This is a genomic window from Streptomyces sp. WAC07094, assembly GCF_036320405.1.
GTDB classification, from domain to species: domain Bacteria; phylum Actinomycetota; class Actinomycetes; order Streptomycetales; family Streptomycetaceae; genus Streptomyces; species Streptomyces lannensis.
The window spans coordinates 8,055,905-8,112,869 of the sequence record NZ_JAVMJZ010000001.1 but is presented as its reverse complement, the minus strand read 5'-3'; the positions used below and the strand labels follow the sequence as shown (position 1 = coordinate 8,112,869).

Here is a 56,965-nt window from a genome sequence, read left to right as displayed (position 1 = left end):
GGGATGCGGCGGACGTCGTGAAGTGCAGGGCACGCGCCGCGGCGGTGACGGTGCCGTAGTGCGCGACGGCCCGCAGGACATGCAGTCGGCGTAGGTCAATCATGAAGCCCACGCTTCACGGTCGTGTCCGGCAAGTCAACGTGGACGTGAACGGCGGTGTGCGCCCACCCTGGTGGCATCGACATGGTTGCGGTCAAGCACCAGAAGGGAGTCCGTGATGACTCGCACCCCAGCCCCGGCCTGCCCGTACTGCGGATGGCCCGATCACGCGGCGCCGTTCCGGATGCTCTCCCGGCACGGCACTGCCGACGGCCGGACGCTGTGGACCCGTTGTGCCTGCGGTTCGCTGCAGGTCCGCCTGGTGGACGCCCGAGGTGTACGCGTCGTCTCACGCAGCCGGCCCGCACGGCCCGTGGAGCAGCCCTGCGAGCGATGACGGCCGGCCGGGCCGCCCGTTCCTTCGCCGATCCGGCACACCCGTGATTGAGCAAGCCCCCACCGTGCCGACGTAGCACAGGACATGGCAGCATTCATGGGCGCCGGGTGCGCGGGCGGCCCGGTCCGCACGTACACCGGGGGGCGCGGACGATGACGTACGAACAGCAGTCGCTCCCTGCGCGCGAGCGCAGTGAGCCTCCGGCGCCGTCCGGGACGCCCCGCCCCGGGCCGTCCTCTCCGGAGCGGTGCGCCCCGGGCCGCTGGACGCGGCTGCGGCGCCACCGGCGGCCGCTGCTCGTGCTCGCGGTCTTCGCACTGCTGGCGCAGATGGCGTTCGCCATGGTCAGCACCGCCGTGCGGCAGACCCCGACGATCGACGAGCCCGTGTACGTGGGCACGGCGGTCGTGTACGTACGGGAGCACAGCCTGCGGTTCAACCCCGAACATCCGCCGCTCGGCAAGCTCATCATCGCCAGTGGCACGGTCTTCGCGCACCCGCGTCTCGAGCCGGGGTTCCGTGGCGATCAAGGGCAGTTGGGCCGTCGGCTGCTGTACGAGTCGGGCAACGACCCGTGGCAGGTGATGTTCTGGGCGCGGCTGCCCGTGATGGTGGTGACCCTGCTCTTCGGGCTGGCCGTCTTCGGCTTCGCCCGTGATCTCGTCGGTTCCATGGGCGGTCTGGCGGCACTCGCGCTCTACACGTTCTCACCCGACCTCATCACCAACGGTTCGCTGGCCACGCTCGACGTGCCCGCGGCAGGCTTCGTGGTGACGGCCGCATGGATGGTGTGGCGGGCCCGGTACAGACCGCTGTCCTGTCTGGCGCTCGCCGGGGTGGCGTCGGGCGCGGCGGTCGCCACGAAGATGAGCACGCTGCCCGCGGTCCCCGTGCTGCTGGCTCTGGCCGGGTGGTCGTACTGGCATTCGGTGGGGGGCGCAGTTCCGAGGGCGCGGCGCACGGTCCGCGCGCTTGCGGCCGCGTTCGGTGTGGGGGTGGTTCTGGTGGGCGTCGTATGGGCCACGTATCTGGTCGTCGACCCGCGACTGCGCTGGACGACCCCTTCGGACGTGCCGACGGTGCACGGCCTGCGCGCCCTGCTGATCGACCGGCTGCCCTTCCCCGACCCCTACCGCGACGGAATGCGCATCCAGTTCGGCTTCGAGAGCGACACCTGGCGCGGGTATCTGTTCGGCCGGCTCTACACGGGCTCCCTCTGGTACTACCTGCCGGCCGCCCTGCTGGTGAAGACGCCGCTCGGCATGCTGGTGCTGTGGCTCGCCGGTGCCGCGGCCATGACGGCGGTGCCACGGCTGCGTGCCGCCGCCCCCTACGTGCTGATTCCCCCGGCGCTGCTGCTGGCCGCGGCCATGCAGGGTTCACGCGACCTCGGGGTGCGTTACGCGCTCTTCGTACCGGTGTTCCTCGCCGTTGCGGCCGCCTGTCTGCCGGCGCTGCGGCGGCGGTGGGCGTACGCCGTGACGGCCGTCCTGGTCGTGTTCGTCGCGCTCAGTTCGCTGCGCACGTATCCGTACTACCTGCCGTACTCGAACGAGGCGTTCGGCGGTCCCGCGAAGACGCACCTGCGGCTGCACGACTCGAACGTCGACTGGGGACAGGATCTGGGCCGGCTGGCCGACCGGCTGCGCGAGCGCTACCCGGGCACCCGTGACGTCTGGCTCGTCTACAAGGGCAGCGGTGTGCCCTCCTGGTACGGCATCCACGGGCACAACCCGCTCAAGGTCTCTCCGGACCGGGTGCACGGGCTGCTCGTCGTGTCCGACACGTCGATCGCCAAGGCCGACGGCCGCCTCGAACAGCTGATCCGCGGCAGCAGGGCGATCGACGACGTCGGGCACTCGATCACGATCTTCCGGCGACCCTAGAGCTCGCACGGGCGGGCCTTCGAAGGTGTCGGCGTCGAGGGCCTGCGGTCGGACCACCGCCGTACCGGGGCGCCGAAGTCAGCGCCGGTCCGCCCGGACGTCCCCGTACGGCGCCGCCCCGTCGATGGCCTCGACGGGAATGCCGAGGCCATCGACTTCGTCCGGCGCATCGGTGACGCGCCGGCTCATGCGCCGCAGCCCATGGCGGACAGGCCGGCCGGTGCCTGACTCACCGTCCCCGTGCCGCCGGGCGAACGGTGCCTTTGGTGCGGCACCGGTTCAGGGCATCGACGGCTTGCCCGCCGTGTCGAGCCAGGTGTGGAACAGGGCGTCCAGGTGCTTGCCCGACAGCCGCTCGGCGAGGCCGGTGAACTGGGCCGTGGTTCCATGGCCGCCCCGGTTCTGCGCCGCCCAGGTACGCAGGATCCGGAGGAACGTCGCGTCGCCGACGGCCGTGCGGAGCTTGTGCAGCGCCATGGCACCGCGGTCGTACACGGGGCTGTCGAAGATGTGCGCCCCGCTGCCGGGGTCGGCGGGCGGGAAGGACCACACGTCGTCGCTCGCCGGGCGGGCGTACAGGGCGTCGAACGTCTGCTGGGCCGTCCTGCCGCCGTGCTGCTCGCTGTAGAGCCACTCCGCGTAGGTCGCGAAGCCTTCGTTGAGCCAGATGTCCTGCCAGCGGGTGAGGCTCACGGAGTCCCCGAACCACTGGTGGGCGTTCTCGTGGACGAGCGTGCCCAGGCTGGGCGCGCGGTCGTAGACGGGCCGGGTCTGGGTCTCGAGGGCGTAGCCGACGTCCGGTGCCCTGTCCACGATGGAACCGGCCGCACGGAAGGGGTACGGACCGAAGAGCTTGCTTTCCCAGGCGAGGACGGACGGGAGTTCCTTGAGCACGGGGGCCGCCGCGGACGCCTCACGCGGATCGACAGCGTTGTAGACCTTGATTCCGTCGCGGGTGGTGTAGCTCTCCACGTCGAACGTGCCCACGGTGGCCGTGGCCAGGTATGCCGCCATCGGTTCGGACTGGCGCCAGTGGAACGTGGTGTGCCCGTGCACCGTCCTCCGGCCGACGAGCACACCGTTGGAGACGGCCGTCCGCCCTTGCGGCACCGTGATGGTGATGTCGTACGACGCCTTGTCCGTGGGATGGCTGTCGGACGGGAACCAGGTCATGGCTCCCTGCGGCTCGTTCGCCACGAACGCGCCGTCGTCGGTGGGGATCCAGCCGTCGGGCGAGCCGTCGGGGTCAGTGACGGGACCGGGCTTGCCCTGGTAGGCGACGGCGATGCGGAAGGCCTGGCCCCGGGCGAGCGCACGCCGTGGCGTGACGACGAGTTCCTGACCGTCGCGACGGAAGGACGTCTTGACGTGGTCGACGGTCACGCCGGTGACCTTGAGGCCCTTGAGGTCGAGGTCGAAGCGGCTCAGACGTTGTGTGGCACGCGCGCTCAGGACCGCGGTGGCGTCGAGACGGCCGCTGCCGGTGTCGTAGCCGAGGGTCAGGTCGTAGTGGCGCACGTCATAACCGCCGTTGCCCTCCAGCGGGAAGTACGGGTCGCCCGCGCCCGCCGCCCCGACGGTGCCCGCGGCCGCCGGGCCCGCCCCGGCGAGCAGGGCGGCGAGGGCGAAGGGGACCACGGTGGCGACGGCGGGTCCGGGCAGGAGGGTGGTGCGTGTGACGGGGTGCCGACGGGATGGCGTCACGGCTGCTCCTGAGGCTGGGGGCTGATCACTGCCGGGTCAGCTTAGGAGGCCGGGGCGCCAGCGGACCGCCTCGGTTCGGTCAAGTTCCCTTGCGCCTCGCGAGGTTCACCGGACGCTCGGGACGCATCTGTTCAAGGCCGTCGAATCATGATGGAGTTCCGTCCATGACGGACATCTCGCTGCCATGGACCGGGGAACCGGTGAGGGTCGGGCTGGTCGGGGCGGGCCCCTGGGCGCGCGCGGTGCACGCGCGCGTGCTGGCGGCCGGGCCCGAGACCCGGCTGACGTCGGTGTGGGCACGCCGCGAGGAGGCGGCCCGGGAGACCGCGGCCCCCTACGGCGCGGACGTCGCCGCCGATTTCGACGAACTTCTCGAGGGCTGTGAGGCGGTGGCCTTCTCGGTTGCTCCCGCGATCCAGGCGGAGCTGGCGTTGCGGGCCGTGAAGGCGGGCAAGGCCCTGCTGCTGGAGAAGCCCCTCGGAGGGGATCTGTCCTCGGCGCGGCGGCTCGCCGACGCCATCGAGGAGGCGGGCGTCGTCTCGCAACTCGTCCTGTCCAACCGCTACCACCCCGCCGCGCGCCGCTTCCTGGCCGCCGCACGGAAACTCGAGGTGGCCGGCGCCCGGTCCCGCGGACTGAGCGGTGCCTTCCTGGGCGGGGACTTCGCGACCCCGTGGCGCCTGGAGCACGGCGCGCTGCTGGACGTCGGCCCTCATCTGCTCGACCTGCTGGACGCGGCGATCGGCCCCATCGAGCGGGTGCGCAGCGCGGGGGATCCGCGCCGCTGGATCGAATTGACCTGCGAGCACGAGGGCGGGGCGGTCAGTCAGTGCTCCCTGTCGGGATCGGTGAACGTCCCGGAGGGCGGTACCCACATCGAGCTCTTCGGCTCCGAGCCCCCGCTGGTGTACGACACGACGGGGCTCGACTACGAGGATGCGTGGCCGGTGCTGCGCCGCGAGTTCGCCACGGCCGTGCGCACCGGGGTGTCCGGGGAGCTGGACGCGCGGCGCGGACTGCGGTTGCAGGAGCTGATCGCGCAGGCCGCTCGGGGGTGAGCGACCGGGCGGTGCCGGACAAGGGCGCCGTTCAGGGGAAATCGCCCGGCCGGCACGCGTGAGGGCGGGCCGAGGCGTCCACAACTGACCCGTGAGACTGCCGCTGATCGCCCCCATGCTGGCCACCCCCGGTGTCCTGCCGCCCGCGCGGCAGGACACCCAGTGGGCCTACGAGACGAAGCAGGACGGCCAGCGGGCGGTGGTCTACCTCCCGGGCGACGGCACCCTCGAGCTGCGCGCCCGGTCGGGCGAGATCATCACCGGCGCCTATCCGGAACTCGGCCCGCTGGGCGAGGTCCTGGGTGCGGCACCCGCCGTACTGGACGGCGAGGTGGTGGCGCCGGACGAGCGGGGGCACGGCGACTTCCAGCGGCTGCAGTCCCGTATGGGACTGGCCCACTCCCCCGCGCTGGCGGCGCGCCGTGCGGCACACACTCCCGTGCACCTCGTGCTGTTCGACCTGATGTTCCTTCGGGGTGACCTCACCGCGCTTCCCTATGCGCGCCGCCGGGCCCGGCTGGAGGAGCTCGGGCTGGCCGGACCGCACTGGTCGACGCCGGGTGCGCTCGTGGGGCACGGGGCGCGTGCGCTCGAGGCGACCAGGGAGAGCGGCCTGGAAGGGCTGGTCTGCAAGAGGCTGGACTCGGTGTACGAGCCCGGTGTGCGTTCGCGCTCCTGGATCAAGATCCGCAACGTCCGGGCCGTGGATGTGATCGTCGGCGGCTGGCTGCCCGGCCGGGGGCGCCTGTCCGGGCTGCCCGGAGCACTGCTGGTGGGTCAGCGGGAGGCCGGACGTCTGCACTATGTCGGCCGGGTGGGAACAGGCTGGACCGAGGCCGAGCGCACCGACCTCGCCAGGCTGCTCGGCACGGTCGAAACGCGCGTCTGCCCCTTCGACCGCGACCCGAGGGTGCCGGATGCCCGCTGGGTCCTGCCGAGGCTGGTCGGCGAGGTCCGCTACAGCACCCGCACTCGGTCCGGTCTGCTCAGACAACCGTCCTGGCTGCGTCTGCGCCCGGATCTGGCACCGGAGGACTCGGCCGCCGATCTGCCGTGACCGCCGTGGCGCCCGTGGCCCCACGGTCGGCCGCGGTTCAGACGTGACCGGGGCCTCCGCTGCCGAACGCGCCGCTGGACCCCGGCAGCCACCGCTTGCGCTTCTGGTTCTCGCAGCGCTGGCTGGCCGCATGGTGGAGCTGGTACGGCATGAGCCGTTCGCTCTCCTGCGACGCGCGCGGCACCTCTCTGGGTTCCCGCACCTCTCGTTCCTCATGGACCGCTCCGCCCTCGGGCAGACGGGGCTGCTCCTCGGGGCTGGGGGGTGCCGGTTCGCGGTCCCTTACGTCCATCCCGAGCCGGACGGCCCAGATCAACGCTCCGGCTACCACCATGCCGCCGATAAAGGCGAAGAACACGTTGAGTTGTTCTTGCGATACAGCCAGTACTACAAGGCTCGCCGTATTCATGCCATGACCATACCCCCGTTGAATTGGAAAGGCTCCTGGAGAATTTCTCCGGGAATCTTGATTCCGATTTTCTCGGGGGAATTCCGGTGCTGGTGGGCGCCCCCGCACGGGCCGGGCCGAGGGGGCTCGGTCAGATGCGGTATTCGCGCAGGGCCGGGGTGGCCAGGGCCAGGACAAGGGTGGCCGCGATGACCATCAGACCGCCGCCTGCGATGGCCGCACGGACGCCGGCGGCCGAGCCGACCGTGCCGTGCAGCACGTCCGCCAGGCGCGGTCCGCCGGCGACGACGACCGTGAAGACGCCCTGCATTCGGCCGCGCATCTCGTCGGTCGCCGCGGACAGCAGAATGGCGCCGCGGAAAACCATGGAAACCATGTCGGCGACTCCGGCGGCGGCCAGAAAGGCGACGGCCACCCAGAGGTTCGTGCTGAGCCCGAGGCCGGTGACGGCCGCTCCCCAGGCGATGACGGCGGCGATGACCATCAGGCCGTGGCGACGGGCCCGGGAGAACGTGCCGGACATCAGACCACCGAGCACGGCGCCGATCGGGATCGCCGCGAAGAGCAGACCGAGCGCCAGGCCTTCGCCGTAGGGCGCATAGGTCTGGGCGGCGAGCTGCGGGAACAGCGCGCGGGGCATGCCGAACACCATGGCGATGATGTCGGCGAGGAAGGAGAGCAGCAGGACCTTGTGGACCGAGATGTAGCGGAATCCCTCCGCTACCGACTGCCATCCCGTGGTGGCCTTCGCCGCCGCGGTCAGCGGCGGCATGGCGGGCAGCCGGGCGACCGCCCACAAGGTCACGCACAGGGCCAGGGCGTCGATCAGGTAGAGCTCGGACAGCCCGATCACCGGGATGAGGGCGCCGGCGAGGAGGGGGCCCGCCACCAGACCGGTCTGCATGACGGTGGAACCGAGCGCGTTGGCCGCCGGGAGTTCCTCCGGCGGCACCAGCCGGGCGATGGACGCACTGCGAGCCGGCGAGTTGAGGCCGAAGAAGGCCTGTTGGAGCGCGAGCAGCACCACCAGGGTGAGCACCGAGTCGAGGCCGATGGCGGCCTGGACCCAGAAGAGCACCGACGTCACGGCCAGGCCCAGGTTGGTGAGCAGCAGCAGCTTGCGGCGGTCCATCCGGTCGGCGATCGCGCCGCCCCAGAGAGCGAAGACCGTCAGGGGCAGCAGACCGGCGAGGCTCGCATAGCCGACCCATGCGGAGGAGTGCGTGATGTCGTAGATCTGCTTGGGGACGGCGACCGCGGTGAGCTGGCTGCCGACGGATGTCACGATCGTCGAGGACCACAGGCGGCGAAAGGCCGGGCGGCGCAGCGGCCGGGTGTCCATCGCCCAGCGGCGCCAGCCCTTGCTCTGTCTCTCCTGCTCGTCCGGCGCACCGTCGTCCGGGGCCGTCTTGTCGTCGGTCGTGCTCTCACTCGTGTCCACGGGCTTCCTGACTGCCTCGTACATCTATTTATTCCGGGTTCACTATCACCGATCCACCTGTGATGCCGGTAGTCGGGGCACGGCTCGGGTGCCGGTGATCGGCGTGCCGGATCTCGGCGCGCCCCCGGGTGGGGCAGAACAGAACGTCGCTCAGTCGCCCGCCACGACGAGCACGAGCGGGATGTCGTCGCAGGGGACCAGGCGCAGCCCGTCGTGGCGGCCGGGCCGTCCCTCGGCCAGCAGCGCACCGAAGTCGGGTCCCTTGGTGAGCGAGCCGACCAGATGGGCCGGATCGGCCGAGGCGGCGACGCGACCGCGGGCGTTGACCAGGTAGGCCGGGCCGGGCAACCCCTGAAGAAGGGGAATCACGGCGGCCTCGAAGTGCCGCAGATACACGTCCGCCGCGGCGACCCCCGCGAAACGGCCCTGTATATGGACGGGCGCGGACAGGGTGAGGCTGTACTCGTCGGAGCAGAGGTAGTCGACGTACGGCCCTGCGACCGCACGGCGTCCGGTGTCCCGCGGCAGGGCGAACCAGTCCCAGTGCGTGTAGTCGGAGTAGGCGGACTGCCGTGGATCCAGATCGAGCATCAGCGGCCGTACGGCACCGTCGGAGCCGGTCTGCCACCACTCCAGCCACGCCGGCACATCACCGAGCAGCCCCGGTGCCGCGATGAATCCGACACCGGAGACCAGCTCCTGCCGTGCCAGGTGGAGATGAAGGCCCGGTCGCAGCGCCGCGAGATCGGCGCTCACGGGGCCACGGCCCTGGGCGGCGATCCGGGTCAGCAGCGCCGCGGTGTCGGCCCGGGTGTGGGCGACGGTGTCGAAGACGGCCTCCAGGGTCCGGCGCACCCGGGCCGCGACGCCGGCCTCCGTGGCCGGGTCGAGTGTCGCCGTGGCCGCCCCTGTGCGGCGGCCGCCGTCTCTCGCGGCCGTGCTCGTGCCCGTCGGCACGGAGTACGGAACCAGACAGGGCGAGGATCCGGGCTGGTGCAGGGAGTCGGACATGACCGCGACCGTATACGCCTCGATCGCTTCACCGCATCTTGACGCTCCGTCAACTCCCTTTCCACAGACCGAAGTTGAACCGACATGCAACCCTCCGTATGGTGTGGGCCACGCCGACCGCCCGGAGACGCCACCCGTCCCCGAGCGGACCCCGGGTGAATCGGCCGATCCACCCGTCGACCAGGAGCCACGCCCTCGTACGCCGCTTTGATCCGCGGCGCACGAAGACCACCTCGGTCACCACGCCGTCCGATACCGGGTGCCGTTCACGGCACCGCCGCGCCCTGACCCGGGTCGCATCCTGCACGTCCGACGCCCCCCAGGCATCGGCCGTCACGACTCTGCCCCCCGATTCCCCCCACTTCCCCACTTCGTGGAGATTCCCTTGCGCCTGTACAGATCCTTCAAAGCGACGGCCGCCGTCTGCTCCCTGCTCCTCGTGGGCGCCTGCGGCATGTTCGCCGAGTCGAGCACGTCGTCCTCCTCATCCGGCTTCAACCCACCGGACATCGAGGCACAGTCGAAGCTCGGTCCGACGGAGGGGCAGGTCAATCTGGTCTCCTGGGCGGGATACGTGGAGGACGGTTCCTCCGACCCGAAGGCCGACTGGGTCACCCCCTTCGAGAAGCGGACGGGGTGCCAGGTCCACAACAAGGTGGCGGCCAGCTCGGACGAGATGGTGAAGCTGATGAAGTCGGGCTCCTACGACGCGCTCTCCGCGTCCGGCGACGCATCGCTCCGGCTCATCGCCTCCGGCGAGGTGGCCCCGGTGAACACGGATCTGGTGCCCAACTACGAGGACGTGTTCTTCGGGCTGAAGGAACAGAGCTGGAACTCCGTCGACGGCAAGGCGTACGGCATACCGCACGGCCGTGGCGCGAACCTGCTGATGTACAACACGAAGGAGGTGTCGCCCTCGCCCATGTCCTGGTCCGCGGTCTTCGACGACGCGTCGAAGTACAAGGGGCAGGTCACCGCCTACGACTCGCCGATCTACATCGCGGACGCCGCTCTCTATCTGCGCGAGACCCGGCCGAGCCTGGACATCGAGAATCCGTACGCGCTCGACCAGGAGCAGTTCGACGCGGCCGTCGATCTGCTGAAGAAGCAGCACGCCGACGTCGGCGAGTACTGGAGCGACTACCTCAAGGAGATCTCCTCCTTCAAGAGCGGCGACTCCGTGATCGGTACGACCTGGCAGGTCATCGCCAACCTCGCGGAGAGCGAGGGCGCCAAGGTCAAGGCCGTGCTTCCGCAGGAGGGCGCCACCGGCTGGTCCGACACCTGGATGATCTCCGCCAAGGCCAAGCACCCCAACTGCGCCTACAAGTGGATGGACTGGATCATCTCGCCCAAGGTCAACGCCCAGGTCGCCGAGTACTACGGTGAGGCGCCTGCCAACATCAAGTCCTGCGACGAGACCAGCGACCCGGCCTTCTGCGACACCTTCCACGCCACCGACGAGGGCTACTGGAAGGACATCGCGTTCTGGACGACGCCGATCGAGCAGTGCCTCGACGGCCGTGAGAACATCAAGTGCGTGCCGTACGCCAAGTGGGTCCAGGCCTGGACCGAGATCAAGGGCTGAGCCGGTCCGCCGCCGAGGTCCGTCGCGCGCTCGACCGACCTCGGCGGGGCCGTGCGTCCCGACGCTCTCACCGCGGTGGGTCCTCGGCCAGGGCGCGCTGATGACGGGCGAGCGCATGGCCGATGTCCCGGGTCGCCGGGTACAGCCGCAGATAGAGGCCGTACAGGTCGTCGTACCGGGACCGCCGGCGCACATCGGGTACAACACGCTCGTGCACCGGATTCCAGGTGTCGATGTCGACGTCCGCGATCGCGGCGGCGGCGAGGAACGCGGCTCCGTAGCTCGCGCCGATCGTGACGGTCCTGATCTCCTGTTCCAGGCCGGTGACGTCGGAGACGATCCGGGTCCACAGACCGCCCCGGGTGCCCCCGCCGACGGCGACGACCCGGCGGATGTCGGCGCCCGCCGCACGCATCGCCTCCACGTTGTGCCGCACGCCGTAGGCGCTGGCCTCCAGCGCGGCGCGGTACAGATCACCTCGGGTGTGCTCCACCGTCAGACCCGCGATCACCCCGCGGGCGTCGGGGTCGGCGACCGGGGTGCGCTCGCCCGCGAAGTACGGGAGCATCAGCAGGCCCTTCGCGCCCGGGCCGGACGCCTCGGCCTCGGCGAGCAACGCGTGATGGTCGGGGACGCCGAGCAGGTCCCGCAGCCAGTCCGTGATCACCCCCGATGTCGCCATGCCGCCCGCCAGACTGCGCGTTCCGGGCAAGGCCCCCACGGTGCTCCACAGTTGGGGCACCAGCAGCCGCTCCGACACCGTGTTGATCAGGAACATGGTGCTGCCGTACATGAGCATCAGGTCGCCGGTGCCCTGCGCGCCCACACTCAGCGCCTCCGACCAGGCGTCGATGGTGCCGGTGACGACAGGAACCCCGATGGGCAGCCCGGTGGCGGTGGACGCCTCGGCGGTGACACGGCCGGCGATCTCTCCCGGCCAGCGCAGGGGCGGCAGTTCGATGTCCGGCGCGATGCGTCGCGCCCAGGGGCGGTACCACTCCTGGCCCAGGGAGTCGTACAGCGGCACGGACTGGCTGGCCGAGTGGTGGTCGAGGACGTAGACACCGGTGAGCTGCCGCACGAGATAGGAGCTCGGCATGTACAGCCGCCGGGCACGGGCGGTGACGTCGGGGCGGTGCTCGGCCAGCCAGACGATCTTGGGGCCGACCGCCTGGGTGGACAGCAGGGAACCGCAGCGCCCGAGCACGGCATCGCGGCCCAGTTCGGCGTCGAGCCGGGCGATCTGGTCGGTGGCACGGGTGTCGACGCCGTACAGGACGGCCGGGTGCAGCGGTGCGTCCGTCTCGTCGGCCAGGGCGACGCAGGGGCCCATGCCACTGACGCCGACCGCGTCGACGAGGGTGCCCGGCGTCACCAACTCGCGGGCCATCGCGATGAATTCGTCCCACCAGACACGTGCGTCCATCTCGACGTGGCCGGGCCGGGGCCGACTTACCGCATGCGGGCGCACGGCGGTGCCCAGAACCGTACCGTCCCCACCGACCAGCACGCCTTTGCTGCTGGACGTACCGATGTCGACACCGAGCACCGTCATCCGTTCCCGTCCTCCGCATAGAGACTCCGGGGACATCGTTCCCCTCTTCGGGGACGATCAGCTTTCGCAACGCGAAGTGGGTACCGCGCTGTTGACGTCTCAGCCGTCCTCCGGTGCCGCCATCCCGGGCAGTACCAGGGTGAAGACCGAACCGACGCCCTTCTCGGACGCGGCGGTGACGGTACCGCCGTGAGCGGCGGCGAGTTGACGAACGATGGGCAGACCGAGGCCGCTTCCGCCGGTTCGTCTGCTGCGGGACTTCTCCGCGCGCCAGAACCGGTCGAAGACGTACGGCAGATCCTGCGCCGCGATGCCGGTGCCGGTGTCGGCCACCTCGATGACCACCCGGTCGCCGTCGGCCCGCGCTGAGAGCGTGATCGTGCCGTCGGCGGGGGTGTGGCGGATCGCGTTGGACACCAGATTCCCGACCGCCTGCCGCATGCGGACCGGATCTGCGTCCAGCCACGGGCAGCCGTCCACGGTGGTGACCAGGTGGACGCCTCCGGAGTCGGCGGCGACCCGGTGCGCGGCGGCGACCTGCGCGAGCAAGTCGTCCGCGCGTACGGGTTCGTGGTGCAGTCGCAGGGTTCCGGCGTCGGCGGCCGCCAGGTCCTGCAGGTCGTCGATGACACGCTGAAGGACCAGAGCCTCCTCGTAGAGCGAGGCCAGCAGTTCGGGGTCCGGGTCGACGACGCCGTCGCGTGTCACCTCCAGCCAGCCCCGGATGTTGGTCAGCGGAGTGCGCAGTTCATGGGCGACGTCGTGGACGAGCGCCTTGCGCTGCGCCTCCAGACGCTCCCTGCGTTCGGTCAGCGCGTTGAACGCCTCGGCGAGGATGCCGGTCTCGTCCCGGGTGGTGACGGGGACCCGGACGTGCTGCTCCGGCGGCTGCTGTGCGGCATGGGTGAGGGCCCGCAGCGGCCGTACGAGCCGGGTGGCGACCACCGCGGTCACGGTCACCGTCAGCACGAGCACGAGTCCGGTGACGCCGACGACCTTGGCCTTGTTGCCGGAGGACATGTCGAACCGCGGCAGGGTGCCGTTGCCCAGGAAGAGATCGGCCACGGGGGCGACGTAGGGGTCGAGCTGCTGCCTGCGGGAGTCGATGACGCAGTTGTCCGTCGATGCGTCGGCGGCCGTGGGATGTCCCGTCCTGGTCTTTCCGCCCCGGATGTAGTCGGGCTCGACGCCCTTGACGGAGAAGCCCACCGAGAGGAACACCTGCGGCGGGTGCGCCTCCGTGCGCGCCAGGCATGCCTGCGTCAGGTCGGTCAGGACGGCCAGCGCCCTGTGCTCGGCGGGCATGGGGGTGTTGAGCTTTCCGTCGGTGCACTCGGACGAGACGTAGCCGTCGCCCGACGCGGCCTCCTCACCGGTCAGCACGGACCGGCCGCTCGGCAAGGTCTTCACCGTGGTCTCGAACCCCGCGCGACGGAAGCACTTCTGCCGTACCAGGGCGAGGGCGTGTACCCGGGCCCGCTCCTTCGATGTGAGCCGAAAGGGTCCGACGGCCCGGGGGTCGATCCCGCTGAGCTGTGCCCCGGGCTCCGAGTAGGTGTCGGTGCGCAAGGGGTCCACGACGGCCGAGGCCCGGGGCGGCAGAGGGGTGGGGCGGGACGCGGAGTCGGCGACGGGCACGCGTTCGGTCGTCGTCAGGGCGATGCGCCGCCCCGTGCGCACCGACAGCGTGTGGAGGGTCCTGCCCACGTCTGACCAGTCCGCGTGGGTGGCGGCGTATCCGCTCAGTTCCCGCAGGATCTCCGTGTCGTCGGCGAGTACCTGCCCCTGCTCCTCCTGAATGGCCCGGGTCGTCGTCTGCACGGCCAGCCACGCCGTCGCCGCCACCGAACAGACGGCGACCAGCACCGAGGTCACCATCAGCCGGACGAGCAGGCTCTTGCGCAGCGGAAGGTCCCGGCTCACCGGAGGTCCCCACCGCGGGAACGGCCGCCACGGAACGCGGGTGGCACCGAGGGGAAGGGACCGGCCTCCGCCCCATCGCGGGCCGTCGAACCCCCGTGGACCACGGTCGCGGTCTGCCGCTCCCGTGGCCGCGTTGGGCGTATGGGCTCGGCCTGCTGCTTGTCGTCGTCCACGACCCTTACATATGCGCGCACGCAGCCGATGCTAGGGTCCGCCGTCCGGATCAGGTCGGCCGGGAGCGACCGCGCCTTTCGATCGACGCCGGCATGATCCGAACGGCAGACCCCGGGTGCGGCGTTCCGCACAGGGGCCGGCGAGAGCGGCTTCCCACACGCTGACGTACGCCTCACCTCCTTGTGCAGGGCCGCCCGGCCGAGGCTTCAGCGCGCGAGCGACGCCGCGTCGCCCATCACGACCACCGGGTGCCGGGCGGGATCCAGCGCTCGCAACAGCGCTCTCATGTCGGCCTTCTTCAGACTGATGCAGGCGTGGGTGGGACCGCCGTGGTCTACGTGGAACCAGATGCCTCCGCCGCGGCCCGCTCCGAGGGGCCGGGTCCAGTCACGCGGCGAGGTGCCCGGCTTGCGGTTGTAGTCGATCGCGACCACGTAGTCGAACGAACCGGAGAGGGACTCGCCCTCGAAGCCGGTGCCGACGATCGCGAAGCCGCCCGAGTGGTCGTACGGCAGCCGGGTGCCCGGGTCGGGCAGCAGTCCACCTGCGTCGGTGAGGGAGAAGACGCCGATCGGCGAGTGCAGGTCCCCCGCCGTGTGGTGGCTGGTCCAGCCCTTGAGGGCGTTGTGCGCGGGCCACTCCCGGCCGGCCTGCCAGCCGGAGGCGGTGCGCTCGTGGAGCACCACGGTGGCGTCGGAGGAGTCTTTGCCCTCTCCGGTCACCACGACGACCTGCCGGGCGGTGGAGGGGACCTCGGCCAGGGTCCCGGGTCCGAGGCCGGGCAGTTCGCTCGGCGCGGTGGAGGCAGAACGGGCGGGGGCGGGCACGGAGGTCTGCCGGACCGCCTCGGCGGCCGCCGCGCGCGGCGCCGTCGCGTGGCCGCCCTGTGCGCACCCGGTCACCAGGAGCGAGACGGCGAGGACGCCCGCCGGCACACGTATTGCTGTGATCATGCTCCGACCCTGACGAACACTTGTGAGGAACTCGTCAGGCCGGGGCGGCGGAAGGACCGTTCTCGCCGGGCGCTCCCGGCACCGGTCGGGGTTGTTGCCGTTTCAGGACATCGGCGATCTTGGCGGAGGGAGTCCCTCCGGGACAGGATGCCCGCATGAAGGGTGACCTCTTTTCCAGTGACCACATGGTCCAGCCGGCCTCCGCGCCCGGCATGTCGGTGCAGAACGCCAAGTCCATCCGGTACGTCGTGAATGGCGAGATGATGGCCCGGCAGGGGGCGATGGTCGCCTTCCGCGGGAATCTGCAGTTCGAACGCAAGGGCCAGGGCGTGGGCGGGATGCTCAAGCGGGCCGTCACCGGTGAGGGGCTGCCGCTGATGGCGGTGCGCGGCCAGGGCGAGGCGTGGTTCGCGCACGAGGCGCAGAACTGTTTCGTCGTGGACGTCGAGCAGGGCGACGAGTTCACCGTCAACGGGCGGAACGTGCTCTGCTTCGACGCGACCCTGTCGTACCGGATCCAGACCGTGAAGGGCGCGGGTATCGCCGGCGGCGGCCTGTTCAACAGCGTGTTCACCGGGTCCGGCAAGCTGGGCCTGATCTGCGAGGGCAATCCGCTCGTCATACCCGTCACGTCGCAGTATCCGGTCTTCGTCGACACCGACGCTGTGGTGGGCTGGACGGCTCACCTGCACACGTCGCTGCACCGGTCGCAGTCCATCGGGTCGATGCTGCGCGGCGGTTCGGGCGAGGCGGTCCAGCTGAAGCTGGAGGGCGAGGGATACGTGGTCGTACGGCCCAGCGAGGCGACCCCGCAGAAGGAGCACTGACCGCCGGGGCCCCGCCGCGGTGGCGGGGCCCCTTCCGCTGCCGACTCTCGGCCGGCGAATCCCTTGAGGAATCCGCCTGTTGGTGCCCGGCCGTGTGACCGGGCCCCGTGGCGTCCCCGGACCGTTCAGTTGGACCGGTAGCGGGAGGCGAGTTCGGGGCTCTGTCCGCCGAAGGCGTCGAGATCCGCCCTGAAGACGGCGTCGAGGAGAGCGGTGTCCTCTACGCCGGGTGCGCAGACGACCTCGCCGAGTTCGAGGCCGCGCAGCCCTGCGGTGACGACGTCCTCGGCGCTCATGCGGGGCACCACGCTCATGTCGAGTCCCTGGCGCGTGTGGAATTCGGTGGCGACGACACCGGGGCACAGCACCTGAACCTGGACGCCGGTGTCCTCCAGCTCGGCGCTGAGGGTCTGGGACATGGCGACGAGGTGGGCCAGGGAACCGGCGTAGACGGCGCGGCGGGGCATGACGGACTTGTCGGCGGGACCGCTGAAAGCGATCATCCCGGCCACGTTGACGATTGCGCCCTCGCCCCGCTCCTGCATGCCGGCGACCGCGGCACGGGTGAGCATGGTGGGCGCGACGACCTTGACGTGGACGAGTTCGCGGGCCCTGTGTGCCGGCAGCTCGGCCAGCGGCATGTAGTGGGCGACACCCGCGTTGTTCACGAGCATGGTCAGCGGCTCGTCGGCACAGATCTCGGCGACGGTGTCGACGCCGTCGTCGGTGGACAGGTCGGCGACGACGGTGCGGACCTTGGTACCGGTGTGGTCGGCGGCGAACTCCTCGAGGCGCTCCCGGTTGCGGCCGACGATGATCAGGTCGTGGCCGTCCGCGGCGAGGCGTTCGGCAAATGCCTTGCCGATGCCGGAGGTGGCGCCGGTGACGAGGGCGAGCTTGCTCATGATGCTTTTCCCTTCGGATGCAGGCCGGAGCGGCCTGGTGAGGCCCCGGTGGAGCTGGGGTTTTGGGTCCGGCACCGCTGGGTGCATGCCTCGGGCCGGTCGTCACCGAGTTGGTGGTCGCCGGCGCCGCGGCTTCCGCGACTCAGGCACCGAGCCGGATATCGGCAGGACGGCCGCCGGCCGGGCCGACGGCGAACAGGCTGTCCGGGCGAACCGGGAGCAGGCGAACCTTCCCGTAGCTGGAGGTGGTCCGGGCGATCCGCCCGCACCGTCCGCGGTCCCGACTGCGGCGTTCGCGCAGGACCAGCCACGTCACGTCATCGGCCGGCCCGGGTTACCGGGGGAGGTGGGCAGACGATGGCGCAGGCTGCGGCCGGCTCACCGACCGTGTTGTGCCGCTGGTGGGGGACCTTGCCGAGGCCGTCCAGCGAGGCAGGACGCCGGACCCGGAGATGCAGGGGGAATCCCGCCTCGGCGATCGCGGTGGCCATGGGCAGACCCTGGTCACCAGGCCCGATGAACCCCACGACGGGCCCTGCGGGCGCCTGTGCTTCGTTCATGCCTCCACGGTCGGCGGGAAACACCTGATCAGGTAGTAGACCCACCTTCATGGGAACGGCAGTACCAGGACAGACAAGAGCCTCTCTTGCCACAATCAAGGGCATGGCGACCACAGAACTCGGCGCAGCCCTGCACCAGTGGCGCGATCAGGTCTCGCCCGAGACCGTCGGTCTGCCCACAGGCGGGCGCAGGCGCGCCACCGGACTGCGCCGTGAGGAGTTGTCCCAGCTGGCCGGGGTCTCCGCCGACTACATCGTCCGGCTGGAACAAGGACGCGCCACCAACCCCTCACCCCAGATCGTCGAAGCCCTCGCCCGCGCCCTGCGGCTCACCCATGACGAACGGGACCACCTCTTCCGGCTGGCACGCCTCGCCCCACCGGGTCCCGGCACGATCCCACGGCACATCACCCCCGGCGTCCACCGCATACTCGACCGGCTGACCGGCACACCGGTCGCCGTCTTCGACGCGGCCTGGACCCAGTTGCTCGCCAACCCCCTCTACACGGCGCTCATGGGGGAATGGCACGGCAACGACCTCAACGCGGTCTGGCGCAACTTCCTCAACCCGCACGGCCGCGTACGTCACACCCCCGAATCGAGGGGCGCTCTCCAAGCGGCGCAGGTCGCCGACCTGCGCCGCATCGCCGGCCGCTACCCCGACGACCCGAACCTGCAGTCCCTGATCACCGAACTGCGCCGCCGCAGCACCCGCTTCAACGATCTGTGGGAATCAGGCACCGTCGCGGAACACCAAGCCGCCCGCAAGACCGTCGACCACCCCCACGTCGGCGCCCTCACCCTGGACTGCGACGTCCTCGGCGTCGCCGGCAGCGACCTGCGCATCATGGTCTACACGGCCCGGCCGGGCACCGAGGACGCCGACCGTCTGGCGCTGCTGAACGTCGTAGGCACACAACTGCTCACAGGGTGACCTTCGGGGAGCGGTCGACAACAGAACACATTTTCGAATGAAGGGGTACCCTGCCTCTATGGCCATGCACCTCCAGGGCTCGCTCTTCGATCAGACCGACGACATCCGGCTCGGCTCACTCAAGGGGCTGCAAAGGACCCTGCTCGGCGCAGGGGCCTGGATCGACCTGCTGCCGGGGTGGCTGAGCGGGGCCGACACCCTGTTCGAGAAGCTGGCTGCCGAGGTGCCGTGGCATGCCGAGCGTCGGCAGATGTACGAGCACATGGTCGACGTGCCGCGTCTGCTTTCGTACTACCGCGCCGACGAGACACTCCCGCACGCCGTGCTCGAGGAGGCACGCACCGCACTGTCCGCCCATTACGCCGCCGAACTGCGGGAACCCTTCGTCACGGCGGGCCTCTGCTACTACCGCGACGGCAAGGACAGCGTGGCCTGGCACGGGGACAGGATCGGCCGCGGCGCGCGGGAGGACACCATGGTCGCCATCCTCTCCGTGGGTGCGCCACGCGACCTGGCTCTGCGCCCACGCGGCGGCGGTGAGACGATCCGGCGCCCGCTCGGGCACGGCGACCTCATCGTGATGGGCGGCTCCTGCCAGCGGACCTGGGAACACGCCATCCTCAAGTCCACGCGCGCGACCGGACCCCGGATCAGCATCCAGTTCCGGCCGCGGGGTGTGAACTGAGAGCGGTCAGGTCAGGGAGTCAGGTGCGCCTGGACGGCCGGTGCGCAGCGGTCGACGATGTCGTCGAGGTCCGTGGCGCGAAGATGTGTGCCGCGTGCGATCCCGAACATCACTCCCAGGCCGAGCAGCGATCCCAGCGCGAGTTCGGCGCGCAGGCCCCCGTCGGGTCCGGTCAGACGCGCGGCCAGACGATCGCTCACCTGGGAGCGGAAGTTGGCGCGCAGGATGTCGCCCTGTTCACCGTGCAGGGGCGCGAACACGATGCGCAGGATCGGGTCCGCGCCCTGTTCGGTCTGGCTCGTCAGAACATGGCGCACCATGTGCCGCCCGAGGTCGGGGAGCGGTGCGTCGAGCAGCGCTGCCACATCCGCCTCGAACGACATGACCTGCGAGAAGAGCGTGTCCTTGTTGCCGAAGTACTTCAGGATCAGGGGAGGGCTGACCCCGGCCCGGTCGGCGACCGCCTTCAGTGTGATGTCCCCATGGGCGTGCCGGGCGAGGAGGTGCCGGGCGGCCCGGAGGATGGCGGCCTTGGTGGATCCGGCGTCGCGGCGCCCCGGTGACCTGCCCTGACCGCCCTCGCGTGGTCCGGGCGTCCTGGGCGCGGCCTCGACATCGCGGCTGGTCGCCGTCGACTCGTGCGCGGATGCCGTCGCCTGCCCGGTGATCCGGTCCATGGATGCGCCGGCGCGCCCGTCGGTCACCGTGATCACGCTCCTTCCAGTGCCTCTTCATGGGCCGGTGCCGTCCGCCGCCGGAGCCGGCGGGCACCGCCGTCGGGAGCATTGTCTCCGGGGATGGTGAGGGCCGCGGCACAAGCGACGAGTGCGACCGTACCCGCCATGGCGAACGCCAGCAGATAGCCGTGCAGGGTGGGGACGGAGGCTCCGTCGACGAGGCTCGTGTGCCGGACGAGGACCGCCGCGACGGCGGCGCTGCAGGTGGCCTGGCCGATGGTGCGCATCAGCACGTTCACACCGTTCGCGGAGGCCGTCTGCCCGGCCGGTACGGCACGCAGGATCAGTGTGGGCAGCGCGGAGTACGCGAGGGTGGTACCGGTCGCCACGATCGAGGCACCCACGATGATCATCCACAGGTGATGGCTGTCCGCGATGCGGACCGCGTATCCGAGGGCGAGCACCGCCGCACCGAGGGCCAGGGTGACCCGGGGACCGCGGGCCGTGGAGATCCGGGCCGAGAGCGGCGAGAACAGCAGCATGATCACTCCGCCGGGCAGCAGACACAGTCCGCTACCCACGATCGACAGCCCGAGCCCGTAGCCCGTGGCCTTCGGGGCCTGGACGAGCTGCGCCGTCACCAGGGAGTTCGCGTAGAAGCCGAAGCCGACGAGAAGCGCGGTGAGGTGGGGCAGGGCGACCCGCGGACGGGCCGCGAGCCGCAGGTCCACGAGGGGGTACTCGGCGCGCAGTTGCTGCACGCACCACAGCGCCAGGATCACGACGGAACCGCCGAACAGACCCACGATCCGGGGGCTGCTCCAGCCCCACTGACCGCCTTCCGAGACGGCCAGCAGCAGACTGGCGAGACCCGCGGCAAGACCGAGCGCACCGAGGACGTCGAACCGGCCGGGGGATCGCTCGGGCGACTCGCGCACGGCCCACCAGGCGAGGAAGAGACCGAGCGCACCGAGGGCGCTGGTCAGCCAGAACATGGCGTGCCAGTCGACGTACTGGATGACGAGCGCCGCGAGCGGCAGCCCGAGTGCCGCGCCGATGCCCACGGTGGAGCTCATGAAGGCGACCGCGGATCCGGTCCGCTCGGGCGGCAGTTCGTCGCGCAGGATACTGATGGACAGCGGGACGACCGCTGCCGCAGCGCCCTGGAGCGCCCGGGCCGCGATGAGCACCCCGATGTCGGACGACAGCGCGCACATCAGGGAGCCCGCGGTCATCAGTGCCAGTGCGATCACCAGCACGCGCCGCTTGCCGTACATGTCTCCCGCACGCCCGAGTACCGGGGTGAGCACCGCACCGGACAGCAGGGTGGCGGTCACCATCCAGGACACGGTGCCGGCGGACGAGCCGGTGAGGCGGGGCAGATCGGGCAGCAACGGAACCACGACGGTCTGCATGACGGCCATGAGGATTCCGCCGAAGGCCAGCACGGGGACCGTCATCCGGTCCCGCAGTCCCGTGCGCCCGACCGGTTCCAAGGGGGGTGCGGAACGATCGGACGGGGCGGGTATCGGGGCCATGGGTGCTCCGGCGGTCGATGTGGAGATGAGGTGAATTCCTATTCACCCTAGCCGGTGAATTGCCATTCACCGAATCGCCGACCGCCCGGTCGGCTCCTGTCCGGCGACGGCGACACACCATCAACACCGGCGGTCTCACAGTGCAGTTCACGTCACGTTCCGGGAGTGATCGGGGTCACCGGAGGGCCGTTTCTCGCGAAGAAACCTCGCTCTGCCCTCCTTGACGGGGCGGAACCTTCCCGTCCGGCGCCGGGACGGCGCCCGGTGAGGCTAGATCAACTTGGTTCAAGTTTGCAGGAGATGTCGGCAATTGTCCTGATCGCGGCCAACCTCTTTGCCGCGATTTCCCGAGCCGCCCGGCCGACGGGTAGGCAGGACACATCGTCGAACCCCCGTTGCCCGGAAGGATTTTGCATGCCCGCACTCACCCGCCGCCGAGCACTCACGGCCGGTGCCGCAGTCGCCGCCACCGCCGGTCTCCACACGCGAGCCGTCGCCGCCCCGCACACCGCGCACGTGCCCACGCCCGCGTCCGCGTCCGCTCACGAACAGGACCACGCGCACGGACACGACCTCGGTTGCCTGCACATCGCCGACCCGTCAAGGAGTCCTTTACGGCTGACCCGGTCATGCCTGAGGGGACGGAAACGGCCTCTCGCAACGAGTCGGCGTTGGTCTACCCTCACCGTTCCTAAGGACTGAGCGGGAGTGGGTCCTGTTGCCAGGACCCAGGCTCAGTCGAACGCCCCGAACGGTCTTGGGGGTTCTGGTCGACCGCGTTCCTGCCGTGTCCAGCACGCACGGATCGTGTCCGTGGTCCGGGTACGCGGGGGCGGTGTTCCTCACGCCCTGGGGTACCCGAGGGGGCCTGGGCGGTCCGATGCCCGCCAGCATCGCTCTGGTGCTGGCGGGGCGGTGCCGTCCGTCGCCGGATCGGGTGTCCGAGGGCGCGTCGTCCGATCGCCACGGCGGCAGCCTGGTGGCGAGTGGTCTTGCGTGTGGTCGTGGTGAGTGGGACTTGCCAGTGTTCGGCGCCCCACCTGCTCGTGTAGGCGGGATCGACGACGATCACACCGATGCCGGCCTCTGCGCACATCGACAGCAGTCGGGCGCGGAGTTTGCCTGTGGGGATGCCGGAGATGAGCTGCCGGAACCACTTCTTGCGACCGTGCTTCTCCCTGGTCTTGGAGTCGGTGAAGTCCAGGTCTTCGATCGCGATGGCCTGCACGCCCGTGGCCTTGGCCCAGTGCAGCAGGCGAGTGAGGGCGTGGCGGATCTGTGCGTCACGGCGGGTGGCGGTGCCGGTGAGGTCGTAATCGAAGCGGCGCGGTGTGCCGACCGGGTTTCCGTGTTGGTCGAGTTGCCATGCGGCGAGGTGGTCGGCGTTCATGTCGACACCGATCACGCCCTCCGATCGCAGGGCGGCGAGGGGAATGACCGGCAGGCTCTTGCGGGTCCAGGACGCGTCCAGGTACCAGCGGCCTTTGGTCACGTCCAGGTGGATGCGGTAAGCGACAGCCCGGTTGTCCTCAACACGGTCGCGCCATTCGTCACCCCGGTGCGGGAAGCTCACCTTCGCGGTGAGGATGTACCGGCCGTGCCGGGCGTTTGCCAGGTGGGCGAGCGGTGCGCAGCTTGATGCCGATCTCGCCGCCCGGGGTGACGCGGATCGTTTCGTTGCCGAACCGCTTGCCGGACTCGCCGTCAGCGGTGAGGAACCAGCGGGCAGCTTCCCACTCCTGGCGCCACCGGGCTTGTGTCTTGTGGGCGGCAGCCAGGTTGTGACGCTGCTTGAGCAGCCGACGGCCGCCCCGGGCGACGGACACCTTCCCGACCCGGCGCTCGCAACGAACGCGCTCGTACTCGCTCTGAAGGACCGCCAGGCGCCGTGACTTGTGGAACCACTCGTGGCGGGACCGGTATCCGCCTGGTGTGCCGCGGCTACCCTTGTCCCCGACGGGAAGGGACAGGCGGTGCCGCAGCATGCGGATACCCGCATCGAGCGATTGCAGGTGCGCTGCCTGAGCGCGGCGCGACAGGCCCCACTGGTCATGGGTGCTCGCCGTGATCGATCCGGCCCACCGGGACGACGACTGCGCGGTCAACTCCCGCTTGCGTTCGGCCCACGTATCGGTGGAGTGCTGCAGACCGTCATGGCACCTGCGGGCCAGGTCACGGGACGCCAGGCGGCCCATGTGCTCGCCCACCGCGCGCAGCACCGTCTCGTCCTGGACCGTGAGGCCCCGCAGCCGGTCACGGATGCTGACGCCGGACGGGCCGTCAGCGACGAACGGCCGGCGGATTTCCCGCAGCGGCTTGCGCTGCTCAGCCATGCTCGGCGGCCTCCAACGCCTTACAGGCGCGGTTCCTCGCCGACCTACGGCCATACAGACGAGCACAGAACGAGGTCAGCATCTCGACCATGTCGCGCACCAGGTCGTCTTCGACCTCGCCGTCCTCCGCCACAACCAGGCGACGTCCGTGCGCGGACAGTGCGGCCTCGACCAACTCCACGTTCATCCGCCCAAGCCGGTCCTTGTGCTCCACCACCACGGTCACGTTCGGGTCGGCCACCAGACGCTTCACCCTCGACCGACCGCCGCTCATAGCGAAGCCGATCTCCGACTCGACCCGCACCACACGATGACCGGCCCGTGCCGCCCACTGCGCCAACCGGGCAACCTGCCGCTCGAGATCAGCGTTCCGGTCATCACAAGACACGCGGGCGTACAGGCCGATACCAGCGACCGCTGCAGGTGCAGGTGCAGTGTTGGCCTCCACGTTCACATGAATCGTGCGCGGCCCCACCCGCTCAGCCGGAACCGGCAACGTGCCCTCCCGGAACCAGCGATACGCAGTCTGCGGATGCACATCTTGCGTCCTCGCTCATTCCGTCAGATACACACCCCGACCCTAACACTCACTCAATCACGGCCACACTCACTTATACAACCTTACAATGGGCAATTGGATATCCAATCGGGGGTGGGGATGGAGCAAGTCGTTCTTGCATCGGTCACATACGCCGCGATGTGCCAAGACTGCGGCGCGGAGCTGGAATGCCACGGGGTCCAGGCCCTTGTCGGCGGCCGATTGCGATGGGATGTCGAGTCGGCGTGCCCGTCCTGCGGATTCGCCCTCGCCCTGTGCGGCGGGGACCTTCCGGGCGAACGGCGGGAACAACTGCTCGCCGAGCACGGACCAGCGGTGTTGCAGGTGCTCGGCGCGTCACCGAACAGCGTCGTGATCATGCGTGTGCTCCGCGCCGAGTTCGGCACCGACCTGGCGGCCACGAGGGCTGTGCTGCGCAGCGTGCTGAGCGGCGACTGTACGGGCACGCTCCCGGAGATGGAACATGTGGCGCGCAGGCTACGGGCCTCCGGCATCACAGCCGTGGCCGCTCGGGCATAGGCATCCGCTCGCGGCAGCGAGGTAGGCATCATCGCGATGGCGGGCTCCGGCCGGGTAGGTGGCCCGCGCAGCCCGAGTCCTGCACCTGCTCCGGTGCACCGGCACAACACGCGGGCCCGTGACCGGCATGGTCACAGGACACCGCAAGTCGGAGCCTCGGCGAAGGGATCTTGAATCTCGGGCGAATCGTGTGGATGGCCGCTTGGGCGAGCAACGGGACGGACCCGAAGGCAACGGCGCCGCCCGGCACCGGAGCACGGCCGGCGTCGAGGACATACGATCAGCAGCAATCATGCACACCACAGGAGTGTCAGGCCCCATGGACGTCACGTCGGACAGCCCGTGGACGGGAAGCGGCCTCGAGCCGCTCAGCGGCCGGGTCCTGGAGTACTTGGTGGGCCGGCCGTCGGCGGACCGCCTCGCCGTGGCCGACGCGGTCCACGCCTCCCCCGAAGAGACCGCGCGAGCACTTGAGGCCCTTGAGGATGCTCTCCTGGTGATCCGTGTCGACGCCCGTCCCCCGCGCTGGAAGGCCGTCCCGCCACGCTCCTCGTTGGGACCCCTGCTTGCCCGCAAACGCGGTGAACTGGCCCGGACCGAGCTCTACATGGAGCGGCTCCACGAGATCTACGACGCGGCGTCGGGCTCGCAGACGCACTTCGTGGAAGCCGTGGAGGACGGCGGAGAGGTCGCAGCGCGCTATGTGCATCTCCTCAAGAGCAGCAGCCACGAAGTGCTGCACTTGGCCAAGCCGCCCTATGTGACCGGGCCTGCGGACGGGCCGGCCCACGCGGATGCCGGTCAGGCGGCCGTCCGGGACGGTGTTCGGTTGCGATCGGTCTACGAGACCGACGGTCTCACCGACACCGTGTCGCTGGAGACCGCTCTGCGGGGCACGGTCGGCGGTGGCCGGCTCCGGCTCAGCGCACACGTGCCCATCAAACTGGTGCTGTTCGACGCGACCACCGCTCTTCTGCCTCTGCACAGCGACCGGCCCTCGACGGGGTCACTCGTCGTACGCTCCCCCGCCCTCGTCCACGCGCTCGTCGCCCTCTTCGAAACAATCTGGGAGCACGCGACGCCCGCGACGCTGGAGAGCAGGCAGGACTCACCCGTGCCGCGGCAGGACCGGGAGACGGCACAGATCGACGAACGGACCCGCGAGATCCTGAGCCTCATGGCCACGGGCATGAAGGACGACGCCATCGCCCGCGTACTCAACGTCAGCCGCCGTACGGTCCAAAAACACGTCAGTGAGGCGGGCAGTGTCCTCGGGGCCCGGACCCGCTTCCAGATCGCGCTCCTGGCAGCCGAACGAGGCTGGCTGCGTCAAGGGGCCGGCACGTGACGCCGTAGCCCTTCGGGCACGTCACACCGCCACGGCCGCGCCCTGCCCCGATGACCTGAACCCGCACTCCGCCTACCGCACCGCCCCCGAGGGGCCCCGGTCCTCCTGTGCGGTATCGGCTCAGCGCTCAGGGGCGGGCAGTCGGGTCGCGATGCCGTCGATCAGGAAGGCGAGGCTCAGCGCGAACTGTTCGTCCATGTCCGCCCCCGTCGGGGACGTCATCCACTCGGTCAGCGCCGGATGTCGTGCCCCCGCCGCCGCCAGTTCGCGCGCCGCTGTGATCGCCTGCGTCAACTGCTCCGGGGTGTGCAGCCCATGGCGGCGCCGCATGGCCAGTTCCTCCGCCTCCTGCTGCGCGCTGCCGAAGATGTGCCGGTCGAGAAGTGCCGGGTAGGTCATGGCGTCGCCCACCGTGGCCCCCTGCCGGATCAGGACCTGCAGCAGGAACTCGGTGCGGCGCATCATCCGCGGGCCCAGTGGCGGGCGGGTCGGGACGAGCTGCGCGTACCAGAGGTGACGCTTGACCATGTGCCGGCTGTCGAGGGCCACTTGGCGCAGGTCGGCGCGCCAGTCGCCGCCGGGTTCCGACGGCAGCGGGATCTCACCGGTGACGTGGTCGAGCATGAGGTCGAAGAGGCCGTCCTTGTTCAGTACATGACGGTAGAGCGCCATGGGCGTGTACGGGCCGAGCCGCCGGGCGACCGAGGCCATCTTCAGAGCTGACCGTGCCGGGCCCGCGGGGACATCCGGGATGCCTGTCGAAGGCGTCACGGCTGCCGGTCCAGCCGGCTGGGCATAGCGGCGACAGTCAGGTCGGCGGCCCCACCCACCCGTCCGCAACGGCGGCGGGAGGCCGGGGCGGTGGCGGGCGGCGCAATCGGACATGGCTGCGACCAAGCGCCCCGTCGTCCCCTAGTCACGACCGGGGCACGGCCCCGCCCGGCACCGCCTGGACGGGTCGGGGCGCCGGGCAGAGCCGGTACGGGGATGCGGTCAGGAGGCGATGTCCGCCCGGGCCGCTGCTTTGATCAGCGTGTGGCGCTCGTCGGCCGTGAGTTCCCCGGCCGCCACACGATCCCGGCTGACCGCGGTGACCGCCTGCACCAGGCCGCCCCTGTTGCGGAACGGCCCACGGTCCCAGACCTCGTCGAGGAAGGTCAGGCCTTCGGCGCCGGGCCGGTTCTCGATGCCGGTGGCCGTGGCACCGAAGACGATCTCGGGTTCGGTGCGCTTGAAGTAGACGTGGTAGTCGTCCGTGGTGTTGATGTAGAAGGGCGCCAGCGTCAGGCCGTTGGTGGTGAACGTCATCGGTTCCCCGGTCGGCCGGATGGCGCTGCTCAGATCGCGGCTGAGCGGGTAGTCGCGGTACAGGGTGAGGTTCTGGTACGCCGTGGCCGAGCTGCGGATCACCAGGGGGACGGGGCCGTAGGCGACGGCCTGGGTGGCGGGGTCGTCCAGTGCGCGTTCGATCCGCAGGGTGAACGGCGCGGCGATCTCCACCCGGTCCCCGGTCCGCCAGCGCCGGTTCAGCGAGACGTACCTGCCGGGCTTGGCGTCGATCCGCTGGCGGACTCCGTTAGCCGGACGGTGAAGCCCTGCTCGGCCCAGTAGGGGACCCTCAGCCGAAGGTCGAGGTGGCCGCTGCCGGTCACCGTCAGACTGCTGGTGCCGGTCGGATCGGTCGGGTACTGCGTGGACTGGGTGACGGTCAGCCCTCGCTCCGGCCAGTGGAGGGTGGACGGAAGGTAGAGGTTCACGTAGAGCGTGGAGCCGTCCCTGGAGCTGAAGTAGACGGAGTCCTGGAACTTGGCGTGGGTTTCGAGCCCGGTGCCGCCGCAGCAGGTGCCGAGGTTTCCGTACGAGCGGCGGGCACCCGGATTGACCGGCACGAAATAGGTCAGCAGCGGGTTGGTGTCGCTGGAGGTGTTCTGCCGCGAGGAGAGGATCTGCCCGTACAGGGCCCGCTCGTAGTACTGCATGTACTTCGGGTCGGCCGTGTGGAAGAACAGGCTGCGGCTGAGCTTGAGCATGTTGTAGACGCAGCACGTCTCGGCGTTGCTCTTCTGGATCGTGGAGGCGATGACGTCCCGTGCGCCGAATATCTCGCCCGAGCCCGCCATGCCGCCGTCGACATAGGTGCGGTGCGGAACCACCATGTCCCAGAAGTTCTTGGCCGCGTCGAAGTACTCGCGCTCCCCGGTCTGTTCGTAGATCTCGAGGTATCCCTGGTACTGAGGGATGTGCTGATTGGCGTGCTCGCCGTCGATGGTGTCCTCGTTCGCGACGGCGGCGTCGAACAGGTAGGTGTTGTCGAAGCACTTGGCGGTGGTCAGGTACTTCTCGTCCTTGGTCAGGGCGTACAGGTCGGCCATGACCACGGGCATCGCGTTGTACTCGCCCGCGATGTAGATCTTCCACATCCGGTCGAGCTGGGTGCGCGGCAGGTGTCCGAGCCGGCTGTACGCCCAGTCGCCCATGCCCAGAACGATCTCCAGCGCCTTGTGATTGCCCGTGTGCTGATAGGCATCGAGCAGCCCGCGCATGATCATGTGGCAGGTGTACCAGGGCGCCCAGATCGTGGGGTACGTCGCGTACTGCTCAAGCCGGATGTACTGCGTTTCGGGGTAGGCGGCCAGATAGCCGACGTGGCTGGGCGCGGCCGGGTCGTCGGTGCCGACCAGGGCGCCGAGGGCGTCCTGGCATTCGCCCAGCGCGGTGACCATGTAGTCGGCCTTCTCCTTGTGGGCCGGCTCGCCGGTGCCCGCGTACGCCAGGCACAGTGCGCTGAGGAAGTGTCCCGCGTAGTGGCCTCTGAGGTTGCCGTCCGCCGTCTCCCAGCCGCCGGGCGGCTGGGCCCCGAGGGTGTCGAGCCCCGCGTTGGTGCGGAAGACGGCGAGCATGCGGTCGGCCGAGTAGGCGTGCAGGAAATTCAGCACCCTGTCGCGGTTGTCCGTGAACAGGCTCGGCGCGAGCGTCACGCGCGTGTTGTCGAACGGCTTGACGACCCAGGACGAGGGGACGGGCGAGGCGGAGGCCCCGACGGCCCCCGCCGCAGAGCCCTCCCCCACCGCGGCGGCCGTCGCGGGAGTCGCCGCGCCGGCCGCCGTCGGGAACATCGCCTGGAACGCGGGGATGGCGGTGGCGAGCGCGGTCAGCCGTAGTGCGTCGCGCCGTGAGAACTCGGGCATGGTGAACTCCTCGGTGACGGCGGAGGCCACGGGGGTCCTGTGCGGCCGGGACGGTGCGACGGCAGGCTCGGGCGGCCCGCCTGTGTGTTCCGGCCGGGGACGGGGAAGCCGTGACGTTCCGACAAGTGCGTACGGGGCGGGTGCGTGACGGGGCACGAGCGGGGCCGGACGGCGCGGGCGCGCGGTCGGGATCCGCGGGAGATCAACCCCTACCGATTGTTCGATATCTCGACCGTTGTTCGAGTTGCTGAGTGACAGTATGTGGGCCGTTTCCAGAGTGTCAATGGGGACATGAAGGTTCGGTTCGAAGAACGGCCGTCGACTGCTCGCGATGGGTACATCGGGGTCGGATGCATCACAACTACGCACCGGACGTGGGCCGTTGACACGCCTTCACGGGCGTCCTACGCTCCGGCTCGTTCGTTCCGCAGAACGAAGACGGCGTTCAGGAGGCGGTCCATGTGCGGTCGGGCCTGATCGGCACCAGCGCGCGAGCGGCACCCACAGGGCCGGGAGAACATGACCCGCAGCGACGGCGAAAGGTCAGCCCCCGACGGCGGGGCGGCCACCGGCCACCTCCGGGACGGCCCCGGTGACACGGCGCGGCCGGTCGTGCGGAACAAGGCGCCCGGCCCGATGCGCACGCCTTCCGGGAGGCACCGGTGTCCGGCGGCGAACGCCCGGTCGGCCTCAGTGCGAGGGTGCCGCCCACGGGCCGACCCCGCCGATGCGCTCGACCGAGTAGCGCACGATGTAGCCGGGGCCCTTCGGCGCCGGGAACTCGGTCTCCGGTGAGACATAGACCTTGGCCAGGCGGTTGAGCAGGTCCCAGGTGCCGTCGCTCGGCTGCACGGTGGCCCGGGCCCGCAGCACGGCGTACTCGTTCAGCAAGGCGCCCCGGACCCTGGGGGCGTCGAAGGACAGCACGACCCTGGCGTCCCGCTCCATGTTGCGCAGCTTCACATGGCGCGCCATGTGGCCGCTGACGACGTCGTCTCCGTCCAGCCCGATCCAGATGACGGTCACCTGAGGGCTGCCGTCGGGGTTGACGGTGCTCAGGTGGACCATGGGGCCGGACTCGATCAGCTCCCGCAGCTGCCGGGGCAGTCGAGTGTTCTGGTTCGTCACATCCCTTCAACGCGCCCCCGCGCGGGCGGACACGCGTACGGGCCGGCGCGCGGGGCGATTTCCCCCGAACGACCGACTCCGGCGCCCGGCCCGGCAGGTTCGCCACGGTGCACGCCTCGGACCCGTCCGACCGCGACGGGGTTCCGCCGGGGCGTGTGCCATCACGGTGGTTCTAGCGCCTGCTCGGTCCACACGGTCTTGCCGTCGGGTGAGTAACGGGTCCCCCATGCCTGGGACAGCTGCGAGACGATGAACAGTCCGCGTCCGCCCTCGTCGGTGGTGCGGGCGTGCCGCAGATGCGGTGCCGTGGCGCTGCAGTCACTGACTTCGCAGGTCAGGCCCCGGTCCAGGATCAGGCGCAACTCGAGGGGCGGACCGCCGTAGCGCAGGGCGTTGGTGACCAGTTCGCTGACGATGAGTTCGGCGTTGAGCGCGGTCTCCTGACCCACCCGCCAGTCGGCGAGCCGGTCGCGCGCGTACCCACGGGCCGTCGCGGCGGCCGTGGGCTCGTCGTCGAGTCGCCGGGTGGCGATGCGGTCGCAGGGGAAGGGACGCGTACGGGCCACCAGAAGAACGGCGTCGTCGGCCTCCATGTCGGCCGGCAGGCCGTACAGGATGTCGTCGCAGAGCTGCTGTACCGGTTGGTCGCCGTCCGCCACGGCCAGGCGAAGAGGACTTCTCTCACAGGTCAGGTGCGAGGCCAGCACCGCGTTGCCGGCGAAGGCGATCACGCTGCCGTGCGGAAGCCGGATGTGGTCGGCGGCGAACGGCGCCCGATCCGTACTGCCCAGCCCCGGCCCGGCGGGGGTGTCCGGCCGGTCGACGGTGCCGTCGGGATGCACCACGACCGGCGCGGGGTGCCCCGCCCGGGCGACGGTGCACATCCGGGTCAGCGGGTCGTACACGCCGTACACGCAGCTGGCGGTCAGCGGCTCGCGGTGCAGCGGGGTGCCGGGCGGGACCGCCGCGCGCTCGGCCGCGAGGAGCGCGGCGGTGTCGTTCAGCCGGGCGAGGAGTTCCTCCGGGTCGAGGTCGAGCGCGGCGAAGGAATGGACCACGGTGCGCAACTGCCCGACGGTCGCCGCCGCCTGGATGCCTCCCCCCGCAACCGTTCCGGCGACCAGGGCGGTCCGTGCGCCGGACAGGCCGATGGTGTCGAACCATCCGCTGCCGCCCTCACCGGGGCGGGCGATGCCTGCGGACTCCAGTGCGGTGAGCGAGGCAGGGAACAGCGGGAGGATGTGCCGCAGGACCGTCGCCGCCACCGTGTGGTCCCGGGTGTAACGCCGGGCGTTGTCGATGCACAGAGCGGTGTGCCGGGCCACGTCCCGGGCGAGTTCGAGGTCGTCCTCGTCGTACGCGCCGGGCGTCCTGGCGCGGTACAGGCACACCAGACCGATCACCGTGCCGCGCAGGTCCAGTGGGACGGCGAGCAGACTGTGCGACCCGGACTCGCTGATGGCGCGGGCGCGCGCCGGGTCGGCCGTCAGCCATGGCAGGTCGGGGCGCAGCGCCACGGTACGCGGTCGCAGGTCGGCCACGGCCTGACTGTAGGGGGTCGGTCCGGGGATGGCCCGGACGTCCCCCACCGGGTACGCCTGCGGCTGCGCTCCCGCCGCGTTGCTGCGAAAGGCGACACGCCGTAGCCGCACGTCGCGGGGCAGCGGGGACAGCGGAGGGTCGTCGCCCCGGATCACGGCGTCCACCACCTCCACGACCGCCACGTCGGCGAACGCGGGGACCAGCTCCTCGGCCAGCTCCTGGCATGTGGCCACGACGTCGAGGGTGCGTCCCACGCACTCTCGCACGGCGTCCAGGATGCCGAGCCTGATCCGGGCCCTTTCCCGGTCGGTGACGTCCACCACCGTCATCGCCACGCCGAGGACCGTGCCCGAACGCTCCTCCAGCCGGAAGGCCGAGATCTCGTACAGACGTTCCTGACCGTGGTCCGCGGGCGGCCGCGCCCGCATGACCCGTCCCTGCACCGGAACGCCGTCCTTCAGCACACCGCGCAGGAGGTCCCTTGCCGCCTTCTCCTCCACCACGTGGTGCGCGTTGGGGATCGGCCGCCCGACGAGGTCCTCTTCCCGCAGGCCCCGCACGGTCGGGCCTGCCGTGCTGATCCGCAGCACGCGCAGATCGGTGTCCAGCACGGCCAGGCCGATCGGAGACCGGGCGAACAAGGCGTCCAGCGTCGCCATCCCGGCGTCACGTGCGTCGCTGCCCCCACGGCCTTCCGCCATGGAAGTCACCTCCAGTGCCGCACGACGGCGGTGCGCACCGCGAGCGGCTCGGGTGTCCCACTTCCGGTGTACTCCGCCCCTGTGCATCCGGCGAACCGACGCGACCCTGCACGCTATGTGACCGGAACCGGACAACAAGCGGTCCGGCAGACGGCCCGTGCCGTCACGCCACCGCGGTGGAGGCTTCCCCGGTCGTCAGGCGTCGCCGGCCGTGCGGCACTCGGGGTGGCCCCAGCCCTGGGCGTTCTTGGCGATCGACTCGCCCGCGGCGTAGGAGCGGCCGCAGGCGCAGCGACCGGGAAACTTCGCCTTGAGGGTGCGCGCGGCGGCGCGCTTCTTCGCGGGTGCCGGGCGGCGGGACGCGCCGGCCGCCGCCGGTTGCGCCGACGGCGGCGGCTCCGGGGAGCCGTACGCGCTGCCGGCCGCTTCCTGCACGCCGGCCGCCTGACTGGCGGCGCGGTCCGCGAAGTCGTTGAGGCGGTCGCCGCCGACCTGGTGCGCGGGGACGTAGCGGAACGCGACCTCACGGCCGTCCAGCAGCTCGTCGATGCGCACGACAAGGTCCTGGTTCGCGACGGGCTTGCCCGCCGCGGTCTTCCAGCCGTTGCGCTTCCAGTTGGGCAGCCAGGTCGTGACCGCCTTCATCGCGTACTGGGAGTCCATCCGGATCTCCAGCGCGACATCCGGCGCGACGGCGGTCAACAGACGTTCCAGCGCGGTGAGTTCGGCGACGTTGTTGGTCGCCTTGCCCAGCGGGCCCGCCTCCCAGCGGGTCGGGATCTCGTCCTCGTCGGCGACGACCCAGGCCCATCCGGCAGGTCCGGGGTTCCCCTTCGAAGCCCCGTCACAGGCGGCCACAACACGTTCACGCATGCCTCCGATCATGCCACGCTCCGGACCCCGCCCTGGCTCCCGGGGTGCAGGCCCGTGCTGCCGGAAGAGGGCGGCCGAGCGGGACCGCGGCCCGAACGCGCCCGCGCGTGCCGCCGTGACGTGCGCACCGCTGCCCCGGTGTCAGCCGTCAGGAGACATCCGTCGTGTCCGGCATCCGCCCGTGGGTGGTGGTGATGTCGATGACCGAGAAGTTGGCGCCCTGGGGGTCGCTCAGCGCGGCGAAACGACCGATGGGGCTGTCCATCGGGCCGAACCGCAGGATGCCTCCGTGCTCGACGGCCCGCTGGACGGCCACGTCGCAGTCCTCGACGGTGAAGTAGACATTGACGTACGGCGGAAGCTCCGGCGGGAAGTCGTTCGTCATCTTCATCCTGCCGAGCACGGGGTTCCCGTCGAGTTCGAAGACGCGGAAGTCGATCGCCTCGTCCTCGATCTGCTTGGCTCGATAGGGGTAGACGGCGGGGAAGAACGCGTCGGACCGTTCCGGTTCCCGAGTGAACACCTCGGCCCAGCAGTAGGCGCCGGGCACGTCCCGCGCCTCGAAACCCTCGTGGGCGCCGGCCTGCCAGACGCCGAAGACAGCGCCGCTCGGGTCGCGGGCCAGGGCCATGGTGCCGAAGTCCCCGACCTGCACCGGTTCCATCAGCACCTCACCGCCGTGGTCCTTGATCCTCCTGGCGGTAGCGGTGGCGTCGGCCGCGGCGAGGTACAGACACCAGGCCGACTGGCCCTCCTGACCGTTCATGGGCGGCACGACCGCGGCGACCGCCCTGCCGTCGGCGTACGCCTGCGTGTAGTTGCCGTACCGGGAGGACGCCTCCCCGAACGTCCATCCAAGGACGTCGCCGTAGAAGGACATGGCCGCTTCGACATCGGTGAACATCGCGTCGGCCCAGCAGGGCGTTCCCTCGGGTTGAACCGCCATGGCGTTCGACCTTCCCCGTACGACGGATCGGGCTGCGTTCCTCACGCTAGCCAGGCCCGTGCCGCACCGCGCGCCGAACCGCGGTCCTGATCCACGCTGGAACGGGGACGGTCTTGGGACGGGACGGGGCACTGACGATGCGCGCATGGGTGGTGGACCGGCCGGCTCCCGTCGAGCGGGAGCCGCTGCGGTTCGTGGAGCGACCGGTCCCGGAGCCGGCGCCCGACGAGTTGCTGGTGCACATGCGGGCCTGCGGTGTGTGCCGTACGGATCTGCATGTCACCGAGGGTGATCTGCCGGTGCGCCGACCGGGGGTGACACCCGGCCACGAGGTCGTGGGCGAGGTCGCCGGGACGGGCGCGGACGTGAGCGGATGGACCGTCGGCGAGCGGGTGGGGGCCGCATGGCTGCGCCGCACGGACGGCACCTGCCGGTACTGTCTGCGCGGGGCCGAGAACCTGTGTCCCGACTCCGAGTACACCGGCTGGACCTCCGATGGCGGCTACGCGGAGTACATGACCGTGCCGGCCGCGTACGCCTACCGGCTCCCGGCGGACGTGCCCGACGTCGCGCTGGCGCCGCTGCTGTGCGCGGGGATCATCGGATACCGGGCACTTCTGCGGACGTCGCTGCCGTCGGGCGGGCGCCTCGGGCTGTACGGCTTCGGGGGCAGCGCTCATCTGTGCGCGCAGGTCGCCCTGGCCCAGGGGGCCACCGTGCACGTCCTGACCCGGGACGAGGCGTCCCGGCGACTCGCGCTCGACCTCGGGTGCGCCTCGGCGCGCGATGCCTACGACGCACCGCCGGAGCCGCTCGACGGGGCGATCCTGTTCGCACCGGTCGGCGATCTCGTCCCGGTGGCGCTGCGGGCGCTGGACCGGGGCGGCGTCCTCGCGGTCGCCGGCATCCATCTGAGCGACGTGCCCGGCCTGCGCTACGAGAGCGAGCTGTTCTACGAGAAGGAACTGCGCAGTGTCACCTCCAACACGCGTCAGGACGGCCGGGAGTTCCTGGAGCTCGTGGCCCGGTACGGCGTACGCGCCACGACGCACCCCTATCCGCTGTCACAGGCGCAGCGGGCCCTCACCGATCTCAAGGCCGGGCGCTTCGACGGGGCGGCCGTGCTGGTGAACGATCTCTGACCAGGCAGGCGCGGGTGCGTGCGGGGCGGTCCCGTGCGTGGATGGACTCGGAGAGGCGTCGTCGCGGAGGTGCACTGTGGGCGGTGGCCACGCTGCGGACCCGCCGTACGGCGTGGGCTCCGAGGTGTCGTCGACGCTGTACGGCCTGGACAACGCGCTCGAGTCGATCGGTACGACCCTCGACGAACGGACCACCTGCCAGGAACTGGTCGACTACATGTGCGACCTGGTGTGCGACGCGGCCGTCGTGGACCTGTTGCCCAAGGACATCCCCTCGATGTCGCCGGTGTCCGACCCGGACCTGGAGCGGGTGGCGACGGCGGGACGGGCGGACCTCCTCGGGTCATGGGGCGAGGGGGGCCTCCGCTCGCTGCCCGTGCGGGCACTGGCGGAAGGGCATCCGATCACCGCTTCGGCGGACCCGGCCGGGCAGGGGCAACGCCAGGCCATGACCGTTCCGCTCCTCGGGCACGGCCGGCTGTACGGGGTGCTCCTGCTGGTGCGCGACGGCGCGGTGTTCGCGGACCAGGACACCGTCCTCACCCATCTCGCGGCGCGACTGGCGGCCGTGCATCTCGGGCACGCACGCCGGTACACGGACATGCGCGGCACGGTGTACCGACTCCAGCGGGCGCTGCTGTCCGAGCCGGGGCGGCCGCATCCCAACCTGGACCTGGCCACCCGCTATCTGCCGGCCGGTGGCGGCGCCCTGGTGGGCGGAGACTGGTTCGAGACGGTGCGGCTGCACTTCGGCAGGACCCTGCTGGTCCTGGGCGACGTCATGGGTCACGGCCTTGACGCGGCGGTCGACATGAACGCCTACCGCTCGATGCTGAGGTACATCGCCTCCACGGACCTGCCGCCCCATCGGGTGCTGCGCCGGCTGGACGCCGCCGTCGCCGAGGACGGAAGCCGCCGTCCGGCGACCTGTGTCCTCGTCCAGGTCGACCCGGCACGGGGTACGGCGTCGCTGACCAGCGCGGGGCATCTGCCGCCGGCGCTGTTCGGCGCCGACGGGACCGGAGAACTGCTGGACGTGCCGGTCGGACCGCCCCTCGGGACGGGGGTGGGAGGCTACGAGCTCGTCACCCGGACGCTCTCGCCCGAGGAGACGCTGCTGCTGTTCACCGATGGGCTCGTGGAGCGGCGGGAGGAGGACATCGACGTCTCCCTGGCGCGGCTCGCCGGACTGCGGCTGCGGCCCGGCGCGAGCGTCGAGGACCTGCTCGCCGACGTCCTGGCCCGGCTCGACGCCCGCCATGCGGAGGACGACGTCGCGGTCCTGGCTGCCCGCATCCGTCGCCGCCCGGAGGTGTGAACCGGGGCAGCGCCGTTCTCAGCGCGTGGGCAGCCCCATCAGCCGGGAGATCGTGCTCAGGACGCCGTACTCGGTGTTCGGCGGTGCCACATAGCGGGCGCGCCGCAGCACGTCCGGGTGCGCGTTGGCCATGGCGAAGGACCATTCGGCCGCATCGAGCATCTCGAGGTCGTTGAGATAGTCGCCGAACACCAGCGTCTGCGCGGGCAGGATGCCCAGCTCACGCTGGAGCCTGCGCAGAGCGGCGCCCTTGTTGGCGGTGGCGTTCATGATGTCCACCCAGTGCTCGCCCGAGACGACGACCTGGTGGCTCTTCGCGAACGGCGCGAGGGCGGGGGCGGTGGTCCGCTCCACGGGCCCGAAGTCGTAGAGCGCCACCTTGAGGAACTCATCCTCGACGGCGGTGAGGTCGTCGACGATGCGCAGCAGGGCGTAGTACCGCTTCACCTCGGTCACAAAGGCCTCGTCCGCGCGCTCGACGTAGGCGGACTCCTTCCCGCACAGGACCGCGCCCACGTCCACTCCCTCGGCGGCGAGCAGCCGTGTCCTCCCGATCACGCGGGCGGCCACCGCTGCGTCCAGCGGATCGGAGCCGAGTTCCACACCGTCGCGTACGACGTAGGTGCCGTTCTCGGCGACGAAGACCATGCCGTCCCCCGCGTCGGCGAACTGCCGTGCCAGGGTCGCGTACTGGCGTCCGCTGGCCGGGCTGAACAGCACGCCGCGACGGCGCAGTTCGGCGAGGAGCGGCCAGAGGTCCTCGGGTATCCGCCCGGCACCGTCGAGGAGCGTGCCGTCCATGTCGGTGACGACGAGTCGGATGTCCACGGGCTCGCCCGGCAGTTCGGGGGAGGTCGGGAGACACGTGGGCGTGGTGAAGGACATGGCCTGCTTTCCTGTGCGGGGCGGCGATCGGGGAGCTGTCCGCGTCCGGGCGAGCGCGGTCGGGGGTGCGGGGTCAGTCGTTCCGGGCGCGGATGCACGGTCCGACACGGCACGGCACGACGGCTGTGGGCGCGCGCCGACCCGCGGCGGTCGCCGGCGGCCGTAACAGCCCTTCCGGATGGGCGGAATCGGCCCGTGCTCTTGAGGCGCGGGTCGGCAGGAGAGCCGACTGGGCCGCCGGTTCGCGCACGGCGCGGGGATGTCTGTCATGCGCCCTGATCCGAACCGTGGCGATGCCGGTCGGGCGTGCAGGGGTCGCGCACGTCTGCCGGGACCCGGGGTCCGGCAGGATCCGGAAGGCCGGCTCACGGACCGGAGTCGTGTCCGGCAGCCCGGCCCCGGCGGGCGCTCGGCGGATCTCCATCGCATCCCTTGTCGTAGGGTCCCTGTGTCGTCGGCGCCGTCGCCTCGTCGTGGACCCATCGTACGGGCTGCCGTCCGACCGTCCGGGGGTACCCGGTGTCCGTCGCGGCCGGGCCTTCGGCGGACGTGGGGGCGGCCACCGACCGTTCCACGCCGGATGTCCTGGTGGCTCTGCGGCCGGTCGACTCCTTCGACCGCTCCGGCCTTCGTGTGCTGTGCCGGGCGGAGACCAGGGCCGGGGAGCATGGCGGGCGCCATCGTCTGGTGTCGGAGACACCCCGTATGCATCAAGTGCTTCGCGCAGGCGGCCCGCTCACCCGCCTGTGGCCACCGGCGGAATGTGCCGGGCCCCGACGAAGGCGTCGATGAAACGATGGAGCCGATGTCCTACGGACGGCCGCTGGAAGGGGAGACGCGTAAGTGAAGTTCGTTCTCGAGGTCGACATGGGAGACACGGGCTGGGACGGGAACGCCGCCTCGGAGCTGGGGCGGATCCTGCGCTACTGGGGCGGGAACCTCGGGCACTTCGAGCTCGAGCCCGGCGACGGGTCGGTCGTCCACGACTCCGGCTACCGCGAGGTGGGCCGCTGGTCGATCAGCGGCGAGTGATTGCGGGGGCCGGCCGGACGGCCCCACTCCGTCCGGCCGGCTCCGCTGCGAGATCGCGTGGAGCACCGCTCAGGGCTTGCACTCCCCAGTCACAAGCCCTGGATCGACACATGCGGGCACCTCGCGATCCGCGTCTCTCAGAACGTGAAGACGGCTGTCCCGTGGGTGTTCTTCACGCACTCGTTGGCGAAAGTCCGTTCGTAGTCGACGCGCTTGCCCTGCCAGACGCCCTGGACGGTGACGACCACGGGGTCGTACTGCTTGGTGCAGAAGACGCCGTCTCTGATCGCCAGCGCATCGAAGTCACCGCCGGCCGCGCGTAGTTCGGCGCAGGCGTCGACGGCGTCCGGATGACTGCCGGAGGCGCCCGGAGCGCAGGTCAGGGTGACCGCACGCTGGGGCGTGACGAGAGCCGCGCTCTCGCCGTGGCCCGTGGTCAGGACGAGCGCCGAGGGGGCGTAGAGAGAGGCGGGGGCGGCGTTCGGGGCGGCGAGGGCGGACCCGGTGAGGGGGCCGCAGACGGCGGTGGCCGTGAGGGTGAGGGCCGCTGCCCAGCGCGCGGTGTTCGGCATTGTGTGCATCCTTCCGCTCGTAACGGGGTCGCGGTCCGGGTCGGTGGTGCCTGTGCGGGATCCCGGACCGTTCGAGGTGCCGGTTCGGCGAGCCGGAGTCTGCCGAGTCCGAGCGGGAAACTCACATCGACCCCCCTCGTTTCGGTAACTTTGAGTATTGAATCAGTGGCGTGAAGTCACAGAATTCGAACGGGTGCGGCCGGGCGCCGCATGGGCATCGGGATCGGAAAGCAGCCTTCTGGCCGGAATCCCGCGGCTCGGCAATCGGCCTGAAACATTCCGCTTGGCCGTGAATGCAAGCGCTGTCTTCAGCCCCTGGCAAACAGACCCTCCGCGCCCTTGCCTTCACATCGAAGCGGAGTAATCGTCATTACATGATTACGAGCGAACAGCAAGAGCAGCTACGCGGCTGGTTCGCCGGCCGCCTGCCCGACGACCTCTTCGAGAGCCTGCTCGAGGTCGTCGTCGACCGCGAGGAGATCACCGTGGTCGGCCGTATCCCCGAGCCCCGGCTCACCGAGGGCGCCTCGCCCGCCGAGAGGTCGGCGGCGATCGGGGCCCGTGTCCAGGAGTTCCGTGAACGCACGCGCGAGGAACGGATCGCGGTGGCGCGCGAGGCGGAGCACCGGTTCCGCAAGAAGGTCTCCTGGGGTGTGCAGTGCGGAGGTGAGCGTGCATTGTTCACGCACATCGCGGCCCCCGTGATGACCCGGCTGCGCCAGCCCGAGCGTCAGGTGCTCGACACGCTCATCGCCGGCGGGGTCGCACGCAGCCGAAGTGACGCGCTCGCCTGGTGTGTGCGCCTGGTGCAGCGGCACACCGACGACTGGCTCTCGGAGTTGCGCGAGTCGCTGGAGCATGTGCAGCGGGTCCGGGCCCAGGGCCCCGACACGGAGTTCCGGGACGGACCGGCCGACGCGCCCACCGAGGAGGAATGACCGGGGGTCCGGCGTCACATACGCCGGATCACCCCTACGGGTCCCGGTGCTCGCCGGTGCCGCAGCCCCCGGCGGTCCCCTCCGCTCCCCCGCCCCTGCCGAAGGCGGGCGGGCCGGTGACCGTGACGCGCGCGGCACGCAGCAGCCGGTCACCCACCCGGTACCCGCGGCTCAGGATCTCGGTACAGGTCAGCCGCTCGGCGTCCGGCGCGACCACATGCGTCACCGCCTCGTGGCGCGTGGGGTCGAACGGTTCGTTCACCTCAGCGAACGCCTTCAGCCCCAGGGACGCCAGTTGCGTCTCCAGGACGTCGGCGACGGCTTTGAGACCCGGCGTCATGGCCTCCTGCCGACGGGCCCCTTCGACCGCGTCCAGAACGGGCAGCAGCGCTCTCAGCACGTTCTCCGTGGCGATCTCGCGCACCGCCAGACGGTCGCGGCGCACCTGCTTGCGGTAGTTGTCGTACTCGGCCTTCACCCGCTGCAGATCGGCGGTGCGCTCGTCCACCAGACGGAGCAACTCCGGGCTCTGCGGCGGGCTCTGGTTCATGGTCAGCCCGCCTGTGAGGTGTTGTCGTCGTCCACGATCTCGGCATCCACGACGTCGTCCTCGGCCCGGGGGCCGCCGCTCGCCGTGCCTTGCTCCGGCCCGGTGCCGCCCTCGGGGCGCGCCTGCTCGTACAGGGCACTGCCGATCTTCTGCGCCGCGGCGGCGGCCTTGTCCATGGTCCGCCGGATCTCCGCGGAGTCCTCGCTCTTGAGCGCCTCCTTGAGTTCGCCGATGGCGCTCTCCGTCTCGCTCCTCGCGTCCGCGGGGATCCTGTCCCCGTTCTCGGCGATGAGCTTCTCCGTCTGGTAGACGAGTTGCTCGGCCTGGTTGCGGGTCTCGGCGGCCTCGCGCCGGTTGCGGTCCTCCTCGGCGTGCTGCTCGGCCTCGCGGACCATGCGGTCGATGTCGTTCCTCGGCAGGGCCGAACCGCCGGTGACGGTCATCTTCTGCTCCTTGCCGGTGCCGAGGTCCTTCGCCGTGACGTGCATGATGCCGTTGGCGTCGATGTCGAAGGACACCTCGATCTGCGGGACACCGCGCGGCGCCGGCGGCAGACCGGTCAGCTCGAACATGCCGAGCTTCTTGTTGTACGCCGCGATCTCACGCTCGCCCTGGAAGACCTGGATCTGCACGGACGGCTGGTTGTCCTCGGCCGTGGTGAAGATCTCGGACCGCTTGGTCGGGATCGTGGTGTTGCGCTCGATCAGCTTGGTCATGATGCCGCCCTTGGTCTCGATACCGAGGGACAGCGGGGTCACGTCGAGGAGCAGGACGTCCTTGACCTCACCCTTGAGGACACCGGCCTGGAGCGAGGCGCCGACGGCGACGACCTCGTCCGGGTTCACACCCTTGTGCGGCTCCTTGCCGGTCAGCTCCCGCACCAGTTCCGTCACCGCCGGCATCCGGGTCGAACCGCCCACGAGGATCACGTGGTCGATGTCCGACAGCTTGATCCCGGCATCCTTGATCGCCTGGTGGAACGGTCCCTTGGTGCGCTCCAGCAGATCCGCCGTGAGCTGCTGGAACTGCGCCCGGGTGAGCTTCTCCTCCAGATGCAGCGGGCCCTCCGAAGAGGCCGTGATGTAGGGCAGGTTGATCGAGGACTCGGTGGACGAGGACAGCTCGATCTTGGCCTTCTCGGCGGCCTCGCGCAGACGCTGCACCGCCATCTTGTCCTTCGAGAGGTCGACGCCGTACGCGTTCTTGAACTGCTGCACCAAATGGTCGACGACGCGCTGGTCCCAGTCGTCACCGCCGAGACGGGTGTCGCCGTTGGTGGCCTTGACCTCGATGACGCCCTCGCCCATCTCCAGCAGGGACACGTCGAACGTGCCGCCGCCGAGGTCGAAGACGAGGACCGTCTGGTCGTTCTCCTTGTCGAGGCCGTAGGCCAGGGCCGCCGCGGTGGGCTCGTTGATGATCCGCAGCACGTTCAGACCGGCGATCTCACCGGCCTCCTTGGTGGCCTGTCGCTGGGCGTCGTCGAAATACGCCGGCACGGTGATCACGGCGTCGGTGACGTCCTCGCCCAGATACGCCTCCGCGTCCCGTTTCAGCTTCTGCAGCACCCGCGCGGAGATCTCCTGCGCGGTGTACTGCTTGCCGTCGACGGCGCCGCTCTCCGGGAAGCGCCAGGTCGAGTCGCCGACGTGCCGCTTGACGGAGCGCGCGGTGCGCTCGATGTTGGTGACCGCCTGCCGCTTGGCGACCTCGCCGACCAGCACCTCGCCGCTCTTGGCGAAGGCCACGACCGACGGTGTGGTCCGGGCGCCTTCGGTGTTGGTGATCACGGTGGGCTCACCGCCCTCGAGGACCGAGACCACCGAGTTCGTGGTGCCGAGGTCGATACCGACCGGACGTGCCATGGGGCTCTTGCCTCCTCGCATCGTTCCTGTAGAGGTCCGCTCCGCGAGTACCCGCGCCGACGACTTCACTGCAGGGACGTGGAGCATCTCCCGCGTTCCGCGAACTGCCTCTACTGCCTGAATAAAACCTGAGTTCCCTCTTGTCAAGTTTGACCATGGCTCCACGCGCAGTCGGGAGAACGCCCTGTTCAAGGCCGAGCCCCGGCCTCCCCGCCTCGCCGACACGGTATGGATGAACCATCCAGCGTGGGAACGGAGGCTGGATGGATCGTCCACTGGTGCGGTGCCCGCGTGCGAGCCTAAAGTCTGCGAAACCCTTACGGACGGCCCGCCACGCCCCGCACACCCTCGCGACGGCACGGGCCGGACCGGCCCACCGCGCCACGAACGCGCTCCGCCGCCCTTCCCCAGCAGGAGCTCCGTTGCCCGAGACCCCCGCCTCCCCCGCCGCGCCCCCGTCCCTCACCGAGGTCGAGACCCACGGCGTCGAGCGCATCCCCGACGCGGACCGCACCGCGACGCCGTTCGATCTCTTCCGAGTCGCCTTCGGCGGCGCGAACACCTTCTCCACGTGCGTTCTGGGCGCCTTCCCGATCCTGTTCGGCCTCTCCTTCTGGCAGGGACTCGCCGCGACCCTCCTCGGCGTGGTCGTCGGCGCCCTGATCCTCTGCCCGATGGCGGTGTTCGGCCCGGTCAATGGCACGAACAACGCGGTCTCCTCCTCCGCCCACCTCGGTGTGCACGGCCGTGTGGTCGGCTCCTTCCTCTCGCTGCTCACGGCCGTCGCCTTCTTCTCGATCTCCGTGTGGAGTTCGGGCGACGCCCTGGTCGGTGGCGCACACCGGCTCTTCGGCCTCGATCGCGGCAATCTGTCGTACGTCGTCGCCTACGCGCTCTTCGCCGGGCTGGTGCTCGCGGTGTGCGTGTACGGCTTCCGGTTCATGCTGTTCGTCAACAAGATCGCGGTGACCTCGGCGACCGTGCTCTTCCTGCTCGGGGCGATCGCCTTCGGCGGTGACTTCGACCCGTCGTACGCGGGCGCCTTCACCGCCTCGGCCGATCCCGCGACGAAGGCGCTGTTCTGGCCGTCCTTCATCGGCGCCGCGCTGATCGTGCTGTCCAATCCGGTGTCGTTCGGCGCCTTCCTCGGCGACTGGTCGCGCTACATCCCCGCGCACACCCCGCGCCGCAAGGTGGTCACCGCCGCGTTCCTGTCGCAGATCGCGACGCTGCTGCCGTTCGTGTTCGGTCTGGCGACCGCCAGCATCATCGCCAAGCAGGCACCGAAGTACGTCGACCCGGCGGCCCCGGACTTCGTCGGGGGACTGCTCGCCATCTCCCCGACGTGGTTCTTCCTTCCGGTGTGCCTGCTGGCACTCATCGGCGGCATGTCGACGGGCACGACGTCGCTCTACGGGACCGGGCTGGACTTCTCGTCGGTCTTCCCCCGGCTCTCGCGGGTGCAGGCGACGCTGGTCGTCGGTGTGCTGTCGATCGCGTTCATCTTCATCGGCCGATTCGGGCTGAACCTCGTGCAGTCGATCTCCACTTTTGCAACGATGATCATCACCTGCACCACTCCGTGGATGGTCGTGATGATGCTCGGCTTCTACACTCGGCGCGGCTGGTACGACCCTGACGCGCTTCAGGTCTTCAACCGCCGCCAGCGCGGCGGCCGTTACTGGTTCTCGCACGGCTGGAACTGGAGGGGCATGACCGCCTGGTGGGTCTCCGCCGTGATCGGTGTGCTGTTCACCGACATTCCCGGCCAGTTCGTCGGCCCCCTGGGCGACCTGGCGAACGGTGTCGACATCAGCCTGCCGCTGTCCCTGGCCGTCGCCGCGGTCCTGTTCCTGGCGCTCCTGAGGCTCTTCCCCGAGCCCCGGGCGGCATACGGACCGCACGGCGCCCGACTGGCCCGCACGGTCGAGTCGCCGGTGCCGCCGATCACCGGCCCCGGCGCCTGGGACGAGAACGCCCCGGCGCTCGCGGTCGAGGGCGGCTGATGGACACCTGGCTCGACCTGTCGGTGCCCGTGGTCACCGGGATGCCCGTGTATCCCGGTGACCCGCAGGTCGAGGTGGAACGGGCGCTGCGCGTGGCCACGGACGGCGTCAACGTCCTGGCCCTGCACATGGGTTCCCAGTCGGGCACCCATGTCGACGCGCCGTATCACGTGAACTCGGCCTGGGCCACGCTGGACGCGCTGCCGCTTGAGCGGTTCGCGGGTCCGGCGGTGGTGGCGGACGTACGGGGCCTGCGGGCCCGGGCGGCCATCACCCCTCAACTGCTCGCGCCCGCACTGAGCCTGCTGCGTCTCCAGCCGGGCGCGATCCTGCTGCTGGCCACCGGCTGGTCGGCGCACTGGGGTACCGACGCCTATCTGGAACATCCGTGGCTGACCCCGGAGGCCGCGCAGGCGATCGTCAACGCGGGCGTCCGCACGATCGGGGTCGACGCGCTGAGCGTGGATCCCACGGGCAACGAGGACCTGCCGGCTCACCGCGTGCTGTGCGGCGCGGCCGGTGTGATCGCCGAGAACCTCACCGGCCTCGACCGGGTCCTCGCCGCGCAGGAGTCCGGCCGCCCGGTGGACGTGTTCCTGTTCCCTCTGCACCTGCCCGGCTCGGACGGCGGCCCGGTCCGGGCCGTGGCCCGGGTCGGGGGGCCGACGGGGCAGTCCTAGTACGCCGTGCGGTTGCGCGGGTCACCTGGGCGGGCGGCCGGCCCTGCGCCGGACCGGTGCCCTCACCGGGCGTCGTCCTCGGCGCGGGGTCCGGCCCCTGGCACCGGTCAGGGCCTGATCGTGCGGGCGATGTCCAGGGTCAGACGCTGCCAGGGGTCGCGTGGGTCCCGGGCCGCCAGCACCTGGACACGCCTCAGGCGGTAGCGCAGCGACTGCGGGTGCAGATGCAGTGCCCTGGCGGCGGCCGTCGCCGACCCCGCGTCGATGTACGCGCTCAGTGCCTCCAGCAGATGGCGCTGTCCGGGGTCCGTCAGTGGGCCGAGAACGAGGCGGGCGATGTGGTCCGCGCCGACGGCCGGATGCCCGGCGAGCAGCGCGAGCACGTGTGCGTCGGCGTCGGTGAGAAGGCGGCCGGGCCGATGGGCGTGGTCGGGCGCCGTGTCGAGCGCGTCGGCGGCGAGCCGGTGGGCGACGGCCACCCGGTCCAGGCCTTCGCCGGTGATCGCGCAGCCCCGCCAGCGCCGCTCGACGAGCAGGGCCGGCGCTCGGTGGAGGGCCGGCGCGGGAAAGAGCACGACGGCGCGCGGGCCCCGGACCGTCGACAGTGCCGTACCGCCGTCGGCGAGCGCACCGACCAGCCCCGCGGCGGCCTCGTACGGCATGTCAGGGCCCTCGCCCGTCACCGGCTCGGCCACCAGGAGGCAGTAGGGATCCGGGAGATGGACGCCCAGCCGGGCCGAACGGTCCGTGCGCGCGCCGACCGAGGCGTGCCTGCCTGCGACGAGGTCGTCGAGCAGCAACCGCAGCGCTCGGTCCCGGTCCCCGGCGAGGTCCTCGGTGGTCGCCGCGTATGCCGTGGCCATCTCCTCCGACAGGGTGTCCAGCGCCGTCAGCAGCACCCGGGCGAGGGACAGGCCGTCCTTCGCCGTGAGGTGGTGCGCACGGGCGGCGACCTCGTCGGTGACGACGGCCGCCGCCACTCGATAGGCACGCAGCACCGCCTGCACCGGCCGGCCGTCGGCCGCGCGCGCCGCCGCGATGCCACGGAATCTGCGCAGGTCCGCCGGGCCGAGCGTGCCGTCGCTCGCCCAGAGGTCGAGCAGCCGGTCCACACCCCAGGCGGCGATGGCCCGCACCTCGGGCAGGCGGCTGTCGTCGAGCGCGGCATATACCGGCACCTGGGTGTTGACCGCCTCGACAACCGCCGCCACGACCCGGGGATCGGCCACGATCTCGTCCCGGACGCGGATGCGGGCCTCGAGGGGTTCGTTTATCACATGGTGATGATCCCGGCCGCGCGTTGTGTGCACCACGCTGGACGGGCCTTGTCACAGTCGCAAGGATCGTGGGCACAGGGCTCGGTCCCAGGGACGAGAGGACGGGACGTACGGATGACAAGGCACTGGGCGGACTTCCAGTACGAGATATATCTGAACGGCATGACGGGCGCCGTACCGCGGCTGCCCACCGATCTGACCCGACTGGAGCAGCTCACCGAGCAGCGACTCGGGCCCGGCCCGGTCGGATATGTGGCGGGCAGCGCGGGCACCGGCAGCACGGCGCGGGCGAACCGGGCCGCGCTGGAGCGGCGCCGGATTGTGCCGCGGATGCTGCGGGACGTGCACGAACGCGATCTGTCCGTCGAGGTGCTGGGACGTTCGCTGCCCGCTCCGCTCGCCCTGGCGCCGATCGGCGTCCTGTCGATCATGCATCCGGACGCCGAGCCCGCGGCGGCGCGGGCCGCGGCCGCGCAGGGCGTGCCGTTCGTCCTGTCCTCGGCCTCCAGCACTCCGATGGAGCAGGTGGCAGAGGCCTCGGGCGACGGAGAGCGCTGGTTCCAGCTGTACTGGGCCAAGGACCGCGAGGTCACGCGCAGCTTCCTTACCCGGGCGAAGTCGGCCGGGTTCACCGCGCTGCTCGTCACGCTCGACACGCCGCTGCTGGCCTGGCGGCCCCGGGACCTCGACCAGGCGTATCTGCCGTTCCTGCACGGTGTCGGCACCGCCAACTACTTCTCGGACCCGGCCTTCCGGGCGGGCCTGGCGAAACCGGTGCACGAGGACCCCGACGCGGCCGTGATGCACTTCGTCGGCATGTTCGCGGACCCCGGCAAGACCTGGCCCGACCTGGCGTTCCTGCGGGAGAACTGGGACGGCCCGATCGTGCTGAAGGGCATCCTGCACCCGGACGACGCCCGCCGGGCCGTCGACGCGGGGATGGACGGCGTGGTGGTCTCCAACCACGGCGGCCGGCAGGTGGCCGGTTCCGTGGCGGCCGCGGACGCCCTGCCGCGGGTGGTGGAGGCCGTCGGGGACCGGCTCGCCGTGCTGTTCGACAGCGGCGTCCGCACCGGCGACGACATGTTCAAGGCCCTCGCGCTGGGCGCGCGGGCGGTACTTCTGGGACGGCCCTATGCCTACGGGCTCGGGCTCGACGGACAGGCGGGCGTCGAGCACGTCATCCGGTGTCTGCTGGCCGAGTTCGACCTCACCCTCGCCCTGTCCGGGCACGCCGGTCCCGGCACGCTCGGCATCGACGACCTGATCGAGGAATCCGCATGACCGCCGTCAAGAACGTCCTTGCCGTGGTCTCGCCGCACGTCGGCGGGCGCTCGACCGGCGCCGGACTCGCCTCCGTCTTCCCCGGCGAGGCCCATGTGACCGTGGTGGAGCGGCCCGACGAGGATCCGGCGGCACTGCGCACGGCACATGTCATCGTCACGGGGCTGGCCCCCGTCACCGCCGAACACATCGCCGCCGCACCGGAGTTGGAGCTCATCCAGTGCGCGAGCCACGGCTTCGACTACGTCGACCTGGAAGCGGCCCGCGCCCGCAACGTGCCCGTGTGCAACATCGGCTCCAGCGGCGCGGAGAAGCAGAACGTCGCCGAGCAGACCTTCGCGCTCATGCTCGCCCTCGCCAAGCAGCTCGTACCGGCGCACACGGCGCTCGTCGAAGCCGACTGGGCGCTGCCGCGGCTGCAGCGGTCGATCACCGAGCTGTCCGGCAAGACCCTCGGCGTCGTCGGGCTCGGTCATATCGGTGAGGAGGTCGCACGCCGTGCGGTCGCCTTCGACATGACCATCGTGTACGCGGGCCCCCAGCGCGTGAACGCGGACATCGAGGCACGGCTCGGCGCCCGCCACGTCGAGCTCGACGAACTGCTGCGCATCTCGGACTATGTGACGCTGCACACGCCGCTCACCGACGCGACCCGGCATCTGCTCGACGCCGAGCGCCTGGCGCTGATGAAGCCCACCGCGTTCGTGATCAACACGGCGCGGGGCGCGCTGATCGACCAGGACGCGCTCGCGGACGCGCTGGAGAAGGGTACGCCGGCCGGCGCGGGGATCGATGTCTTCGACCCCGAACCTCCCACGTCCGCCTTGAGGTTGCTCAAGGCGCCGAACGTGGTGCTCTCCCCGCACGTCGCCGGCGTCACCCGGGAGACCCTGGTACGGATCGCCCTGGCGGCGGTGCAGAACGCGGCCGACTTCCTGTCCGGCAAGAAGCCGCGGGACATCGTCTCCTGAGACCGGCACCGCGCTCGGGCGGTGCGGCGGCCCGGACCGTCCGAGACGGTCCGGGCCGCCGTCGTGTCACTCGGCCGGCTCGGCCTCCTGACCGAAGACGGCGTGGAGCCGCCTGGTGTGGTCCACGGACCGCTCCGGGCCGGTGAGCGTGACCGTCGCCGTCAGACGCGGATCGGCGCTGGACGCGGCCAGACGCAGCTCAAGATCCCCCGGTTCAACGACGCGGCGTCCGCCACGGCCGGTGAAGGAGGCGAGGTCGGCCGGAATCGTCACCCGCAGCCGCCGCGCCTGGCCGGCCGCCAGCGGCACCCGGGTGTAACCGATGAGCCGCTGTACCGGCTGGACGACCGAGGCGACCGGATCGTGCAGATAGAGCTGCACGACCTCGGTGCCCTCCCGCTCCCCCGTGTTGCGCACGGTGAACGCCAGGCGGAAGGCGCCGTCCGTGCCCGTCTCCTTCTCCTCGATCGCGAGGTCGCTCCAGTCGAAGGCCGTGTACGACAGTCCGTGCCCGAACGCGAAGGCCGGTGTCGGGTCGATGTTGGACACCTCACTGGACTGGGCGAGCCGCGCACCGAGGTAGGTGGCGGGCTGGGCGCCCGGGCCCCGCGGCACACTGACGGGAAGCCGGCCGCCCGGGTCGGTACGGCCGCTGAGCACGCCGGCAAGGGCGGTGGTCCCTTCCACTCCCGGGAAGAAGGACTGCACGATCGCGGCGGCGCCGTCGACAGCACGGCCGAGCGCGTAGGGCCGCCCGGCGAGCAGCACCGTCACCACCGGGGTGCCCGCGTCCAGGAGCGCGTCGAGCAGTTGCTGCTGGGCTCCGGGCAGCGCCAGCGACTCGGCGTCGCAGCCCTCGCCGCTGGTGCCGCGGCCGAAGAGTCCCGCGCGGTCGCCCAGTACCGCGATGACGACATCGGCCTCACGCGCCACACGGACGGCCTCGTCGATGCCGGCGGTGTCGCCGTCGTCGACTCCCGTCCCGTGGGCCACCGTGACGTCCGCGCCGGGGAACTCGCGCTCCACGGCCTCGCGCAGGGTGGGCAGGGCGATCCCGTCCGCGACCTCGGGGTGGTGCACGCCGACGTGCAGGGGGAAGGAGTAGCAGCCCAGCACGGCCGTCGGCTCCTGGGCGTTGGGGCCGACCAGCGCTATGCGGCGGGGCCGGTCCAGCGGCAGTGTGCCGTCGTTGGCGAGCAGCACCACCGCCCGTTCGGCGACCTCCCGGGCCAGATCCCGGTTCTCGGGCGTGTCGAGGTCCACCGTGCCGCGCAGTGCGTCCGGGTCGTCGAGGTCGGCGCCGGCGAGGGCGGCAGGCACCGGGCTCCAGTCCGCGTCGAGGAGTCCCAGCCGGGCCTTCTCGGAAAGCACCCGGTACAGGGCACGGTCGACGATGCTCTCCGGTACCCGTCCGGCGGTCACGGCCTCGACGAGCGGTGCGCCGAACGTCTTCACGGTGGGCAGTTCGACGTCGACTCCGGCGCGCAGGGCGGTGCCGGCCGCCTCGCTCCAGTCGCCGGCGATCCCGTGCAGTGTCCGCAGGAAGGCGATGCCGAAGTAGTCGGCCACGACCGTGCCGTCGAATCCCCAGACATCGCGCAGCAGCCCGGTGAGCAGATTCTCGTCGGCCGCCGCGGGCACACCGTCGGTGTCGTTGTAGGCACTCATGACGGACCGGGCTCCGCCCTCGCCGACCGCCATCTCGAAGGGCGGAAGCAAAATGTCGGCGCATTCGCGTGAACCCATGCCGACCGGGGCGAGGTTGCGCCCGGCCCGCGAGGCGGAGTAGCCGACGAAGTGCTTGAGCGTGGCGACGACGCCGGAGGACTGAAGTCCCCGTACATAGGCCGTGCCGACGGTGGCCACCAGGTAGGGGTCCTCACCGATGGTCTCCTCGACACGGCCCCAGCGGGCGTCGCGGACCACGTCGAGCACCGGGGCGAGGCCCTGGTGCACGCCGACGGACCGCATGTCGCGGCCGATGGCGGCGGCCATGCGGTGGATCAGGTCCGGGTCGAAGGTGGCGCCCCAGGACAACGGGACGGGATAGGCGGTGGCCTTCCAGGTCGCAAAGCCGGCCAGGCACTCCTCGTGCGCGACGGCGGGGATGCCGAAACGGTTCGCCGAGGTGATGCGCGACTGCGTGCGCAGCAGCGAGAGCGCGCCGAGAGCGGGGTCGACCGGAGCGGTGCCGAAGGGCCGGGTCAGCTGGCCCAGGCCGTTCGGCAGGAGAGCGTCGAGGTCGACGGCCTCCTCCATGTCGTGCTGATGGGGGGCCACTTCACCCCCCTCGTCGGACGCGCCGACCCACACACCGTAGAGCTGTGCGATCTTCTCCTCGAGGGTCATGGCGCCGATCAGGGCCGTCACCCGGGTGTTGACGTCGCGGGCCGGATCGTTCCAGACGGGGATTTCGGGGGTGGTCTCAACTGCCACGTTGGCGGTCACTTTCCTCCGACGCCCATGAGCCCCTGGACCAGGGCGCGACGGGCGAACAGGTAGACGAGCAGGACGGGAACCATGGACAACACCACGGCTGCCAGCAGCCCGGGGATGTTGATGCCGTGTTCGGTTTGGAAGTTGTAGAGACCCAGGGTGACCAGCTTGGTGGAGTCGGACTGGGTCAGGACGAGGGGGAACAGGAAGCCGTTCCATGCCTGGAGGGCGGAGAACACCACGATCGTGGACAGTCCGCCCCCGGAGAGCGGAACCACGAGCTGGAAGAACATGCGCCGCGGAGTGGCCCCGTCCATGGCCATGGCCTCGAACAGCTCCGGGGAGATGTCGCGCATGGCGCCGCTGAGGATCAGGGCCGACATCGGCAGGCAGAAGGCGGCGGTCGGCAGGATGACCCCGAGGAGGTTGTCGTACAGACCGGCCTTGCTGATCAGGTAGAACATCGGAACGATCACGGCCTGCGCCGGGATGGCGAGCCCGAGCAGGAACAGCCGGAAGACCTGCGAGGTGACCCTGCTGCGGCTGCGCACGATCGCGTAGGCGAGCGGCGGGACGAGCAGCAGCACCAGTCCGACCACACACGCCGTGACGATCACCGTGTTGAGGAAGTACTGGCCGAAGCCGGAGTCGAAGGCCCCGGTGTAGTTGTCGAATGTGAAGCTGTGCGGGAAGGACAGCGGACCGTTCCGGGTGTACTCGGACTGGGGCTGCACCGTCGCGACGAGCATCACGTAGAGCGGCAGGCCGACCAGGAACAGCCAGACCACCGAGCCCACGCCGGCCAGATGGTTGGGGCGTCGCCTCATCACAGACCCTCCATGGAACTGCGCATCTTGTCGTAGCCGGACACGCGCACGACGATCAGCGAGATGATCGTCGCGGCGACGACCAGGACGAGGGCGATGGCGGCGCCGGCGCCGAAGTCGAAGCTCTTGAAGGCCTTTTGGTACATGTAGTAGGCGCTGATGGTGGTGTCGGTCCCGGGGCCGCCCTGGGTCAGGATGAGGACCGTCTCGAACGTGGTGAGTCCGCCGACGATCATCAGAATCATCGAGGTCACGACCGAGTTGCGCAGTTGCGGCAGGGTGATGTGGAAGAACTGCCGGTAGCGCCCCGCACCGTCGATCTCCGCCGCCTGGTACAGGACCTGCGGGATCGCGCGGGCGGCACCCTGGTAGATCAGCGTGTGGAACGGGGTGAACTGCCAGGTGCTCACGAACGCGAGCACACCTATCGCGCTGGCCTGCTTGCCGAACAGGTTGCCGTCGCCGAACAGCCAGGTGGCCTGCGCCGGGATACCGAAGTTCGGGTCGAGCAGCGCCCGCCACAGCACCGAGACGGCGGTGGAGGACAGCAGCAGCGGAATGAAGTAGATCACCGACAGCACCGCGCGGTTGCGCTGCTGTCCCGCGGCCCAGACGCCGAGCAGGATGCTCAACGGTGTCTGGATGGCCACGCCGAGCACGGTGACCAGCAGAGTCAGCCAGATGCTCTTGATCATCACCGGGTCGTCCAGCACCCGGGACCAGTTGTCCATGCCGACGAACCGGGGCGACCCGAGGCCGTTCCAGCTCATGAAGGACAGCACCGCCACCATGACGAGCGGTGCGATGGCGAAGATCAGGAAGAAGAGGGTGGCGGGGACCGCCCAGGCGAAGCCCGGGCGTCCCACGTGGGCGGTGTAGGAGCCCTCCGACCGCCGCCGGGCCGGGGTACGGGACCCGGCGGCAGGAGGAGCGCTCGTCGTTTCAGTGGTCATGAGCGGTTCATTCAGTGGGGAGGGCCTGCATGGCCTTGATGAATCCGTCGGCGTCGATCTGGCCGTTGAAGAACTGCTGCACGGCCTGGTGGATCGGCGTGATGGCCGACGGCGGGTACGCCTGGTCCCACGACAGCTGGAACGACGGTGCCTTCTTGACCAGGTCGTACTGGAAGTGCGAGTACGCCGGGCTCGCGGAGGTGTCGAGGAACTTCTCCGTGTTGGTGGTGGTCGGCAGGTTGCCGATCGCCATCTGCGCCTTGACGAACTCGTCGGAGTACATGAGCTTCAGGAACTTCTCGACGGCCTCGGGGTGCTTCGTCTTCTTCAGCACCGAGTAGAAGTTGTTGGTGTTGCCGACGACGTCCGCCTGGTCGCCCTTGCCGCCCGACACGGCCGGGAAGGTGGTGTAGCCCAGGCCCTTGGCCGCGAAGTCCTTGGCGTCCTGCTGCTGTTGGGCGTAGTACCACGAGCCCATCAGCTCGAAGGCCGCCTTGCCCTTGGCCACCAGGGCCGGCGACGCGCCGTTCGTGTACTTCACGGAGTCGAAGTTGGTGCCGAAGGCGCCGGCGTCCACCAGCTCCTTGAGCATGCTCAGCGCCTTCTTGCTCTCGGGGCTCTCCCAGGCGCTCTTGTCACCGCCGAGCGCCTTCTCGAACAGCTCCGGCCCCGCAACGCGGTCGTAGACGTACTCGAACCACATCAGCGTGGGCCACTGGTCGCCGCCGCCGAGGGCGATCGGGGTGACTCCCTTGCCCTTGAGCGTCTTGACCGTGCTCAGCAGCTCGTCCCAGGTCTTGGGCGGCTGCACTCCGGCGTCGTCCAGCACCTTGCCGTTGTTGAAGAGCAGGACGGGCTGGGTACCGCGCATCGGGATGCCGTAGGCCTTGCCGTCGACGACGGCGCTGTTGAAGACCGACGGCAGGAAGTTGGACTTCAGAGCGGGGTCGTCCTTGATGAAGTCGTCCAGCGGCATCAGCAGGTCGGCCTTGACGAACGGCTGGATGCTGCCGCCGCCCCAGTTGAAGAAGACGTCGGGCGCCTGCGGCGTGTTGATGATCGTCTGCAGCTTCTGCTGGTAGTCGGCGCCGGGGATGGTGTCGAGGACGGCCTTGACGTCAGACGTCTTGTTGAACGTCGCAACGATCTGCTTCTCGACCTTGTTGCTGGCGTCTCCGTAGACAAGAACGTGGATCTTCCCGTCGTCCGACGAGCCCCCGCCGGTTCCGCTCCCGCAGGCCGAGAGGCTCAGCGCCAGGGCGAGCGTCGCGCCACCGGCGACTAGACGGGGCAACCGTGCGCGTATCTTCATCGTCTGCCTTTCGAAAGTTTCGGCAACGTCGCCGAAAGTCGCTGCTGTCGGACAGTATGGGAGGCACCCCATACGGTCAACGGGGGTGCACACGCGCGACCAAACCGTTATCGGCCGCTCGTGGCCTATCCTTCGGACATGCGTGAAAACGACGAGGTGGACGGCCGAGTGACCCTGGCCGAGGTGGCCGAGCAGGCCGGTGTGTCGCTGTCGACGGTTTCGAAAGTCCTCAACGGCCGCTCCGATGTCTCCGAGGCGACCCGCACCAAGGTCGAACATCTCCTCGACATGCACGGTTACCGCCGCCGGTCCCAGGCCCCGCCCCAGGCCCCGCTCATCGAGCTCGTCTTCCACGAGTTGGAGAGCGTCTGGGCGATGGAACTCATCCGGGGGGTGGAGAACGTCGCCAAGCAGAACAAGGCGAGCGTCGTACTCACGGAGAGCGGCACGCGGCATGCGCCCGGATCCGACTGGATCGAGGGGGTGCTGCGCCGCAGGCCCCTGGGTGTGGTCCTGGTCTTCTCCGCGCTCCCGGACAAGGTGAAGAAGCAACTGCGGTCGCGGGCGATCCCGTTCGTCATCGTCGATCCGGCCGGCGATCCCGATCCCGACGTACCCTCCGTCGGCTCCGCCAACTGGGCCGGCGGTCTGGCGGCGACACGCCACCTCACCGACTTCCAGCACGAGCGCATCGCCATCATCACCGGCCCTGAGGACATGATGTGCTCCCTCGCGCGGCTCGACGGCTACCGCTCGGCCATGACGATGGCGGGCCTGGAGGTCGACCCGGCCCTCGTGCGCTTCGGCGACTTCCATGTGCAGGGTGGCTTCGAACAGGCCATGGACCTGCTCGAGCGCCCGGACCGGCCGACCGCCATCTTCGCCGGCAGCGATCTGCAGGCGCTCGGTGTGCTGGAGGCGGCACGGCTGAAGGGCCTGAGTGTGCCGGACGATCTGTCGGTGGTCGGCTACGACGACGTACCGCTCGCGCAGTGGTCGAGTCCCTCCCTGACCACGGTCCACCAGCCGCTGCGGCAGATGGCCGAGGAGGCGGCGCGGATGCTGCTGCGCCCGCACGATACGGGTAAGTCCGCGCTGCGCATCGAGCTCGCGACCCACCTGGTGGTACGGCAGAGCACCGCGCCCCCGAAGAGCAGCTGAGCGTTCCGCGCGGCGGTGACGGCCCTTTCCGGCAGCGGGCCGCCGCTCTCCCCGTCCCGTCAAGAGACCGTGTGCGCAAAGGACTTCGGCGGCGGCCGGGCGTAGTCAGCCGGGGCGCGCCGTTCGTGAACACCGACCGTCCGCCATGGGACGCGCCGGGCGTGTCGGCGCGTCCCCTTCCTCGCGGCACACCCCCGCGTCCCGGACCGGTGCGGCAGAGCACCGCAAACGTGGCGAAACTTTCGGCCCTGCTCTCACGTCGGCCGCCACGCCGGTCGCCGCGACGGCGGCCACACCCTGCGGCGGGACGCCCACCGGCCGGCTCAGGGCCGACTCGGCCGACGCCGCCCGCTCACCCGGCGGTGGTCAGAGGCCGAGGCCCTGCGCCCGGGACGGCGGCCGAGGGGCCTGCGCGGCCGGCGGACCGCCCGTGCCGGCGATCGACAGGGACGGGGACTGCGCCGACTGCCGGTCGGTCGCCCACTGCCGGATGCCGGAGCCGTCCCGGTTCCTGACGACGACGTCTGCGTTCGGCTCGTCGTTCGCGGGGGTGACGGCGAGGCTCTCGCTCCAGCGCGGCAGCAGTTCGCCCCGGACGGTGAGGTCGTAGCGGACGTCGTTCGCGCGCGCCTCGTCCGTGTCGCACCGGGCCAGCGTGACGACCCCGTCGGTGGCGTGGGAGTCCAGGCACAGCCCCAGGTCGGCGACGCTGCGCAGAAGGCCGTCACTCTCGTACGACCACTGCTGTGTCCATGCCGAGGAGCAAGCCGCGAGCCGGGTGCCCGCGCCCGACTGCACCGTGCCGCGGATGTCGAGGCAGAGGTCGCCCGCGGCATAACGCAGCCTGGTCTGCTGCGGCTGCGTGGACAGACCGGCCGAGTCGGGCGGCGAGGGCACGGCGGGCGGTGCGTCCGGGTCCGCGCCGGGTGTGAGCCCGCCGCTCGCGCTGGTGGCCACGGGGTCGGCGCCGCCGTCGTCCGACCAGATGCCGCCGGCCAGCAGCGTGGCGATCGCGACGGCCGCGGCGATGCCCGCACCGGTCAGCAGCGCGCGGGTCTGGGGCTCCCCCGCCAAAATGCCGCGGCCGACCCGCGTGGGGACCCCAGGAAGCAGCCGGTGGCGCCCGCCACCGCCCGCGCGTCTTCCGCCGAGGCCGGAACCGCCGCCACCACGGGGAAAGGACGAGACGCGTCCGGGACGGGAGTCGAGGTAGCGGTGTGCGCCCCAACCGAGAATCGCCTCGGCGAGAAGTCCACCGAGTCCGCCTTCGAAATGGCTCAGTTGCTCGGCGGCGGAAC

At 70.6% G+C, this 56,965-nt stretch carries 50 protein-coding genes and 1 pseudogene (2 of these 51 cut by a window edge); 20 read left to right on the top strand and 31 right to left on the bottom strand.

Features of this window, described 5'->3' with window-relative positions:
• Positions 1–103: the 5' end (the start) of a LysR family transcriptional regulator gene (locus tag RCR19_RS36385; RefSeq protein ID WP_331269005.1), read on the bottom strand. 830 nt of this gene lie to the left of the window's left edge; only the first 103 of its 933 coding nucleotides appear in the window; its start codon is at positions 101–103; its stop codon lies beyond the left edge, outside the window.
• A gap of 114 nt (positions 104–217) precedes the next feature.
• Between RCR19_RS36385 and RCR19_RS36380 the strand changes: the two genes are divergently transcribed.
• Complete coding sequence (locus RCR19_RS36380; protein WP_331269004.1) at positions 218–436, top strand: hypothetical protein; 219 nt, start codon at positions 218–220, stop codon at positions 434–436.
• A 329-nt stretch (positions 437–765) separates the two neighbouring features.
• A complete protein-coding gene (locus tag RCR19_RS36375; RefSeq protein WP_331269651.1) occupies positions 766–2,322 on the top strand; it encodes a phospholipid carrier-dependent glycosyltransferase in 1,557 nt (518 codons plus the stop codon).
• Positions 2,323–2,601: 279 nt separating this feature from the next.
• Here the strand turns inward: RCR19_RS36375 and RCR19_RS36370 are convergent, their stop codons facing one another.
• Positions 2,602–3,984 carry a M1 family metallopeptidase gene (locus RCR19_RS36370; RefSeq protein ID WP_331269650.1) on the bottom strand — a complete coding sequence of 461 codons (1,383 nt, stop codon included), beginning with the start codon at positions 3,982–3,984 and terminating at the stop codon, positions 2,602–2,604.
• A gap of 206 nt (positions 3,985–4,190) precedes the next feature.
• Between RCR19_RS36370 and RCR19_RS36365 the strand changes: the two genes are divergently transcribed.
• On the top strand, positions 4,191–5,084 hold the full coding sequence (locus RCR19_RS36365; protein WP_331269003.1) for a Gfo/Idh/MocA family oxidoreductase: 894 nt from the start codon (positions 4,191–4,193) through the stop codon (positions 5,082–5,084).
• A 91-nt stretch (positions 5,085–5,175) separates the two neighbouring features.
• Positions 5,176–6,141 carry an ATP-dependent DNA ligase gene (locus tag RCR19_RS36360; RefSeq protein WP_331269002.1) on the top strand — a complete coding sequence of 322 codons (966 nt, stop codon included), beginning with the start codon at positions 5,176–5,178 and terminating at the stop codon, positions 6,139–6,141.
• A gap of 37 nt (positions 6,142–6,178) precedes the next feature.
• On the opposite strand, the gene RCR19_RS36355 is transcribed toward RCR19_RS36360, so the two are convergent.
• The 3 genes from RCR19_RS36355 to RCR19_RS36345 form a co-directional block, all read right to left on the bottom strand.
• On the bottom strand, positions 6,179–6,550 hold the full coding sequence (locus tag RCR19_RS36355; protein ID WP_331269001.1) for a DUF6479 family protein: 372 nt from the start codon (positions 6,548–6,550) through the stop codon (positions 6,179–6,181).
• A gap of 130 nt (positions 6,551–6,680) precedes the next feature.
• Positions 6,681–8,015: an MFS transporter gene (locus RCR19_RS36350; RefSeq protein ID WP_331269000.1), complete on the bottom strand. Its 1,335-nt coding sequence runs from the start codon at positions 8,013–8,015 to the stop codon at positions 6,681–6,683.
• A gap of 126 nt (positions 8,016–8,141) precedes the next feature.
• Entirely contained in the window at positions 8,142–9,002 is an 861-nt protein-coding gene (locus RCR19_RS36345; protein WP_331268999.1) for a cache domain-containing protein, read from the bottom strand.
• Between the two features lie 385 nt (positions 9,003–9,387).
• Between RCR19_RS36345 and RCR19_RS36340 the strand changes: the two genes are divergently transcribed.
• Entirely contained in the window at positions 9,388–10,590 is a 1,203-nt protein-coding gene (locus tag RCR19_RS36340; protein WP_331268998.1) for an ABC transporter substrate-binding protein, read from the top strand.
• A 67-nt stretch (positions 10,591–10,657) separates the two neighbouring features.
• Here the strand turns inward: RCR19_RS36340 and RCR19_RS36335 are convergent, their stop codons facing one another.
• The 3 genes from RCR19_RS36335 to RCR19_RS36325 all read right to left on the bottom strand — a co-directional run bounded on the left by RCR19_RS36335 (position 10,658) and on the right by RCR19_RS36325 (position 15,195).
• Positions 10,658–12,145: an FGGY family carbohydrate kinase gene (locus RCR19_RS36335; protein WP_331268997.1), complete on the bottom strand. Its 1,488-nt coding sequence runs from the start codon at positions 12,143–12,145 to the stop codon at positions 10,658–10,660.
• 99 nt (positions 12,146–12,244) lie between these two features.
• Entirely contained in the window at positions 12,245–14,068 is a 1,824-nt protein-coding gene (locus RCR19_RS36330) for a HAMP domain-containing sensor histidine kinase (RefSeq protein ID WP_331268996.1), read from the bottom strand.
• A 380-nt stretch (positions 14,069–14,448) separates the two neighbouring features.
• Complete coding sequence (locus tag RCR19_RS36325) at positions 14,449–15,195, bottom strand: L,D-transpeptidase family protein (RefSeq protein ID WP_331268995.1); 747 nt, start codon at positions 15,193–15,195, stop codon at positions 14,449–14,451.
• Positions 15,196–15,350: 155 nt separating this feature from the next.
• Between RCR19_RS36325 and RCR19_RS36320 the strand changes: the two genes are divergently transcribed.
• Positions 15,351–16,022 carry an AIM24 family protein gene (locus RCR19_RS36320; RefSeq protein ID WP_331268994.1) on the top strand — a complete coding sequence of 224 codons (672 nt, stop codon included), beginning with the start codon at positions 15,351–15,353 and terminating at the stop codon, positions 16,020–16,022.
• Between the two features lie 125 nt (positions 16,023–16,147).
• Here the strand turns inward: RCR19_RS36320 and RCR19_RS36315 are convergent, their stop codons facing one another.
• Together RCR19_RS36315 and RCR19_RS36310 are read right to left on the bottom strand one after the other, a co-directional pair.
• Complete coding sequence (locus RCR19_RS36315; protein WP_331268993.1) at positions 16,148–16,927, bottom strand: SDR family NAD(P)-dependent oxidoreductase; 780 nt, start codon at positions 16,925–16,927, stop codon at positions 16,148–16,150.
• A 317-nt stretch (positions 16,928–17,244) separates the two neighbouring features.
• Positions 17,245–17,487 (bottom strand): hypothetical protein, encoded by a 243-nt coding sequence (locus RCR19_RS36310; RefSeq protein WP_331268992.1) that lies wholly within the window; start codon positions 17,485–17,487, stop codon positions 17,245–17,247.
• Between the two features lie 103 nt (positions 17,488–17,590).
• Between RCR19_RS36310 and RCR19_RS36305 the strand changes: the two genes are divergently transcribed.
• Together RCR19_RS36305 and RCR19_RS36300 are read left to right on the top strand one after the other, a co-directional pair.
• Positions 17,591–18,421, top strand: a complete 831-nt coding sequence (locus tag RCR19_RS36305; RefSeq protein ID WP_331268991.1) for a helix-turn-helix transcriptional regulator — start codon at positions 17,591–17,593, stop codon at positions 18,419–18,421.
• 58 nt (positions 18,422–18,479) lie between these two features.
• Positions 18,480–19,106, top strand: a complete 627-nt coding sequence (locus RCR19_RS36300) for an alpha-ketoglutarate-dependent dioxygenase AlkB (protein WP_331268990.1) — start codon at positions 18,480–18,482, stop codon at positions 19,104–19,106.
• A gap of 11 nt (positions 19,107–19,117) precedes the next feature.
• Here RCR19_RS36300 and RCR19_RS36295 read toward each other — a convergent pair whose 3' ends face one another.
• The 4 genes and pseudogenes from RCR19_RS36295 to RCR19_RS36280 form a co-directional block, all read right to left on the bottom strand.
• Positions 19,118–19,810 carry a TetR family transcriptional regulator gene (locus RCR19_RS36295; RefSeq protein WP_331268989.1) on the bottom strand — a complete coding sequence of 231 codons (693 nt, stop codon included), beginning with the start codon at positions 19,808–19,810 and terminating at the stop codon, positions 19,118–19,120.
• A gap of 5 nt (positions 19,811–19,815) precedes the next feature.
• On the bottom strand, positions 19,816–21,321 hold the full coding sequence (locus RCR19_RS36290) for an MFS transporter (protein WP_331268988.1): 1,506 nt from the start codon (positions 21,319–21,321) through the stop codon (positions 19,816–19,818).
• Between the two features lie 691 nt (positions 21,322–22,012).
• Positions 22,013–23,654, bottom strand: a pseudogene (locus RCR19_RS36285) (IS200/IS605 family accessory protein TnpB-related protein).
• Positions 23,647–24,192: an IS607 family transposase gene (locus tag RCR19_RS36280; protein WP_331268987.1), complete on the bottom strand. Its 546-nt coding sequence runs from the start codon at positions 24,190–24,192 to the stop codon at positions 23,647–23,649. The pseudogene RCR19_RS36285 and the gene RCR19_RS36280 overlap by 8 nt, the downstream one beginning before the upstream one ends.
• A gap of 96 nt (positions 24,193–24,288) precedes the next feature.
• On the opposite strand from RCR19_RS36280, the gene RCR19_RS36275 reads away from it, so the two are divergent.
• Entirely contained in the window at positions 24,289–24,732 is a 444-nt protein-coding gene (locus RCR19_RS36275) for a hypothetical protein (RefSeq protein ID WP_331268986.1), read from the top strand.
• 319 nt (positions 24,733–25,051) lie between these two features.
• The gene (locus RCR19_RS36270) at positions 25,052–26,080 is read left to right on the top strand and encodes a LuxR C-terminal-related transcriptional regulator (RefSeq protein ID WP_331268985.1); all 1,029 of its coding nucleotides are present in this window, start codon (positions 25,052–25,054) and stop codon (positions 26,078–26,080) included.
• A 120-nt stretch (positions 26,081–26,200) separates the two neighbouring features.
• Here RCR19_RS36270 and RCR19_RS36265 read toward each other — a convergent pair whose 3' ends face one another.
• From RCR19_RS36265 to RCR19_RS36235, 7 genes are all read right to left on the bottom strand, one after another.
• The gene (locus tag RCR19_RS36265) at positions 26,201–26,791 is read right to left on the bottom strand and encodes a TetR/AcrR family transcriptional regulator C-terminal domain-containing protein (protein WP_331268984.1); all 591 of its coding nucleotides are present in this window, start codon (positions 26,789–26,791) and stop codon (positions 26,201–26,203) included.
• Positions 26,792–27,073: 282 nt separating this feature from the next.
• Entirely contained in the window at positions 27,074–27,580 is a 507-nt protein-coding gene (locus RCR19_RS36260; protein ID WP_331268983.1) for a hypothetical protein, read from the bottom strand.
• Positions 27,581–27,606: 26 nt separating this feature from the next.
• Positions 27,607–29,298: a beta-L-arabinofuranosidase domain-containing protein gene (locus RCR19_RS36255; protein WP_331268982.1), complete on the bottom strand. Its 1,692-nt coding sequence runs from the start codon at positions 29,296–29,298 to the stop codon at positions 27,607–27,609.
• A 660-nt stretch (positions 29,299–29,958) separates the two neighbouring features.
• Positions 29,959–30,396 (bottom strand): PPOX class F420-dependent oxidoreductase, encoded by a 438-nt coding sequence (locus RCR19_RS36250; RefSeq protein ID WP_331268981.1) that lies wholly within the window; start codon positions 30,394–30,396, stop codon positions 29,959–29,961.
• A 161-nt stretch (positions 30,397–30,557) separates the two neighbouring features.
• Positions 30,558–32,639 (bottom strand): SpoIIE family protein phosphatase, encoded by a 2,082-nt coding sequence (locus RCR19_RS36245; protein WP_331268980.1) that lies wholly within the window; start codon positions 32,637–32,639, stop codon positions 30,558–30,560.
• 195 nt (positions 32,640–32,834) lie between these two features.
• Entirely contained in the window at positions 32,835–33,524 is a 690-nt protein-coding gene (locus RCR19_RS36240) for a ribonuclease H (protein WP_331268979.1), read from the bottom strand.
• Positions 33,525–33,660: 136 nt separating this feature from the next.
• On the bottom strand, positions 33,661–34,458 hold the full coding sequence (locus tag RCR19_RS36235; protein WP_331268978.1) for a VOC family protein: 798 nt from the start codon (positions 34,456–34,458) through the stop codon (positions 33,661–33,663).
• A 137-nt stretch (positions 34,459–34,595) separates the two neighbouring features.
• On the opposite strand from RCR19_RS36235, the gene RCR19_RS36230 reads away from it, so the two are divergent.
• Positions 34,596–35,600 carry a zinc-binding alcohol dehydrogenase family protein gene (locus RCR19_RS36230; RefSeq protein ID WP_331268977.1) on the top strand — a complete coding sequence of 335 codons (1,005 nt, stop codon included), beginning with the start codon at positions 34,596–34,598 and terminating at the stop codon, positions 35,598–35,600.
• A 76-nt stretch (positions 35,601–35,676) separates the two neighbouring features.
• Entirely contained in the window at positions 35,677–36,918 is a 1,242-nt protein-coding gene (locus RCR19_RS36225; RefSeq protein ID WP_331268976.1) for a PP2C family protein-serine/threonine phosphatase, read from the top strand.
• 18 nt (positions 36,919–36,936) lie between these two features.
• Here RCR19_RS36225 and RCR19_RS36220 read toward each other — a convergent pair whose 3' ends face one another.
• On the bottom strand, positions 36,937–37,803 hold the full coding sequence (locus tag RCR19_RS36220; protein ID WP_331268975.1) for a Cof-type HAD-IIB family hydrolase: 867 nt from the start codon (positions 37,801–37,803) through the stop codon (positions 36,937–36,939).
• Between the two features lie 519 nt (positions 37,804–38,322).
• Between RCR19_RS36220 and RCR19_RS36215 the strand changes: the two genes are divergently transcribed.
• Positions 38,323–38,595, top strand: a complete 273-nt coding sequence (locus tag RCR19_RS36215) for an STAS domain-containing protein (protein ID WP_331268974.1) — start codon at positions 38,323–38,325, stop codon at positions 38,593–38,595.
• A 51-nt stretch (positions 38,596–38,646) separates the two neighbouring features.
• Positions 38,647–38,835, top strand: coding sequence for a hypothetical protein (locus tag RCR19_RS36210; RefSeq protein WP_331268973.1), 189 nt, complete (start codon positions 38,647–38,649; stop codon positions 38,833–38,835).
• 137 nt (positions 38,836–38,972) lie between these two features.
• Here RCR19_RS36210 and RCR19_RS36205 read toward each other — a convergent pair whose 3' ends face one another.
• A complete protein-coding gene (locus tag RCR19_RS36205) occupies positions 38,973–39,407 on the bottom strand; it encodes a protease inhibitor (RefSeq protein WP_331268972.1) in 435 nt (144 codons plus the stop codon).
• Positions 39,408–39,781: 374 nt separating this feature from the next.
• Here RCR19_RS36205 and RCR19_RS36200 point away from each other — a divergent pair, with 374 nt between their 5' ends.
• Positions 39,782–40,345 carry a hypothetical protein gene (locus RCR19_RS36200; RefSeq protein ID WP_331268971.1) on the top strand — a complete coding sequence of 188 codons (564 nt, stop codon included), beginning with the start codon at positions 39,782–39,784 and terminating at the stop codon, positions 40,343–40,345.
• Positions 40,346–40,379: 34 nt separating this feature from the next.
• Here RCR19_RS36200 and grpE read toward each other — a convergent pair whose 3' ends face one another.
• Positions 40,380–40,895: a nucleotide exchange factor GrpE gene (gene grpE, locus RCR19_RS36195; protein ID WP_331268970.1), complete on the bottom strand. Its 516-nt coding sequence runs from the start codon at positions 40,893–40,895 to the stop codon at positions 40,380–40,382.
• Positions 40,896–40,897: 2 nt separating this feature from the next.
• Complete coding sequence (gene dnaK, locus RCR19_RS36190; protein WP_331268969.1) at positions 40,898–42,760, bottom strand: molecular chaperone DnaK; 1,863 nt, start codon at positions 42,758–42,760, stop codon at positions 40,898–40,900.
• Positions 42,761–43,182: 422 nt separating this feature from the next.
• Here dnaK and RCR19_RS36185 point away from each other — a divergent pair, with 422 nt between their 5' ends.
• Both RCR19_RS36185 and RCR19_RS36180 read left to right on the top strand, forming a co-directional pair.
• Complete coding sequence (locus RCR19_RS36185; protein WP_331268968.1) at positions 43,183–44,766, top strand: cytosine permease; 1,584 nt, start codon at positions 43,183–43,185, stop codon at positions 44,764–44,766.
• The gene (locus RCR19_RS36180) at positions 44,766–45,446 is read left to right on the top strand and encodes a cyclase family protein (protein WP_331268967.1); all 681 of its coding nucleotides are present in this window, start codon (positions 44,766–44,768) and stop codon (positions 45,444–45,446) included. The genes RCR19_RS36185 and RCR19_RS36180 overlap by 1 nt, the downstream gene beginning before the upstream one ends.
• A gap of 107 nt (positions 45,447–45,553) precedes the next feature.
• Here RCR19_RS36180 and RCR19_RS36175 read toward each other — a convergent pair whose 3' ends face one another.
• Positions 45,554–46,723, bottom strand: coding sequence for a helix-turn-helix domain-containing protein (locus RCR19_RS36175; protein WP_331268966.1), 1,170 nt, complete (start codon positions 46,721–46,723; stop codon positions 45,554–45,556).
• A 114-nt stretch (positions 46,724–46,837) separates the two neighbouring features.
• Between RCR19_RS36175 and RCR19_RS36170 the strand changes: the two genes are divergently transcribed.
• Positions 46,838–48,007: a lactate 2-monooxygenase gene (locus tag RCR19_RS36170; RefSeq protein ID WP_331268965.1), complete on the top strand. Its 1,170-nt coding sequence runs from the start codon at positions 46,838–46,840 to the stop codon at positions 48,005–48,007.
• Positions 48,004–48,978: an NAD(P)-dependent oxidoreductase gene (locus tag RCR19_RS36165; protein ID WP_331268964.1), complete on the top strand. Its 975-nt coding sequence runs from the start codon at positions 48,004–48,006 to the stop codon at positions 48,976–48,978. The genes RCR19_RS36170 and RCR19_RS36165 overlap by 4 nt, the downstream gene beginning before the upstream one ends.
• A 66-nt stretch (positions 48,979–49,044) precedes the next feature.
• On the opposite strand, the gene RCR19_RS36160 is transcribed toward RCR19_RS36165, so the two are convergent.
• From RCR19_RS36160 to RCR19_RS36145, 4 genes are read right to left on the bottom strand one after another with little or no spacing between them, the layout of a single operon-like run.
• Entirely contained in the window at positions 49,045–51,426 is a 2,382-nt protein-coding gene (locus RCR19_RS36160; RefSeq protein WP_331268963.1) for a glycoside hydrolase family 3 N-terminal domain-containing protein, read from the bottom strand.
• Positions 51,423–52,241 carry a carbohydrate ABC transporter permease gene (locus tag RCR19_RS36155; protein WP_059129746.1) on the bottom strand — a complete coding sequence of 273 codons (819 nt, stop codon included), beginning with the start codon at positions 52,239–52,241 and terminating at the stop codon, positions 51,423–51,425. Before RCR19_RS36155 ends, RCR19_RS36160 begins: the two co-directional genes overlap by 4 nt.
• A complete protein-coding gene (locus RCR19_RS36150) occupies positions 52,241–53,194 on the bottom strand; it encodes a sugar ABC transporter permease (RefSeq protein WP_059129745.1) in 954 nt (317 codons plus the stop codon). Before RCR19_RS36150 ends, RCR19_RS36155 begins: the two co-directional genes overlap by 1 nt.
• A gap of 7 nt (positions 53,195–53,201) precedes the next feature.
• Complete coding sequence (locus tag RCR19_RS36145; RefSeq protein ID WP_331268962.1) at positions 53,202–54,506, bottom strand: extracellular solute-binding protein; 1,305 nt, start codon at positions 54,504–54,506, stop codon at positions 53,202–53,204.
• Positions 54,507–54,644: 138 nt separating this feature from the next.
• Here RCR19_RS36145 and RCR19_RS36140 point away from each other — a divergent pair, with 138 nt between their 5' ends.
• Positions 54,645–55,667 (top strand): LacI family DNA-binding transcriptional regulator, encoded by a 1,023-nt coding sequence (locus RCR19_RS36140; protein ID WP_331268961.1) that lies wholly within the window; start codon positions 54,645–54,647, stop codon positions 55,665–55,667.
• A gap of 366 nt (positions 55,668–56,033) precedes the next feature.
• Here RCR19_RS36140 and RCR19_RS36135 read toward each other — a convergent pair whose 3' ends face one another.
• Positions 56,034–56,965: the 3' portion of an RICIN domain-containing protein gene (locus RCR19_RS36135; RefSeq protein ID WP_331268960.1), read on the bottom strand. 676 nt of this gene lie beyond the right edge of the window; 932 of the gene's 1,608 nt are visible here — the last part of the coding sequence; its start codon lies beyond the right edge, outside the window — the gene reads right to left on this strand; its stop codon occupies positions 56,034–56,036.

Bases quoted from the DNA above. Each gene is read 5' to 3' on its own strand.
- RCR19_RS36380 (WP_331269004.1), top strand. From the start codon at position 218: ATGACTCGCACCCCAGCCCCGGCCTGCCCGTACTGCGGATGGCCCGAT.
- RCR19_RS36375 (WP_331269651.1), top strand. From the start codon at position 766: ATGGCGTTCGCCATGGTCAGCACCGCCGTGCGGCAGACCCCGACGATC.
- RCR19_RS36365 (WP_331269003.1), top strand. From the start codon at position 4,191: ATGACGGACATCTCGCTGCCATGGACCGGGGAACCGGTGAGGGTCGGG.
- RCR19_RS36355 (WP_331269001.1), bottom strand. From the start codon at position 6,550: ATGAATACGGCGAGCCTTGTAGTACTGGCTGTATCGCAAGAACAACTC.
- RCR19_RS36350 (WP_331269000.1), bottom strand. From the start codon at position 8,015: ATGTACGAGGCAGTCAGGAAGCCCGTGGACACGAGTGAGAGCACGACC.
- RCR19_RS36345 (WP_331268999.1), bottom strand. From the start codon at position 9,002: ATGTCCGACTCCCTGCACCAGCCCGGATCCTCGCCCTGTCTGGTTCCG.
- RCR19_RS36335 (WP_331268997.1), bottom strand. From the start codon at position 12,145: ATGACGGTGCTCGGTGTCGACATCGGTACGTCCAGCAGCAAAGGCGTG.
- RCR19_RS36325 (WP_331268995.1), bottom strand. From the start codon at position 15,195: ATGATCACAGCAATACGTGTGCCGGCGGGCGTCCTCGCCGTCTCGCTC.
- RCR19_RS36320 (WP_331268994.1), top strand. From the start codon at position 15,351: ATGAAGGGTGACCTCTTTTCCAGTGACCACATGGTCCAGCCGGCCTCC.
- RCR19_RS36315 (WP_331268993.1), bottom strand. From the start codon at position 16,927: ATGAGCAAGCTCGCCCTCGTCACCGGCGCCACCTCCGGCATCGGCAAG.
- RCR19_RS36310 (WP_331268992.1), bottom strand. From the start codon at position 17,487: ATGAACGAAGCACAGGCGCCCGCAGGGCCCGTCGTGGGGTTCATCGGG.
- RCR19_RS36305 (WP_331268991.1), top strand. From the start codon at position 17,591: ATGGCGACCACAGAACTCGGCGCAGCCCTGCACCAGTGGCGCGATCAG.
- RCR19_RS36300 (WP_331268990.1), top strand. From the start codon at position 18,480: ATGGCCATGCACCTCCAGGGCTCGCTCTTCGATCAGACCGACGACATC.
- RCR19_RS36290 (WP_331268988.1), bottom strand. From the start codon at position 21,321: ATGGCCCCGATACCCGCCCCGTCCGATCGTTCCGCACCCCCCTTGGAA.
- RCR19_RS36270 (WP_331268985.1), top strand. From the start codon at position 25,052: ATGGACGTCACGTCGGACAGCCCGTGGACGGGAAGCGGCCTCGAGCCG.
- RCR19_RS36265 (WP_331268984.1), bottom strand. From the start codon at position 26,791: ATGGCCTCGGTCGCCCGGCGGCTCGGCCCGTACACGCCCATGGCGCTC.
- RCR19_RS36245 (WP_331268980.1), bottom strand. From the start codon at position 32,639: ATGGCGGAAGGCCGTGGGGGCAGCGACGCACGTGACGCCGGGATGGCG.
- RCR19_RS36240 (WP_331268979.1), bottom strand. From the start codon at position 33,524: ATGATCGGAGGCATGCGTGAACGTGTTGTGGCCGCCTGTGACGGGGCT.
- RCR19_RS36235 (WP_331268978.1), bottom strand. From the start codon at position 34,458: ATGGCGGTTCAACCCGAGGGAACGCCCTGCTGGGCCGACGCGATGTTC.
- RCR19_RS36230 (WP_331268977.1), top strand. From the start codon at position 34,596: ATGCGCGCATGGGTGGTGGACCGGCCGGCTCCCGTCGAGCGGGAGCCG.
- RCR19_RS36220 (WP_331268975.1), bottom strand. From the start codon at position 37,803: ATGTCCTTCACCACGCCCACGTGTCTCCCGACCTCCCCCGAACTGCCG.
- RCR19_RS36205 (WP_331268972.1), bottom strand. From the start codon at position 39,407: ATGCCGAACACCGCGCGCTGGGCAGCGGCCCTCACCCTCACGGCCACC.
- RCR19_RS36200 (WP_331268971.1), top strand. From the start codon at position 39,782: ATGATTACGAGCGAACAGCAAGAGCAGCTACGCGGCTGGTTCGCCGGC.
- grpE (WP_331268970.1), bottom strand. From the start codon at position 40,895: ATGAACCAGAGCCCGCCGCAGAGCCCGGAGTTGCTCCGTCTGGTGGAC.
- dnaK (WP_331268969.1), bottom strand. From the start codon at position 42,760: ATGGCACGTCCGGTCGGTATCGACCTCGGCACCACGAACTCGGTGGTC.
- RCR19_RS36180 (WP_331268967.1), top strand. From the start codon at position 44,766: ATGGACACCTGGCTCGACCTGTCGGTGCCCGTGGTCACCGGGATGCCC.
- RCR19_RS36170 (WP_331268965.1), top strand. From the start codon at position 46,838: ATGACAAGGCACTGGGCGGACTTCCAGTACGAGATATATCTGAACGGC.
- RCR19_RS36165 (WP_331268964.1), top strand. From the start codon at position 48,004: ATGACCGCCGTCAAGAACGTCCTTGCCGTGGTCTCGCCGCACGTCGGC.
- RCR19_RS36155 (WP_059129746.1), bottom strand. From the start codon at position 52,241: ATGAGGCGACGCCCCAACCATCTGGCCGGCGTGGGCTCGGTGGTCTGG.
- RCR19_RS36150 (WP_059129745.1), bottom strand. From the start codon at position 53,194: ATGACCACTGAAACGACGAGCGCTCCTCCTGCCGCCGGGTCCCGTACC.
- RCR19_RS36145 (WP_331268962.1), bottom strand. From the start codon at position 54,506: ATGAAGATACGCGCACGGTTGCCCCGTCTAGTCGCCGGTGGCGCGACG.
- RCR19_RS36140 (WP_331268961.1), top strand. From the start codon at position 54,645: ATGCGTGAAAACGACGAGGTGGACGGCCGAGTGACCCTGGCCGAGGTG.